Raw genomic sequence first — 57,671 nt, forward strand, 5'->3', positions numbered from 1 at the left:
CGGCAACGATCAAAGATAAGGTCCGGAAATGAACGCCATTTACGGATCCAGCGATTTTGCTCAGGTAAATACATGAGGGCATGAATCAATTCTTTGCTGAAATTTACATCGGAGGGAGTGAATACATATACGTCAATGCCCAGCTTTTGGCCTTCCTCAATCATCATCTCATAGACTTTTTTCTCTTCAAGATGCTTTTTATCGTTAAGATACAGCGTGAGTATGCCTAGGACAGGTGACGGCATAAAAGGATCACCTTCTCTAATTTTCTATTTGTCTCGCTAAATAGGTGCAGTAATGAATGATTCGCTCGAGTGACCGTTTGCGTATCAAAGGCTCATCAAATTTCATCGGTTTTGCATTCGCTTCAAAGAAACAGATGCCTCCGCTCGGGTTAACACCAAGATCCATGGACATCTCACCAAGCTTATGACCTGCTGCCTTTTCCACTTGTTTTGCAATCGTGATGGCCGTCTCTTTGACATGATTCATAATCTGACTTGCCCCCTCTGAACCAAACACTTCACTCAGCAGTTCATACGGGTCTTCCACGCTGCCGCCGCGAGGAACATGTGTTGTAATACTTTTATGACCGGCAAGTCTTGCTCCAATTCCAGAGAGGCTCCAGACGCCTTTGCTGTTCTTCTGAACCAGTACGCGAAGGTCAAAAGGCCGGCCTTTATAGGTGGCGAGTTTGATTCCCTGCTGAATGATATATTTGCAATCTTCCGTTTCTAATTGGACTCTGTTCCAAAGTTTCTGGAGAGTGGCTGCCTTGTAAGTCACACTTTTTTTATTATCTTGTATTCGAAGGATATAAGGCATTTTCTCTTTTTGCTGAAAAGTAAGGCGCATAATTCCTTTGCCTGCTTTTCCATTTTCCGGTTTTAAATAAACATAGGGGTATTGCTCCAGCACTTTTCCGAGTCCTCGCCTGGTTCGAAGTCTTTTGGTATAAGGGATAAAATCGCGGGTAGACTTTCCTTTGCTAAGCCATTCAAACAGGTCCCATTTATTAAAAAAATAAGGATTGAACAGAGTGATGCCTGGATGGTCCAGACACTCCTGTATTTTTTTCTTTACGAGTGGATCTTGCTCATCTTCCCTTTGAGGAATACGGTTATAGATCACCTGAGGAAGGGGGAACAGGTCTTGGACCCATTCCTTTACGTGTTCATCATAGCGATATCCTTTAATTTCACGAGAAGACAGCTTTAGGTCGCGAACGGTTACGATGTATACAAAACAACCAAGCTCTTCACCAGTACTTATAATGTCACGGAAATTGTTGCGATTTCCCCGGAAGAGAAGCTTCTTATCATGCATGGTCAGAATCGCAATAGTAGGCCTCGTGTCCCTGATCTCGCTAATCACAAATTTTCCCTCTGATGGAACTGACTTAGATATAAACAGTGGTCTACTATGTGTTCCACCGATGCTTTCCCCTCGACTCTGAGCTGAGGGTGACGGAAGATCGATCGCCCCGGTTTTGCGTTCGCTTCGAACATCCATACGTGTTCCTCCTGATCAATGCCAAGGTCAAATCCGATTTCACCAAGAACGTGCTTATGATGAAATTCAATGGCCTCTGCAAGTTTTATAGCCACATCTTTTGTTTTTTGCAAAACTTCAGCTGATCTGCTGCCAAATGTTTTACTGAGTGCTTGTTCTGGTGTCATTAAAGAACCGCCATTTTTTATGTGGGTGGTAATGGATCCTTTTCCGGCCTTTTTAGCCCCGATTCCCACGACAACCCACTTGTTGTTACCATTTTTATGCATATGAAATCGAAAATCGATCGGGCAGCGGTCAATTTCTATAAGTCTAATTCCTTGCTGTGCAACATAATCATGAGACTCTGAGCCCACTTTTGCTTTTAACATTCGGGTAAGGCTTTTAAACGTCTTAAAGCGTAGCAGCACATTACCGCCTGCTTTACGATAACGGCAAAAATATCCGCGGCTCGGCAAATAGGTCAATCGATAGATACCTTGACCCAGGCTTCCGGAAGAAGGTTTATAATACACAATTTGATGTTTTTCTAACATTTCATTAATGAGTTCCATACTTGGATTCAGATGGGACTCGGGTACATAACCATTGACGGTTTGATCATCTTCGAGGAGTTTGTAAATATCTGATTTATTAAAAAAACTCCAGTTAAAGAAAGGGATGTTTTTCCGTTCAAAACGATCTCGGAGCTGGTTTGTAGAATACGAGAAATCAGATCGTCTGCTCGGCAGGCGATTGTAAATCACATCAGGAAGCGGTACACGCTTTCTGACAAAACTGCCAGAACTGTTAAGGAAATAGCCGTTGATCGTATCACTGCTCCAGTCAATATCTCGAGGTGTGAAACCAAAAGTGTACGATTTCTGGCTTCCCTCTCTGAGTAACTGTTTCACAAAGCCAGTTCTCGAACCAAAGGGTTTGGTAGCAGAGGGAGGACCATCCGATAAAATCCCAATGAGTGGTCCGAGATGCACTTCGTCTCCTTCCACATTTTTTACCAGGATGCCGCCTGTGGTCGGTACCTTAATCGCACTGCGAACACCATTTGAAAGATAGATATGTTTTCCGCTTTTCTTCATTGGCTTTAGATTGACTTGAATCCGATTTTTCCCCAGCCGGATATGAATATTTTTTTTACCGGATAATTCGAAATTTTTAATAAGGGCATTAGATAAATAGATGATTTTCTCCGGCCGCTTCGTAAAATGCAGATTGCATAATGTCAGGCTCATTTATTTTTATCCTCCTATCCCAAAAACGCAAAGGATTATTGATGTGTATATTTACAGAACTGGCAGCTTGCTTTGGAGGGATGTATTCCATTCTTATTTGTGATTACTTTAATGAATAGGTGAGTCATGTGAACGGAGCAGTAAATAACGAGCATACTCTAGCGGTCGATGACAAGCTTTATTTATACTCTCGGAATCACCGGAGAGAAGGAAGGCAGCACGCCCTGGTTTAGAGTTCACTTCAAGAATCCATAGTTGACCGTTTCGGTCGATTCCATAATCAATGCCAAGCTCGCTGAGTCTTCCATAGCGGCTTTCTAGAATGCTCGGAATAAGTGCAGATAGTGCTGTAGTTTTTGCGAAAAGGAGAGGGGTGGCTTCTTTTCCGTATTCCTGTTCAAGAAAGGTCCGGGCATCCCTAGCTGTCCCGCCCCCGTGAAGATTGGAGGTAAGACTGCCTGCCGGGCCTTCCCGAATAACCAGCCCGCTAAGGTCCCACTGGCCAGCACCATTTTTTTGTACCAAAGCTCTAAGATCAAATGGTTTCGTATCTTTATTCATAAGCGGCAGAAAGGGCTGGATAATGTAAGGTTTGGCAATGAGAATACGGTGCAGCTGTGCAAGGCCGGAAGAGAGATGGGAGAATCGTTTCTCGAAGCTCCGGTTATACCGGTTTCGTCCCTGAATACATAGAGTATGCTCCGCTGAGATCCACTGTGCTCTCACCGTACTTTTGCCATGGCTTCCTGCTTGCGGTTTCAGAAAGACGCCATCCGGATATTTTTTCAGCCATGCTTTTAGCTGCTCTTTAGAGGTGTAGAGTTCAGTCTCAGGTAAATGTTTATGCAGTATTTCACATGATTGCAGTGTCTGATATACATGCCATTTGCCTGGCAGGGCTCTAGAGAGAAACCGGATTTTGCGGGAAGCAGATTTGCTTGCCTGACGTAACCTGCGCCGAAATACTCCGGGAACTGGAGTGAGACAACGGTCATATATCAGATCAGGTAAATCAATCGTTTCCTGAGTCCAGTTCTCATTTACATAGCGATATCCTTGATATTTTCCATTGGGTGCAGACCCTTTAGGAGTAATAACCACAACGTTCATATCAAATTTATTACTTTCCTCACATAACCTTTGGCAAAAGACTTCATCCGCAAAAGGAGGTGAACCTTCTCGTTCGTTAACGAGAACCCCGAGAGTACCGAGTGTTCCTTGCATATCTCATGTTCCTCCTTTCTGGTGTATGGATTTAGAAGCCTGCCAAATAGGCAGAATATTCAAGCATTGCTTTTACAGAAGGGCGTATCTTGTTATCCGAAAGCGGTGTGTTATCATTTTTGGAAGGCTTGGAATTCACCTCAATAAGCCAAATGTTTCCTGATGTGTCCATAGCAAGATCAATACCAAGTTCTCCAAAGTGAGCTGGGATGGTTTCTTCAATGGCTGCAGCAATATCAAGGGCTGCTCGGCGCATTTGCGCAAGGGCATTTTTTTTGACTTCCGGAGGCAGTGACGTTTTATTCACCGCTTCTTTTAACGTACTAAGGGAGCCGCCTCTAGCCAGATTCGACACAAAATGGCTTCCTCCGGCGATTCGCGCCACAATAGAGGTAACCTTCCATTTTCCTGTGTTATTCTTCTGAACCAAGGCTCTAAAGTCTACCGGCTTTTTCCCAATATCAATCAGCGGGATCCCTTGCTGGATCTGATATTTTGTTGTTTTCATCTTACCTGATAATCCTGTGAAAAGTTTGGCTAGAGTCGGATAAGTCTGTTTCTGTACACCGCCTACTAAGGTGGCATGAGTCAGATAGGAGCCGTCCGTTTGCCGTGAAATTCGAATAATACCTTTGCCAAGACTGCCCCGTACAGGTTTTAGAAATACAACGGGATGAGCCAAACACATACTTTTAAATCTAGAAAAGGACTTAAGCAGGTAGGATTCAGGCAAATATCGTTTAAGTCCAGCATTTGTCTTCAGCGCTTCGAATACTTCATGCTTATCGAGAAATTTCTCATTATACATCTCTGTTCCGTACAGGGATTTTACTTCCTTCACAAAATGCTGTACGCTAGGTTTATTCTCAAGTTTGCGTGAAGTAAGCCGATTATTGATGACGTCGGCTACTGGCATGACTGTTTTTTTCCAGCCATCGTCGTAAATCCAGCCTTCGATTTGCCCAGTTACCGTTTCGACGTGACTTGGAGTAATGAAATACACATACGCACCCTGTTTTTGACACGCACCGACCAGTTCTCTACAGAACATGGTGATTGAACCAAAAGGTTTTTCAAGCTGTTCCGGGTAGTCTCTGCTGATTAGAACACTAATGAGCGGACCAATACGTAGTGTACGGCTGTCGGCATGATAACGAATTTGAAGGACAGAACGGTGAATGAGACCCAGTTTCTTAGCAAAGGAGGGACTCATCCGCATCCCTTCGTATTTCGGGACGGAAAGAACGGTTACTTCTTGACTCAAACTTCCGAATGCGAGGATTAACGGACGTCCAGTGGGGATTTTCCATTGCTTGAGAAATTTATCCCCGAGCATCACGACGTCATCCTGCAGAAGGCCAGATCCGCTTATTTGGATCGCTACTTTTTTCTTTGACATCGTGGATCTCCTTCCAGGGGGCAAACAAGATGTCTGTTTTAGGGTGGAATGGGTAATAGAACAATGCATGTAATTCATCATATGAGGACATATATCCCTTGGTGATTGACCTACTTTTTAAAATTGTTTTTCACTTGCCTGAAACCTAACCTAGAAACGAAGTATTATTTAAAATCAGCTGGGAGGAATTATTAATGAATGTTCATGACAAAGCTAACGAACTTGCAAAAGCACTGAAAGAAAGCGAAGAAGTACAGGAAATTACAGCAGCTATGAAATTGGTGGATGCAGATCCAGACAGCAAACGTATGCTCGAAGACTTCCGCAGACGCCAGAACGAAATTCAGCAGCGCATGATGTCAGGTGATATGCCGGCTCAAGAAGAGATGGAACAAATGGAAAAATCATTTGAAGTTCTAAGCCTGAATCTTAATATCCGCAGACTATTTGAAGCTGAACGCCGTTTGAGTGTGATTATTGAAGATGTAAACAAAATTATTATGGAAAGCCTGCAACATCTATATGGCGGACCTGCAAATCAGTAATCGATAGGATCGATTCTCTAATTTCTCACACTTCCTAATTTGTCCACATATTTACCACTTCTCATTCATAGAGTAGATATATAGATTCATGAGAAAGAGGAGTGAGAAATGTGATAGGAAGATTAAAATTATCGAAGGCAAAACATATTTTCTACATGCTTATTGCCGGTGGAATGACGCTTTATGCCTTGCCTAATCTATCGTTTACCGGATGGAGTGGAGCATTCAGTGCTACTTGGTTAGCTTTTGCCCTTCTCGTTATTGGTGCTAATCTGCACTTTATACTGGGTGTAGACGAGGAGAAGAAAAAAGCACTTGACCGAGTACGTAAATCGAAACTTCGTCAGTGGGAACTAAAGTGGATGGAAGATAAGGAAAGTGGGAAGACGGTGAAAATTGTTCCTGCTAAGGAGCGTTCACAGTGAATCTTTCACACGTAAGGGGTTTGTTCTGTAAGCTGGAAATGGCTTCAGGACAACCCTTTTTTTGTTTCTATTAAAAACCTAATTTTGGTTATTTTATGTAGTTCGTGATATAATGAGTACAGACTAGTACAGTTCCGAAATAAAGGGGTGTAACAGATTGGAAGGGAACGAAGAAAACGTTACGAAGCATGTGCAGCTTCTTGAATACATAAGGCATCTAAAAATCGGGACAAAAATATCAGTTCGTGGATTGGCAAAAGAACTAGGTGTAAGTGAGGGAACGGCATACCGAGCTGTAAAAGAAGCAGAAAATGCGGGACTTGTTGTTACAAGAGAAAGAGTAGGAACGATAAGAGTAGAGAAAAGATTGCGCGGTGCTTCAGAACAGTTGACGTTTGGAGATGTAGTAGAGATTGTCGAAGGGTTTGTTCTTGGAGGCAGAGAAGGGCTTTCTAAACCACTGCACAAGTATGTGATCGGTGCCATGAAAGAAGAAGCGATGGCTAAATACATTGATGCAGACAGTCTGCTCATCGTAGGTAATCGCGACAATGCTCATTTACTGGCTTTGAATCAGGGGGCTGGGGTCCTGATTACAGGAGGATTCGAGACAAGTGCAGAGGTGATCCAGCTTGCGAATGAGCTGAGCCTTCCTATTATTTCATCCCGACATGACACCTTTACAGTAGCATCTATGATCAACAGGGCTATTTTTGATCGACTGATTAAGAAAAAGATTATGCTTGTTGAAGACATCGTAGGAGATAAGCCCAGATCCTATTATCTGAAACTTAGCAGTACGGTTTCCGATTTCAGCAGGCTGGTCTTGGAAACAGGCGAGCTCCGTTTTCCGGTTATAGATGAATGGAATCGGGTCATCGGGATTATTACTCGCAAAGATGTCATTGAACTGGATCAGAACGAGGCGATCGAGAAATGTGTGGTGCGTAAGCCGGTTACAGCAACCCTCAAAACTTCTCTTGCTTCTGCGGCTCAGTTAATGGCTTCGGAGGGGATTGATTATTTACCGATTGTGGATCGAAATCGGAAGCTCATTACCTCGGTTAAACGCAGAGAAGTGCTGGATGCCATGCGAGAAGCACAGAAACAACCGCAGCTTGGTGAAACGTTCGATCATTTGATATGGAATGGTTTTGTAGAAGAGCGAGGACCTGAAGGAGAGACTAGATATAATGGGATTATCATTCCGCAGATGGCTACGGACTTAGGTACGATCTCGGAAGGTGTACTTGTCAACTTAATGACGCAGGCGGGGTATAAAGCTGCTCAGGAGAAGACAGGCAGTGATCATGTACTCGAGAATATAACAACTTATTTTGTACGGCCTGTACAGATTGAAGACAAGATTAGTATTGTGCCGAGAATTCTTGAAGTCAGCAGACTGAACTGTAAATTGGATATTGATATTATCCATGAAGATCATAAGTTAATCTGTAAAGCAATCATGACCCTTCAAGCGATTGACCGGGTATAAACTACAGCGAAAAGTCCACCTTATACAGGGGACTTTTCGCTTTTTTGATTTGCATAGTAACTGTGGTTACGAATACCGGAAAATACATGGAATGCGCCAAGAACAAGAAAGATCGCTTCGATGATGACGGCAATCGTAGACCCCTGAAACATGAACATCTGGATACAAGCCAGTACAATCAGCATGATACCCATCCAGATATTGCTGATTGCTTGTAAAATGCCTCTCTGCTGCAGATCACGAGACCTTCTGCTGCGAACACTAGAGATACCCGCCGTGACTGTAGAGATAAGAAGCAGTGCAAATAAAATGTATCTAATGATATCTAGCATTGTTGGTAAGACAGCTCCTTTTTGGGAAAAATATACATGTTGACCTCATTGTATCATGAATTTCAACTCGTATATTAAAAAAATCCCGCGGGCTTTAACCTTTCTTAACGAAAAGATGGCGTGATTTCGATCCATACTTGAAGCACACCTTCCATAACAAGCATGGTTGTAATTTTCACAGAGTACGGCTTCTCTCTTACCGTATATGTTTTTTTATCCATCATAATTCGTGTCATTTTACTATACTCATCGATGTTATATACATCTCTGCCCCGCAGCACCTCGAGTTCATCACCTAACAGTTGTATAATCTCCTTCACCGAAACCGAGTCGGGGATCTTGTCTGATTCTTCTGCACGTACATGAATTTCTTTGATTACGGTTTGTCGTTTACTGTATTTTTTTAAGGTTTTTATATCTTCAATATACTGTTCTTCTTGAATCTTTAAATCCTTGTTTTCAAGCCAAAGCTCATTGTAACTTGCGTGAAATACGGCATTGTAGACGACGCATCCGATAATCATACCCAGCACAAAGACACCGGATAATTGGATAAAAGGACGTATAAGATAGGTTGGCGGTACACGCATGATACGTTTACCTCCTTCCTAGTTTCGTGTTGTGCATATCCATTTGACTAGCTCTGTCCCCATATGAGCACCTAAAAAAGCGAAAATCAGATACAAGATTTGTTTAATCGCAGGAGATAAGTTCCCATCCAGCATATTGCTTTCTATGACACGCATGGGATCAATCGTTCCACCGACAGCAGCGGCTAGAGCCCAAATTTTTATTCTGCCTGCAACATCCAGCATCGTCTGAGTAGGAGGCTGAAGGGATACCACTGCACCGACTCCGCCGAGCATTGCCCCGCCGAGTACAATGCCAAACGCAATAAAGAAATCAAGGATAATCTTAGACATGAAACTCATAATGTGGTCCGGCTCCTTTCTGTCCTCCTTCGTGTGAATCCTAGAAAGGAAGGACATAGCTTGCTTGTACTCTATTCTATGGGCGGAGCCTGCCTTGATATGATAAAATAGAAAAGATAAAATACGTGAAATATGATTAAGGGAAGGATGTAACAGTCATGAGTTCATTTGTGCATTTACATGTTCATAGCGAATACAGCCTGCTTGACGGTGCTGCACGGATTGTAGAGCTCGTGGACAAGGCAGCAAACGATGGGATGAAGGCTCTTGCATTAACAGACCATGGGGTCATGTATGGAGCAATCCCTTTTTATAAAGCATGTGTAGCAAAAGGAATCAAGCCGATTATCGGCTGTGAAGCTTATATAACAGCAGGTTCTCGTCATGAACGGGGAAACCGCAAAGATCAGCCCATCTATCATTTGATATTGCTTGCTCAAAACCACATCGGTTATCAAAATCTCATGAAACTTTGCTCGATTGGTCATTTGGAAGGTTTTCATTATAAGCCTCGAATCGATATGGAGAGCCTAGCAGAATATAGTGAAGGCATTATCTGTTTAAGTGCGTGTCTTGGTGGAGAGATTCCGCAGCATATACTCATGGGACGGTTAGATGAGGCTAAAGAGGCTGCTATTCGTTATCAAACGATATTTGGAGACCGCTTTTATCTTGAACTGCAAGATCACGGTCTCTCTGAACAGAAACGAGTGAACCCTGAACTCATTCGTTTATCAAAAGAACTGGATATTCCGCTCGTTGCAACGAACGATGCTCATTATCTGTCGGAAGAAGATGCGGAAGTTCAGGACGTACTCATCTGCATTGGTACGGGGAAGACTGTGGATGATGAAGACCGGCTTCGCATCCCCTCAAGCCAGCTTTATTTAAAGAGCAGTGAGCAGATGCAAAGTCTGTTTCCGCATGTACCAGAAGCAATTGAAAATACAGTGCGAATCGCGGAGCGTATTGACTTAAAACTTGAGTTTGGAAACTATATTCTCCCGGCCTATAGACCGATACCAGAAGGACTCACACCAGGCGAGTATCTTAAACAGCTGTGTGAAGAAGGACTTAGATCACGATATGAGGATACAAGCCACTTTAGCAGTGCAGAAGGGAAAAAGGAACTATTTGACCGGCTGTATTATGAGCTTGGCGTAATTGAAGAAATGGGATTTTCTGATTACTTCTTAATTGTATGGGATTTTATTGCCTATGCTCATCAGGAAGGCATTGCGACCGGACCAGGAAGGGGCTCCTCAGCGGGCAGCCTTGTTGCTTATGTGCTGCGCATTACAAATGTCGATCCGATAAAATATCGGCTTCTTTTTGAAAGGTTCCTAAATCCCGAGCGGATTACGATGCCTGATATCGATATTGACTTTAGTGATGAGCGAAGAGATGAAGTGATCGACTATGTATCGAGAAAATATGGCCGCGAACATGTCGCACAGATTATTACCTTTGGAACACTGGCTGCGAGGGCTGCAGTAAGGGATGTGGGAAGAGTACTCAGCATTCCGTATGCAGAAGTTGATAAAGCAGCAAAGCTGATTCCAGGTCAGATTGGCATGAATATTGCCAAGGCGCTCGAACTAACTCCTGAGCTCAAAGCACTTTATGAAACCAAGCCCAAAACAAAAGCACTGCTGGATATGGCGAAAAAAGTAGAAGGCATGCCAAGACATGCTTCGACACATGCGGCCGGGGTTGTTATATCGAGAGATCCGCTGACAGATGTGGTTCCTCTTCAGGAAGGCAGCGAAGGAGCAGCACTGACGCAGTACTCAATGGAAAACCTGGAATCAATTGGTCTGCTCAAGATGGACTTTTTGGGACTAAGAACTCTGTCCATCATCGAACGCTGTTTACGCTGGGTTAGTGAACAGGAAGGCAAAGCTCCAGATTTCCGGTATATTTCTGATGATGATCCGAAGACCTATGAGATGCTGGGTAATGGGGATACGACAGGCATTTTCCAATTGGAATCTGCAGGAATTCGGAAGGTGCTGAAGGATCTGAAACCTTCTGTTTTTGAAGATATCATCTCGGTACTTGCTCTTTATCGTCCAGGTCCAATGGAGTTTATTCCTAAGTATATTCAGGGTAAACACGGACTCATTGAAGTGGAGTATCCGCATAAAGATCTCATCCCTGTTTTAGAAGACACGTACGGGATTATCGTATATCAAGAGCAGATTATGCAGATCGCTTCAAGCATGGCTGGATTTTCACTTGGAGAAGCCGATTTGCTGCGCAGAGCTGTGTCTAAGAAAAAAAGAGAAGTGCTCGACCTGGAGCGGGAACACTTTGTTAAAGGAAGCGCAGCGCAAGGTTATAGCCAGGAAGAGGCGGACCGAGTCTATGACATGATTGTTCGTTTTGCTAACTACGGGTTCCCGCGTGCGCATGCGGCAGCCTATGGGATTTTGGCGTTTCAAACCGCGTATTTAAAAGCACATTATCCTGCACCATTTATGGCTTCCATGTTAACTGCGGTCATGGGAAATCACCGGAAAGTAGCAGAATATGTTGTCGAATGCAGACGGATGGGGATTCCGATTCTTCCGCCTGATGTGAATGAGAGCGGGATTTTATTCACTCCGATTGCAGGACATAATGGAGAACTTCCTGGGGATGAACCGGCCAAAGAAGAGAAGCCGCAGGGATCTATCCGATTCGGGCTCGCTGCCATTAAAAATGTGGGAACTCAAGCGATGGAGAGTATTCTTGCTGTTCGCAGCAAAGACGGTCCATTTGAAAGTTTGCTTGATTTTTGCAGAAGAGTCGACCTTAGAGTCTGCAATAAACGGGTGATTGAATCCCTAATTCAGGCAGGTGCTTTTGACAAGCTTCCAGGCCACCGGGCACAGCTGCTTGCCATGCTCGATGAGGTGGTAGAAGCGGCTCTGAAATGGCGGAAAGAGCGAGAAGATTTACAGATTCAACTTTTTGATTTTGTAGAAACACCAAATTGGGAGATTGAGTATCCGAATATACCCGAACATAGCATGTCACAACAACTTGAACTCGAACGTGAACTGCTTGGGCTTTACCTCTCTGGGCACCCGCTTGATGATTATAGTGATGTTTTGGAGACAGAAGAAGCAAGCAAGCTGATGGAACTTACAGATGCCGAAGATGAGTCAGTGGTTGTAACCGCAGGCATGGTTGTGTCGGTCAAACAGATTACGACCAAACAAGGGAAATCGATGGCCTTTATGGAGCTTGAGGATCAGATCGAGCGGACAGAAGTAGTTCTTTTTCCAGAAGTATGGCGGAAAAGCGAGCAACTGATTGATAAAGGTGCATTACTTGCGATTCGAGCAAAAGTACAGCTCCAGGATGAAGGATTTAAGCTCCTTGCTGACGAAATAGCTCCTTTATCCGGTGAGAACCTGCATCGTCTAGCCTTACAGAAACAGCGAAATACAGGGCGGCAGGATAAAAAATATGGTTCCTCTGTTCGGGCGAAGACGGCTCCTTCCCCTCTGCCGCAGCGATCTTCTGAAGCGGAAAACCGTGCTAAAGTGAATACATCGCCGAGGGGGGCTTCTTATGCTTCTCACAAAGCGAAAGAGACTACGAAATCAGGATCTGGGAACGAGTCGACACCTAAACTTAACGTGCGTGTAAAACAGCGGGTGTATATGAAGATAACATCAGCAGCAGAAAAGTCGGGTGTCCTTACAAAACTGAAGGCTGTATTACAGCAGCATCCCGGACCTGTAACAACTGTCTTATTCTATGAAGAGCACAGGTCTTATAGAGCATTAAGTGATGCGTATAGTATCAAACCTTCTCCAGAACTGATTGCCGGGCTTGAAGAAATTTTGGGTAAAGGAACCGTCGTAGTGAAGTAATACCTGTGATTAAAGCAGTGATTAAAGCAGTGATTAAAGCAGTGATTAAAGCAAGAGTAAGATCTTGTGAAAATGATTCATTTAACGTACTTTTTACGAACAATTTCCATCCCCGCTGCATACACTTAGGAACACCAAACATTTGGTGCATTTTTAAGTAGATGATTTGCTCTCACTTTGGTATAGACGTTTTCTAAATGAGACAATCATGGCTACAGGGATGGGGGAATCAGCGGATGTCATATGAAATTGTGGAAGCGATGCTGAAACGACGAGGTGTGACGATTGAATCGATTGCAGAGATCGTGTTCACCCTTCAGAAAAAGTTTCACCCGGAACTGAGAGAAGAAGAATGTGTGGAAAGTGTTCGTGCGGTTTTAGGTAAACGGGAAGTCCAGTATACACTTTACACAGGAATTGCACTGGATGAGCTCGCAGAGAAAAGACTGTTACCTCAGCCGCTACAGGCACTGCTCGAAGCTGATGAGCCGCTTTATGGTGTGGACGAGACTCTAGCACTTGGTATTACTAGTGTATATGGAATGATTGGGCTGACGAGTTTCGGCTACTTAGATAAAGAGAAGATGGGGATCATTGAAACACTGAATGACAAAAATTCAGGAGTTCATGTTTTTTTGGATGATTTAGTTGCAGGTCTTGCCGCAGCCGCATCTGCCAGAATTGCTCATAAGAACATCAGCGCTAAAAATTATCCTTTTAATCCATAAATAAAGGTTTATCTTCCGTGAAAATAGGCGAAAACAATAGTTACATGAATAGGGAAAAACACATGAATCATTCTGCCTCCAAGCCTTTCTTGCGAAAAAAAAGAGAGTTATGTTATCATTAAGCCATTATGCGAGCTTTAATCATAGGGCTTAGGGGGCGGAAATGGCATGTGGACGGTGATATATATTGCACCGACAGCAAAAATTGCTGACAGACTAAAAACTCGGCTTGCGGATGAAGGATTTCTAGTACAGACCCGTCCCATCAGTTTATCCAAGCAACAGTATGAAATTCTCGTTCCCTCCGGTGAGTTAGAAGAGGTTCAGGAAGTACTGAATTCCATCTTGCATTCCTAGATGAAGCAATGGAGTTCTATTCTTGTTTGCGGACCTATTCTATGCGGCAGGGAATTTAAAGGAAAGAGCGAACGACTCCCTTGTCTGTGTGTGTCTGTCTCCTCTTTTTTTTGCGTATAGGCACTTTTTATGTTTGCCCATGCTATGTTGTTAATGGCTGGTCATATCTAGACTAGCAAGCCATCAAATTTACGGCTGAAGAGGTGTAGTTGTGTTCAAAGATATATTCCAGAAAAAGCGGAAATACGCGACCATACCTTCAGAGCGAACAGGGCAGAATGATGCTCCTGAAGGAGTGGACCGCCCAAGACGTGAGGTCCCGGAAGGGCTCATGAACAAGTGCAGTAAATGTGGCACGATTCAATATAGTAAAGAGCTTGAGAAGAATCTGAAAGTCTGTCCTTCGTGCGGCTATCATATGCGTTTAAATGCAATGGAACGTGTCAAGATGACACTTGATGAAGGCTTTATCGAATATGACGCAGATATGGTCTCAGTGGATCCATTAGATTTCCCTGGTTACAAATCAAAGCTTGAACAACAAACCATGAAATCAGGTCTGAAGGATGCTGTAGTTACTGGTGAAGGCAGCATAGATGGTCACCCTGTAGTGGTCTGTGTTATGAGTTTTGACTTCTTTACAGGAAGTATGGGTTCCGTGGTTGGCGAAAAGATCACAAGGGCTATAGAAAAAGCGACTCAGAAAAAGTTGCCTCTCATTATCTTCTCCACATCCGGAGGAGCTAGAATGCAGGAGAGTATCTTAAGTCTAATGCAGATGGCTAAGACAAGCAGTGCTCTTGCAAGACTGGACGAGCAGGGAGGACTATATATCTCTGTCATCACTGATCCAACAACAGGCGGTGTATCTGCCAGCTTTGCTATGCTCGGCGATATTAATATTGCGGAGCCAGGAGCTATTTTTGGATTTGCCGGCCGAATTGTAATTGAGCAAACCATTCGCCAAAAACTGCCGGATGATTTTCAAACTGCTGAATTTAACTTGCAGCATGGACAGCTCGATATGGTAGTACATCGTAAAGATTTACGGACTACTCTAGCCAAATTACTAGACATGCATGAAGTGAAGGGAGAGGTGTAAGTTGGCGGGAGAGTTGCCACATGAAGCGCCCCTTACGGAGATGCGCAAGAAGATTGAAGAGCTTCAGCAGTTCGGTCTTGAAAAAGGAATTGACTTTACAGATGAGGTAAACCGATTAGAAGAGCGATATGCCAAACTTGAGGAAGAAGTATATTCTTCGATTACGGCTCCTCAGAAAATGCATATTGCAAGGCATCATCAGCGTCCAACCTCACTAGATCTTATTACGCTTGTATTTTCCGATTTCATGGAACTTCATGGCGATCGCCTGTTTGGTGATGATCTAGCAGTAGTCGGAGGTCTTGCTAAACTTGGAGGCAGACCGGTGACGGTTATTGGTCAGCAGCGAGGTAAAGATACGAAAGATAACATAGCACGATTTTTCGGAAGCGCTCATCCAGAAGGGTTTCGAAAAGCACTGCGTTTGATGCGCCAAGCGGACAAGTTTGGTCGTCCCATCATTACGTTTATTGATACTAAAGGTGCTTATCCTGGTAAAACGGCGGAAGAGAGAGGACAGTCAGAAGCGATTGCTCGCAATTTAATAGAAATGGCGAAGCTGTCTGTACCTGTCATTTGTGTCGTAATTGGAGAAGGCGGAAGCGGTGGAGCATTAGCGATGGCCGTTGGAAACCGGGTACTTATGTTAGAGCATGCCATTTATTCTGTCATTTCGCCTAACGGTGCAGCTTCTATTCTGTGGAAGGATGCCGCGAAGGCAGACCAAGCTGCAGAAGCTATGAAGATTACAGCACAGGATCTAATAGAGATGGAAGTTATTGAAGACATTGTTCCTGAACCTAAAGGCGGAGCTCATCTTGATTATGAAGCGACAGCTAAATCAATTAAACTAATGATTGAACAGCATCTTTCCGAGTTAATAAGTATGACAGGGGAAGAACTTCGTCAAGATCGATACAACAAATTCCGCAAAATCGGAAAGTTTCAAGAAAATTTAGAAAAAATAAAAGACCCTCTTATAGAAGATTCTTCTTTCGGCAAAGATTAATATGACAAAGTTCCTATACAAATGACGAAATTTGTAGTAGATTTAATTGTTGGAAAAGGATATATAAAGAGAGTCTTGAAAACGGAGGAAACTACAAAAATGCGCAAAACAAAAATTGTATGTACCATTGGTCCTTCCAGTGAATCGTTGGAGAACACAAAAAAGTTGATCATGGCTGGGATGAACGTAGCACGTCTAAACTTCTCCCACGGTGATTATGAAGAACATGGAGCACGTATCAAAACGATTCGTCAGGCTTCTGAAGAGTTGAACAAGACGGTTGCAATCTTGCTTGACACGAAAGGTCCTGAGATTCGTACAGGTAAACTTGAAGTAGAGCCAATTGAACTAGTTCAAGATGAGTTTGTTACTCTTACAACCGAAGAAATCCTCGGTACTAAAGATCGTATTTCTGTTACTTATGAAGATCTGCCAGGAGATGTATCTCCAGGATCAACAATTTTGATTGATGACGGTTTGATCGGTTTAACAGTAGTGGAAGTAAATGGCACAGAAATTAAATGCCGCATCGTTAACGGCGGTACGATTAAGAGCAAAAAAGGCGTTAACGTACCAGGAGTTAACATTTCCCTGCCAGGTATTACCGAGAAAGATGCTAACGATATCATTTTCGGAATTGAACAAGGTATCGATTTTGTTGCGGCTTCCTTCGTACGTAAAGCAAGTGACGTACTTGAAATTCGCGAATTGCTTGAAAAGCATAACGCTGGCCATATCCACATTATCTCTAAAATTGAAAACCAACAAGGTGTAGATAACCTTGATGAAATTCTTGAAGTTTCCGACGGTTTAATGGTTGCTCGTGGTGACCTTGGTGTAGAAATTCCTGCAGAAGAGGTACCTCTTGTGCAAAAACGCATGATTGAGAAATGTAACATTGCTGGTAAACCAGTAATTACAGCAACTCAAATGTTGGATTCTATGCAGCGCAACCCTCGTCCAACTCGTGCAGAAGCGAGTGACGTTGCGAACGCTATCTTTGACGGTACAGATGCAATCATGTTGTCTGGTGAGACAGCTGCAGGGAAATACCCAGTTGAGTCTGTTCTAACGATGGCTCGTATTGCAGAAAAAGCAGAATCTGCTTTGAATTATAAAGAGCTTTATAAAAAGCAACGTAGTGCTCAAGAAATCACAGTAACTGAGGCAATCAGCCAATCTGTTGCAATTAGTGCATATGAACTACATGCGAAAGCAATTCTTACTTCAACGGAATCCGGTCATACAGCACGTATGGTTTCCAAATACCGTCCTGAAGCACCAGTTGTAGCTGTAACAAATGAAGACCGTACGATGCGTAAGCTGGCTTTGACTTGGGGTGTAACTCCGGTTAAAGGTAAACCTTGTGATACTACGGACGGATTGTTTGCAAATGCAGTAGAAGGCGGCAGAAAATCCGGTATTGTAGAAGAAGGAGATCTTGTTGTTATTACAGCAGGTATTCCACTTGGACGCTCTGGTTCTACGAACCTCATTAAAATTGATCATATCTAATTGATATCATTAAAATAAATGACGACAAAAAAGCAATGGGGCCAATGGGTCCCATTGCTTTTTTCACAGTAATGAAGCTCTGTAAAGGATGTGAACATCGATGAGTAAGGTTAAGGATAGGAATGAGCAAGAAAAAAGTGCATGGTTTGGTACTTGTTTTCGTGTGCGTTATCAGGAAAGTGACCAAATGGGCGTTGTGTATCATGCCAATTATGTGAATTGGTTTGAGATTGGCAGAACCGAGATGATCCGCAGTCTTGGGCTGACATATCGCAGCATGGAAGAAGCGGGAGTGCTGTTACCTGTAATCGGCCTTGATCTAAAATATAGAAAACCTGCCAAATATGATGATTGTGTAACGGTTTGGACTCGAATCAATCAAATGAGCAGTGTTCGGCTTACTTATGAGTATGAAGTGCGAAGAGATGAAGGGTTGTCCTTACATGGGCAAAGTCCGATCTCCTTAGGACCTATCCTCTCCTCTGCGGAGCTTCCAGGTGAGCTTCTTGTTACCGGTACAACACAGCATGCGTGGGTTAACGGTGATTTTCGCCCTGTTAGACTTGATAAAAGTTTTCCGAACCTGTACGATGCATTAAGTAAGGCTTTAAGGCTTGGAAGGGAGTAACCGTACATGCGAAATTGGATGTGGGCTGCGCTGTTAATCATTCCCGGTGTAGAATTGTTTGGATTTATATGGGTAAGTGAAAGAATCGGCGCTGGATCCACGATTTTGATGATTGTTTTAACATCGCTGATTGGGATCGCGATGATGCAATTTGAAGGTCGTAAAGTAATGCAGGACACCCAGAGAGAAATGAAAAATGGCCAGGTGCCTGGCCGTAAGATGCTGGATGGCCTCTGTGTTTTTGTAGGGGGCATGCTGCTTGTCATCCCCGGATTTGTCACTGATATTATCGGCTTTACTCTTCTCTTTCCGCTAACAAGACCATTATACCGACTCTTTTTATTGAAATGGCTGGAGAAGAAATTGAAAGAAGGCAAAATTAGAATTCATCGGCGATTCTGATTATTTATAGGAGCAGGAAGATTCATTTCTTTCTGCTCCTTTTTATGGTAGGTAAATATATACATAAGGGTCCTTATTTGTCAATGAAAGTGATTACAAAAAAATACTTATGCCACTGAAAGAAATCTTTGATATCCTTTGAAACCTTCAAATTGTTCACATCATCGACAAAATCCAGTATGATGATGGAAGTGATACTTTTACACATGATGTCTGCAGAGCCTAGAATTTCTTATGAATATTTAATTATGTAACTGTTTTCATTTTTGATTAGAACTCTATTTTGTACAAAAGGAGAGGTGTAAAATGACAGCTACCAAAGGACTTGAAGGCATTGTGGCGACAACTTCCTCAATCAGTTCTATTGTTGATGGCGTTCTCACTTATCGTGGGTATGATATTGATGATTTAGCATCAAATGCTTGCTTTGAAGAAGTTGCTTATCTGCTCTGGTTTGGCAAACTGCCGAACAGGATTGAACTTGATAACCTAAAACAGAAGCTGAGTGAATATGCACCTATTCCTGATGCCCTTATTTCTCAAATTAAATTATATCCAAAAAAACTAAACACTATGGCGGCTCTTCGTTCTGCCATTTCGGCTTTGGCGCTTTATGATGAGAATGCGGAAGATGATTCACAGGAAGCAAATGAGATCAAAGCAGTGAAATTGCAGGCTCAGCTTCCAACCATCGTTGCAGCGATTGCCCGAATTCGTGAAGGAAATGAACCCGTAGCGCCTAAACAGGGTGTATCCATCGCCGAGAATTTCCTGTATATGCTGACGGGTGAAGAACCATCCGAAACCTCTGTCAAAGCTCTTGATCAAGCACTTGTGCTTCACGCAGACCACGAACTTAATGCCTCAACATTTGCTGCCCGAGTGACCGTAGCCACGCTCTCTGATATTTATTCAGGGGTGACTTCCGCTATCGGAGCGCTCAAAGGCCCTCTTCATGGTGGTGCCAATGAGGCGGTAATGAAGATGCTTAGTGAGATCGGTTCTGTAGAAAAACTCGAATCCTATATTCAAGATAAACTGGATAACCGCCAGAAGATTATGGGCTTTGGTCATCGGGTATATAAAAATGGCGATCCGCGTGCGAAACATCTGCAAAGAATGTCTCTTGAGCTTGGAGAACAAAAAGGAAATACCGATTTGTATGAGATGTCAGTTCAGATTGAAGAATTGATTACCTCTCAAAAAGGTCTGAAACCGAATGTAGATTTCTATTCAGCCTCTGTGTACACACAGCTTGGTATTGATAGAGAATTATTCACACCGATTTTTGCCATTAGTCGTGTATCTGGATGGACTGCTCATATCCTGGAACAGCTTTCTGACAACCGGATTATTCGTCCTCGTGCAGAGTATACCGGTCCAACGAATCAGAAGTATATCCCGATTGAACGTCGCTAGTTACTAAGAAACATGTATAATAAAAGAAAGCGCCCTTGGCAATAGTTTCCGTGAAGGAAAATTGTTGCAGGGCTCTTCTATGCCCATGTAATGCTGTAGATTTACAAAACAAGGAGGAAATATATTATGCCAAACTTTGAAAAATTCGTACTCCCTACAGAAGGCGAGAAAATCACCATTGATAATGGACAGCTTCAAGTTCCTAATAACCCGATTATTCCTTTTATTGAAGGGGACGGAACAGGCCGCGATATTTGGAAAGCATCCAAACGCGTACTCGATGCGGCTGTTGAGAAAGCATATAACGGCGAAAAGAAAATTGCTTGGTATGAAGTTTTTGCGGGTGAAAAAGCATTTAATACATACGGTGAGTGGCTTCCTGCGGATACACTTGAAGCAATCCGTGAGTATATCGTAGCCATTAAAGGACCACTTACTACACCAATCGGTGGCGGAATCCGTTCACTAAACGTTGCTCTTCGTCAAGAACTTGATCTGTATGTGTGCTTGCGTCCTGTACGTTATTTTGAAGGGGTACCTTCTCCGGTAAAACGTCCTGAACTTGTTGACATGGTCATTTTCCGTGAAAATACAGAAGACATTTATGCAGGGATTGAATACCAAGAAGGTTCTGAAGAAGTGAAAAAAGTAATCCAGTTCCTGCAACAGGAAATGGGCGCTAACAAAATTCGCTTCCCTGAAACTTCCGGTATCGGTATTAAACCTGTTTCCTCCGAAGGATCCAAACGTCTTGTACGTGCTGCAGTTGAGTATGCAATTACTCATGGACGTAAGAGCGTTACGCTTGTACACAAAGGTAATATCATGAAATTTACAGAGGGTGCTTTCAAAAACTGGGGTTACGAAGTGGCTGAAGCTGAATTCGGCGATAAAGTCTTCACTTGGGCTCAGTATGATGAAATCAAAGAAAAAGAAGGCACAGATGCAGCGAATGCGGCTCAAAAAGCAGCAGAAGATGCAGGTAAAATCATTATTAAAGATGCGATTGCAGATATCGCCCTTCAACAAGTGTTGACTCGTCCAGCTGAATTTGATGTGATTGCAACGCTCAACTTGAACGGTGACTACCTGTCTGATGCTCTAGCTGCACAAGTAGGCGGTATCGGTATTGCACCGGGAGCGAACATCAACTATGTAACAGGACATGCGATCTTTGAAGCAACACATGGTACTGCTCCTAAATATGCAGACAAAGACGTAGTTAATCCAGGTTCCGTGATTTTGTCCGGTGTAATGCTTCTTGAACACTTGGGATGGCAAGAAGCGGCTGACCTGATCTATAAAGGTATGGAAACTTCCATTAATAACAAAACCGTAACTTACGATTTTGCACGTTTGATGGATGGAGCAACCGAAGTGAAATGTTCCGAATTTGCTAATGAGATTATAAAAAACCTGTAAGGAGCGAATCTATTGACAATTCAGCGTAAAAAAATTACTGTCGTTGGAGCCGGGTTTACCGGAGCTACTACCGCACTTATGATAGCTCAGAAAGAACTTGGTGACGTTGTTCTTGTTGACATTCCTCAACTAGAGAACCCGACGAAGGGAAAAGCGCTTGATATGCTCGAAGCAAGCCCAATTCAAGGTTTTGATAGTAACATCGTTGGTACTTCAGACTACGAAGATGCAGCTGATTCGGATATTGTCATTATCACTGCTGGAATTGCTCGGAAACCAGGCATGAGTCGTGATGATCTGGTGAACACCAATGCAGGGATTGTCAAATCGGTTTGTGAAAATATTAAGAGATATTGTCCTGATTCCATCGTGATTATATTAAGTAATCCAGTGGATGCGATGACTTATGCTGCATACCATGCACTTGGTTTTCCTAAGAACCGTGTTATTGGGCAATCGGGTGTACTGGATACGGCTCGCTACTGTACTTTTATCGCTCAAGAACTGAATGTCTCTGTCGAGGATGTTCGGGGCTTCGTGCTTGGGGGTCATGGCGACGATATGGTACCTCTCGTACGTTACTCCAGTGTGGGCGGCATTCCTATCGAATCACTGATCTCAGAAGACCGGATAGAATCCATCGTAGAGCGAACTCGCGTTGGCGGTGGAGAAATCGTGAACTTGCTTGGTAACGGAAGTGCCTATTATGCGCCTGCTGCCTCCCTTGTACAAATGACGGAAGCTATTCTTAAGGATAAAAAGCGGATTATTCCTGTCATTGCTTATCTTGAAGGTGAATATGGTTACCATGATCTATTTCTTGGTGTTCCTACGATCCTGGGCGGTGGCGGAATTGAGCGAATATTTGAACTTGATCTTACAGCAGAGGAAAAAGCAGCTCTTGATCAATCAGCTGAATCTGTGCGTAATGTCATGTCTGTGGTAACGGTATAGGACTCATTTAATAATAAAATGAATAAATAGTGAATAAATGATAAGGAAATCCTGTAAAAGAGCAGGGTTTCCTTTTCTTTATGCCTCATAATCAGTATAATTTGAGAGATAGGAATAAAGTCATTATTATTGTCCATGGATTGATTCCGGCTTTATTTCTATGGGTAAGATCATAATAAAATAGTAGGAAAGGAGTGAATGGAAAAAATGGGTTCAATTTTTTATTTTGTACACATCCTTGGTGCGGTCTCCGTAGGTTATTATCTATTACTTCCTTTTGTGGTTAGTGCACTTATGAAACTAGCAGCACCCGCTCAAGAGGGAAGTATTGCCGCAGTAAGAACATTCAATCGTGTTGCTCAATACGGTTTGATCATTCAGTTTATTAGCGGTGGATACATCATGAGTCAAGGAGATTACTCTGTTTCCTGGATGATTCTTGTTGTTGTGATCTTCGTAGCCATGCTGGCGATTGGTGGTATTATGGGTAAATCCCTGCGTCTAGGGATTGCAGGTATTCAAGAAAAACGAGATATCAGTGCAGAAAAAAATAAACTGCGTATGTTCAGTATTATTTTGGCTGTATTGCTGCTTGTGATGCTTGGAATCATGGTCTACCCTTGGTAGAAACCAGGTAAGGATACATATCGATATAGAGTATTCATCAACCTATATATCTTGAAATAAGGCAGAATCATACGCAAGTATTTGCGGAAGGTTCTGTCTTTTTTGCGTTTTCTTCAGAAAAGGGTTGAGTTTTCTTTTCATAGAGTGGGCAAGAAAGTTTCATTAATCAGAGGACGGGTAAAATCATAACGAAGAGGATGACTAATAGTCTACTGATAGGAAGTAAAGATTTACGTATAAGGACAGTAAGATTAGCCATCCTATAACTTGTTTATGAAAATACGTGATTAAACATTCTAGAAAAGGAAGGGAGAACAAGATAATGTCAGAGAACCAAAATAAAATTTTTCCTCCACAGCAACAAAGCAAACAGCCAGGGATTGAATCAGAAATGACCCCAAGACCGAAGTACAAGGGAGAATCCTATAAAGCAGCAGGGAAATTGAAAGGAAAGAATGCTCTGATTACGGGCGGTGACAGTGGAATTGGACGTGCTGTAGCCGTTGCGTACGCAAAAGAAGGTGCAAACGTATCGATCGTCTACTTAGATGAACATAGCGATGCGGAGGAGACAAAGAAATGCGTAGAGCAAGAGGGAGTGAAGTGTCTTCTGATCCCAGGTGATATTCGGGATTCCGCATTCTGCAGCGAAGCGATTAAACAAACGGTAGAGGAATTAGGCGGACTAGATATTCTAGTGAACAACGCAGCAGAACAGCATCCACAGCAGAACTTTGAAGATATTACCGATGAACAGCTGGAAAAAACGTTCCGTACGAACATATTCAGTATGTTCTATATGACAAGAGCAGCAATGCCTCATTTAACAAGCGGCAGTGCAGTCATTAATACGACTTCCATCACGGCTTACCGTGGCAGTGAAAATCTAATCGATTACTCTGCTACGAAAGGCGCCATTACTGCTTTCACACGTTCCTTGTCCATGCATGTGGCCGATAAAGGAATCAGAGTAAATGCGGTAGCACCGGGTCCAATCTGGACTCCGCTCATTCCTTCTACTTTTGATGAAAAGAAAGTAAGTGAATTCGGAGCTACGCAGCCAATGAAACGTCCAGGTGAACCGGAAGAACTCGCGCCAGCTTATGTATATCTCGCATCCAGTGATTCTTCTTACGTAAGCGGACAAGTAATCCATGTAAACGGTGGAGAAGTAGTGAACGGTTAATAACAACAGCTATAACTTAACTAATTAGGTCTTGTACGGTCTTACATCCGTATGAGACCTTTTTACATTAATTTGATAAAATTTACATAACGATCGAAGTACGCTGTTTAATGTATGGTATGATCAATTTGATAGAATTAGGGAAAGGAATCGGATATGATATGGGATCTTGGTCACTTCGATTTGCAGCCTGGTTTGAGAAATATATGTTTGCTATTATTCCATTGACCCTAATTGTAGGGATTATGTTTTCTGAACTCTTTTTACCATTTGTATCCTGGGTTCCCTACTTGTTTGGCTTTGTCACGTTTGTCATGGCTTTGGGATGTGGTCTTACTCATTTGAAAAATGTAGTATACAAACCGATGCCTGTATTTATTACACTGCTTCTAGCTCATGTGCTCACCCCTCTTATAGCTTTTGCGCTTGGAGCCGCTCTGTTTGGCCCGGGTTCTGACTATACGGTGGGATTGGTCTTATTCTCAATTATTCCTTTAGGCGTTTCTTCGGTATTATGGGTCGGCATGTCTTATGGAAGTGTGCCCTTAATGCTTGCCATGGTAGTTGTAGATTCAGCACTTAGTCCGCTTACGGTACCTGGGCTCATTGAACTTTTTTTTGGAGCTGCTATCAAATTTGACACCGTATCCCTTGTGAAGGATCTCTTGTTAATTATCGTGGTTCCTACTGTACTTGGCGTTGCCATCTACGAAATTTCAAAAGGAAAATTCAAAGCATGGTCTGCTCCCGTTACATTGCCTATTTCAAAAATATTCTTCGCTGCAGTCGTACTCCTCAATGCGGCAGCCATCGCTCCTCATATAAGAACATTGGAAACAAGTGTTATTCTCGTATCTATTGCCGTCATATTGTTAGTTGCGCTATGCTATGGTATTGGATTTGCAGGCTCTTATCTAATGAGAAATGTTTCCCGGGAAATAAGGGTGACGATGTCTTATGCAGCTGGAATGCGTAATATATCACTCGGGCTTGTTCTTGCGATGGGATATTTTTCGCCGCAAGCAGCGATTCCTGTTGTGCTTGGAATTATGGTTCAGCAGCCGCTTGCAACACTGCATCATGCGCTATTGCAACGTTTTGTTCCCGTTCAAAAAGAAGAAATGTAAAATACAATGTTTAGAATAACTATATAAAGGATGAGTAAATAACGCATATGAAGACTTTTCGTTTTCGGCTTACCGCCATTATGATGACGCTGATCTTTATTTCTGTCTTAGCGGCAGGTGTGGCTCTGGGTCAAGTATTCAAAGAAGTACATATTAATGCCCTTGAAGAGAATATGGTGCGTGAGATTAAACTGTTGCAAACCCATTTTCCTTTTATGAAGACGCAAGGGGATCGTGAAACGGTAATCAAATACTATACAGAAAAAGCCACAGAACTTGAGGAACTCACCGATTCTAGAACGACGTTCATTCTTAGAGATGGTACGGTCATTGGTGATTCGGAGCATAATGCATCAAAAATGGATAATCATTTAAACCGTGAGGAAATTACATCCATCACGGAAGGGACTACTCCATACGGACATTCGATTCGAACGAGTGAAACACTTGGCGATAAGATGTTATATATCGCGCTTCCTGTAACTTCATCAGATGGGAACTTTGATGGGTATATCAGGCTTTCTATGAGCTTGAAAGCAGTGGAGGAAGGTCTAGGCCGAGGCTGGTTTCTTATGTTTATCACTCTTATTATTTTGTTTGTACTAGTGGCATTTGTTTGCTATCGGGTGGGGAAAAGTCTTACAAGTCCTATTGAACATATTACGAAGGTAGCGAATCAAATATCGAAACTGGATTATGATGCAAGAGTTAAATTTAATCGTGATGATGAAATCGGCCAACTGGGGAAAGCGATTAACGGTATGGCTGACAGCCTGCAGACTCAGCTGAAAATGATCCGTGACAGCGAAGATTTGGTTCAGAGTGTAATGAGCAATATGACAGGTGGTATTATTATGATTGATGCCACGCAAAATATAGCTGTGCTCAATAAAGAAAGTGAGCGTATGCTTGGTATTGAACAGCATCGTGTGATGGGCAGACCCTATCATGAACTGAAAAAAAGACATTATGAGTTAACGAAACTCATTGAATCTTCTATAGATCATAGAGATCGTATCCATGAAGAGGTGCGTTTATATACACCTGAAGAATTAATTGTTGGTTTAGACGGTGTTCCGATGTTCGAGAACGATGGAAGTTATCGAGGGATGCTATTTTTACTTCAAGATATCACAGCCATTCGGCGTCTCGAAAATATACGGAGTGAATTTGTAGCCAATGTATCCCATGAATTGAAGACACCAGTAGCAGCCGTGAAAGGTTTTGCAGAGACACTTCTAAGCGGTGCGGTAAAGGATGAGGAAACCGTACGATCCTTTTTGCAAATTATATATGATGAAGGGGACCGTTTAAACCGCCTCATTGGTGACATATTAGAATTATCGAAAATCGAATCGAAAAGATCTAACCTGGATTGCTCTCCGGTTCATCTTCATTCGTTCTTTGATATGGTGATCGGAACGCTAAGCAATGAAGCAGAGAAAAAACAGATCCGTCTTCTTGTAGATGTGCCTAATGAATTATTTATGGAAGCGGATGAGGATAAGCTGAAACAGATCTTTTTGAATCTAATCAGTAATGGGATTAACTATACTCTTGAAGGTGGACAAGTGAAAATTCAGGCATCCATTGACAAGAATGAAGGAGAAGAGAAGATCGTTTTCCAAATTAGTGATACGGGGATCGGTATACCAAAAGCCGACTTACCTAGAGTGTTTGAACGGTTTTACCGGGTAGATAAAGGGAGATCGCGTAATTCAGGCGGTACAGGACTAGGACTATCCATTGTGAAACATTTGGTTGAACTGCATCACGGAACGTTAATGGTGGAGAGCGAGCTTGGTACGGGAACGACCTTTACCGTCGTCTTACCGCTTCTTCAGGAACATGCGGATGAGGAATAGATGATCAGATAGATATCAGATCAGTTAGACTCGCATATTTTACACCACGATAACAATGTGATGATATTATGGACTGAATGAACATGAAAAGAAAGCAGGGGATACCATGGCACAACGATTATTAGTTATTGAAGATGAGCCTACACTAGCAAGATTACTCTCCTACAACTTGACCCAAGAAGGTCATGATGTAACAGTAGAGGATCACGGTACATCCGGTTACGAACGAGCTTCTTCTCAGGAGTTTGATCTGATCCTGCTCGATATTATGCTTCCTGGGATGAATGGACTTGAGGTTCTAAGTAAACTTAGAAGTACGGGGGTAAAGACCCCTATTATTATTCTCACTGCTAAAAATGGGGAAAATGAAGTCGTTCAGGGACTCAAACTGGGTGCAGATGATTATATAACCAAACCATTTGGGGTATCGGAACTGCTGGCTAGGGTGGATGCCGTACTGCGCAGGGTATCGGGAATTGAGGAACAGCCCGTACCTGATGAAGAGGATGGATCAAGAATTGTCTTAGGAGAACTTGAGATTTATCCGAAGAAGTATGAAGTGACGCTGAGCGGACAACCTATACAGCTTCGACCGAAAGAGTTTGAAGTGCTTTTATATTTAGCTAAAAAGCCTGGTGTTGTATTAACTAGGGATGATTTAATGAATGCGGTATGGGGATTTGACTATATTGGAGGTCAGCGAACCGTAGATGTTCATGTAAGTTCTCTGCGAAAAAAGCTGGAGCTGGATCCCGAAACGGTTCATATTGACTCCATACGAGGTGTGGGATACAAGCTTGTAGCGGGGAAACGAAAGACGGTTTCACAGCTTCGATGAAAGTCTGCTTTTTCTAAGGCTGAATAGATGCGGATGAGCGGGCTTTCCTGATTTACATTTTACATAGCGTTAACAATCATTTATATAGCCTTTACAATAGGGCGTTACAATGATGTAGAGCTTTTATTTTGTGAGGTCTGTTAGTCCGTATGAGAAGATGATCCTCACTATGCAGTAAAGGAGATAAACCAGGGATGAACAGCACGATGATAAATATTAAAAACCTGAATCTATATTATGAATCTTTTCATGCGCTGAAAAATGTAAATCTAGAGATTCCCAAAAATACAGTGACCGCTTTTATCGGGCCTTCCGGCTGCGGTAAATCTACACTTCTTCGTACACTTAATCGTATGAATGACATGATTACGGGGACACGAATTGAAGGAAAAGTAGAGATTGATGGACAAGATATTTATGGTGAGAACCTTCCAATAGAGACCCTGCGCAAACGGGTAGGTATGGTGTTTCAACAACCCAATCCTTTTCCTAAAACAATCTATGATAACATCGCTTATGGTCCGCGCCTTCACGGCACAACGGATAAAAAGGTACTTGATGAGATTGTTGAACAAAGTTTACGCCGATCCGCGCTGTGGGATGAAGTGAAAGATTACTTGAAACGCTCGGCAATGAGTCTGTCTGGAGGACAACAACAGCGTTTATGTATTGCCCGTGCTTTGGCAGTTCAGCCTGAGGTGCTGCTTATGGACGAAGCAACATCAGCTCTCGATCCGATCTCTACCCTAAAAATCGAGGAACTAGTACAAGAGTTAAGAGACCATTACACAATTGTTATGGTTACACATAATATGCATCAAGCTGCTCGCGTATCTGGAAAAACGGTCTTTTTCCTGAATGGGGAAGTGATCGAAGCGGCAGAAACGAACGAAATTTTCTCTAATCCACAAGACCCTAGAACAGAAGACTATGTATCTGGGCGTTTTGGTTAACGGATTGTACGTATTTAATAGCTACACTTCATTTACATGAGGAGGAACAGCAAGGATGATTCGTAGAAAGGGATTTGACCGGGAATTAAATCAGCTTCGAGATGTATTGCTTAAAATGGCGGAACACGTAAATACAGCTTTGGTAGATGCCATTAGCAGCTTAAAGTCAGGTGATCTCAAACTTGCGCAGAAGGTCGTATCGGAAGATATCCAGCTGAATGCAATGGAAGAAGAGATTATGGAACTTGGAACGAAACTGATTATTACACAACAGCCTGTCGCTAAAGATCTAAGAAGAATTATCGTAGCTTTCAAAATCTCAAGTGACCTGGAACGAATGGGTGATCTGGCACTGGATGTAGCCAAAGTGACACTGCGTATGGAAGGTCAGAAACTAATCAAGCCTCTTGTCGATATCCCGCGGATGGGGGAGATTGTAAAGCTTATGATCGATGATTCCATAACTTCTTATCTGGATGAAAATGCAGATTTGGCTTACAAAATGGCAAAAACAGATGATGAAGTGGATGAACTGTACAGCCATATGATGACAGACTTATATGCGCTCATGGTGGATCATCCGCAAGATGCTTCCCAGGCGATGCTTCTTATGATGGTGGGCCGTTATATCGAGCGAATTGGTGACCATGCAACCAATATTGGTGAAAGTGCTGTATATTTAGTTACAGGTAAACGTCCTGACCTGAATCAATAAAGAGGACGAAATGCATAGAAATCCTTAGTAATGTATAGGTTTTTAGTCTCTTCCAAATGGCAGAATTATTCACGAATTTCTATTTTTTTAGAAATTTTCGGATAATTCTGTTTCTTTTTGTGCAGTAGTGGGTAATTATACTCTGTCAGTTAAGCAACTCACCTAGCAAATTTCGTAAAGATAGTGAAATGAGCCGCTGTTGACATCGGCTTTTTTTGCTATATGCTGGGAGTTTTTTAGGCGCAGTGACGAAATATGACAGGGGGAAACGATTCATGATTGAATTTAAAGGTGTTAAGAAAGTGTATGATGATGGTTTTGAAGCATTGAAAGGCATTGATCTTACGATCAAAGAAGGTGAAATTACGGTGTTCATTGGTCCTTCTGGTTGTGGTAAAACAACCACGATGCGAATGATCAATCGTTTGAATGTTCCATCCCATGGTCAAATATTGATTAACGGGAAAGATATATCGAAAATGGATGCAGTTGACCTCAGAAGAAGCATTGGTTATGTCATTCAAAGTGTGGGTCTATTCCCCAATATGACAATCGCTAAAAATGTAGGTGTCGTACCTCGTTTGCTGAAATGGGATAAAACAAAAATCGATGCACGTGTAGATGAACTCCTTAATCAAGTCAGACTTGCACCAGAGACATTCGGGAATCGTTATCCTTCTGAACTCAGTGGCGGACAACAACAGCGGATTGGTGTCATTCGTGCGCTGGCAGCAGATCCCGATATTATTTTGCTGGATGAACCTTTTAGTGCACTTGACCCGATTAGCAGAGAAGAACTGCAAGATGAGTTAATTCGTCTTCAAACAGAAGTGAAAAAAACCATCGTTTTCGTTACGCATGATATGGATGAAGCGATCAAACTCGCCGATACCATTGTCCTGATGAAAGGTGGACAAATAGAACAAGTAGGAACTCCAGATCAGATCTTACGTCACCCGGCAAGTGAATTCGTGGAAAGCTTTATCGGTAAAGATCGCTTGCTGTCAGACGACCTCACAGAATTCCCGAATGTCGAAGAAGTGATGATTAACAATCCAGCTACAGCGTTCCCATCCAGAGGGATTGCAGAAGCAATTACCATTCTACAAAGACGTAAAGTAGACTCATTGCTGGTGGTTGATAAAAATAAACGTTTGCTTGGTAACGTGACGATCTATCAGTTAATCAAACATTATCGTGAAGAAGATAAGAAAATAGTCGATGTGATGAACCCTATAGAGCACGTACTTTATAGAGGAGATTCGGTGACCACCGCGCTTACGATCCTGAATGAGAATCAGCTTTCTAATTTGCCTGTCGTGGATGAAAATGGACTCTTCCTTGGTCTCATCACAAGAGGTAGTGTGGTAAGACTGCTTGCAGACGTCTATACTCCAGAACCAGAGGAGGCAGAAGTGAATGCAGGTATTTGAATCGATAAAAAGTTTCTTTGTTTTCATAGGTGAACGTTACCCAGATATTCTTAGTGCAGCAGGTCAGCATGCTTTAATTGCAGCGATTGCTACCATTTTAGGCATTGTCGTTGCGATACCCGTAGCGATCATGATCTCAAGTTCAGAGATAAAATGGGTAAATTCCCTGGTATTCAGTGTGGCGAATCTATTTCAAACCATTCCAAGCTTAGCGCTTCTTGCTCTCATGATTCCTTTATTCGGTATCGGAATGACACCGGCCATTGTTGCCTTATTTTTATATTCTTTGTTGCCGCTTTTACGAAATACATATGCTGGACTACAGGCAGTTGACCCTGCACTGAGAGATGCATCAAAGGGAATGGGCTACAGCAGACTTCAAAGTTTATTTCAGATCGAGCTGCCTTTGGCGGTTCCGTACATTATGTCAGGTATTAGAATAACGACAGTCTATATCATTAGTTGGACTACTCTCGCTGGACTTATTGGAGCTGGTGGACTCGGACAGTTAATTATGTCGGGACTTGGGGTAAACAAGACCGAACTTATTGTAGCAGGCGCACTTTCAGCTATTCTTTTTGCACTGCTTGCTGACTTGTTACTAGGAGCACTAGAGAAAGCAATTAGACCAAACCAAAATAGTGCAAAGGCGTAGGTTTCCTAATTGTCTGAAGAAATCATATGAGATATAAAGATCAAAGTCTCATAAGCTACTAAGGAAAGAGGGAGATCGTACAAATGAGAATTACAAAACAAAAATCGTGGAAAGTCACGCGCACATTGGTTCTATTTATGCTCATTCTGTCTATTTTTTCAGTAAGCTTGCCTAGTAAGGCAGAAGCTGCTGACCGGGTGAGAATAGGTACACAAACCTTTACAGAGACCAAAGTGCTTGCTGAGATATATAAGGCATTAATTGAAGATCGTACAGATTTAAGTGTTGATGTAACGACAGATCTAGCTTCTTCCAGTCTGCTGCTAAGGTCACTTAGCAAAGGCGAAATGGATATGGGAAGTTTATATTCGGGAGAAATTTTTAACGGTTATTTTGAAGTTGAGGATACAAGGGATCGAGATGAAGTACTCCGTCAGGCTCAGGAAGGTTTTGATAAGCTATGGAATCTGAAATGGTATGATTCGCTTGGCTTCGAGAATACGTATACATTGGCGGTAAAACAAGAAGTTGCAGATAAGTACGGTCTTAGCAAAATGTCTGATTTAAAAGAACATGCAGGAGATATGAGAATTGGAGTGGATACGACTTGGCTTGAACGTCCGACGGATGGATATCCGGCATTCACAAAAGAGTACGGGTTTACTTTTGCTCAGACTTCTCCTATGGAAATTTCACTCGTATACTCCGCAGTTGCTGATAACATTGTAGATGTTGTTCTAGCATATACGACAGATCCAGGACTTAAAGAATTTAACCTTGTGACCCTTGAGGATGATAAACAATTCTTCCCTCCATTTGATGCTTCAACGGTTGTTCGTAAAGAGCTGATTGAAGAGCATCCTGAACTGGATGAAGTGCTTTCTTCACTTGTGGGAACGATTGATGCAGATACGATGACAGAGCTTAGTTATCAAGTAGATGTAGAAAAAATGGAACCGCGGACCGTCGCGATGAAGTATTTGGTCGATCTTGGATTACTTGACGAATCAAAGCTTCCTGCATCAGCGATGCATCCAGATGCGAATTCATTCATGAAATTTTATTATTACGTTACGGAAAATGCATCTTACTTATTACATTTAACATGGGTACATATTTTAATGGTGCTTTGCGGGTTGGGACTTGCTTTAGTTATAGGGATTCCGCTTGGTATTCTTAGTGCTCGTTATGAAAAAACAGGCAGAGTCATCATGTTCTTTACGAACATTATTCAAGTACTTCCAAGTATGGCTCTGCTCGTTCTACTCATGGTTATGTTCGGTCTCGGATTCAAAAGTGTCGTTATTGGGTTATTCCTTTACTCTTTAAATCCCGTCGTGCGTAATACGTTTGTAGGCTTGAAGGAAGTTAGTCCTGGACTTCAGGATGCAGGAAAAGGGATGGGCATGAGCCGGTTCCAACTGCTGTGGAAAGTGGAAATGCCTTTATCCATTCCATTCCTTATGGCAGGTTTACGTGTAGCTGCGGTCATTGCAATTGGTGTAGCTGCACTCGCACCGATTATCGGGGGCGATGGACTTGGCCGTGAAATCTATGCAGGTCTTAATCAGCGGCATAATATTAAAATACTAGCAGGTGCCATCCCTGCTGCTTTACTTGCCATTCTGGCTGATATCTTCCTTGGAAGACTGGCAGAACGATTTAAAATAGCAAAACGGTAAAAGGAAACAGTCTGAACTTCGGTTCGGACTGTTTTTCTTCCATTTGGCCGATAATGCAGGAGAGTGACTAGTTATTTTGTTTTGTTTTTTGAAGCAGAGTTCCCATGTGTTATCATATAGGGAGAAGTGAAACAAGAGTAAGAGAGGTGTATCTATGGAAAAGTTTATTTTGATTGATGGAAATAGTATTATTTATCGAGCCTTTTTTGCCATGCCCCCGCTGACGAATTCGAGCGGATTACATACAAACGCGGTGTACGGATTTACGACCATGCTTCTTCGGTTGCTGGAAGAACACAAGCCGACACATATGATGGTGGCTTTTGATGCAGGGAAAGTAACGTTCCGCCATGAAGGTTATGAAGAATATAAGGGTGGACGCCAAAAAACTCCGCCTGAATTATCGGAACAATTCCCTGTACTGAAAGAACTGCTTACCGCATTCGGTATTGCTCAGTTTGAACTATCTGGATATGAAGCAGACGATATCATTGGAACGCTCACCAAACGTGCCGATGAAGCGGGCCGCGAAGTTCTTGTGGTTACGGGTGACAAAGATATGTTACAGCTGGCATCGGAGAACGTAAATATTGCACTTACTCGGAAAGGCGTATCTGAAATTGAAAATTACGGTCCAAAAGAGATTGAAGAACGCTACGGTCTTTCTCCGCTGCAAATAATTGATCTTAAAGGATTGATGGGTGATCCTTCTGATAATATCCCTGGTGTTCCTGGAGTGGGAGAGAAAACAGCACTGAAGTTGCTTCATCAGTTTGGATCAGTTGAAGAGGTGCTGAGCAATACTTCGGAACTCAAAGGGAAAATGAAAGAAAAAATAGAAACGCATGCAGAAGATGCACGGCTCAGTAAACGGCTGGCTACTATTTACCGCGAAGTACCGCTGGAGAAAACTTGGGATGACATGGTATTCGGAGGTATTCAGGAAGAGTCTGCTGCTCCGGCACTTGCGAAGCTGGAATTCAAATCATTGTTAGATCGACTTGCCTTTACTGTTAAACAGGCAGATGCGAATGAGAATACACCGGAAGAAGAAGAGATTGAGACTGTTATTGTAACGGAAGAAAACATAGCAGAATTACTCCCATTACTTCCAGGTATGAAGATTGTCCATGTCGAATCTCGAGGGGACAACCCGCATCACGCGGCTTTAATTGGGATTGTGCTGACAGATCGTGAAAAATATTATTTTATTACCCCAGAGATGCTTTCTACGGAAGCATGTGCAGGGGTAAGAGAGTGGCTTGGGGATGCGGAGTACCCGAAACAAGGATATGATCTGCATAGAGTAGACCTTGTACTGCATGCAAATGGGTTGCCATTTGCAGGGGCTGATTTTGATGTGCATCTTGCAGGTTATCTGCTTGATCCTACAGATTCAAACCAGACGCTATGGGGAGTCGCATCGAAATATGGTCTGGCTCGCCTGCAGTCAGATGACGAAGTGTTCGGTAAAGGGGCTAAATATAAACTTCCCGAAGAGAAAGTGGTATGCGAATATTTATGCCGCAAAGCAGAAACGATCTCCCGTCTGATTCCGCTGCAGCAGAAGGACTTGGAAGAGACAGGAATGCATGAACTTTTCTATGATCTAGAGATGCCTTTGTCACGCATCCTTGCTGACATGGAGAAGCAGGGAATCAAAGCCAATGTAGATGAGCTTAAAGCGCTTGGATCTGAATTTGAACAGACCATAGCTTCTTTAGTTGCGAAAATTTATGAGATTGCGGGAACTGAATTTAATCTGAACTCGCCAAAACAACTAGGCGAAATTCTTTTTGATAAATTGGGATTACCGGTTATTAAAAAAACAAAGACAGGTTACTCAACCGATGCAGAAGTACTAGAGAAACTTGCTCCGTATCATGAAATTGTTCAGCACATTTTAGAGTACCGCTCAATTGCGAAACTGCAATCGACGTATGTAGAAGGATTACTGAAAGAAATTTCGGATAAAACAGGAAAAGTGCATACGTACTATCGACAAACGATTGCTGCCACCGGCAGACTCAGCAGTCAGTTTCCAAACCTGCAGAACATTCCGATTCGTCTCGAAGAAGGACGTAAAATCCGCAAAGTGTTTGTTCCTTCTGAAGAGAATTGGTACATTCTCGCTGCCGATTATTCTCAGATCGAACTTCGTGTGCTTGCTCACATCTCGGATGACGATAATCTAAAAGAAGCTTTTGTACATGATATGGATATTCATACCAAAACAGCAATGGATGTATTTGGAGTGGAGGAATCAGCGGTAGACAGCAATATGCGGAGATCCGCAAAAGCTGTTAACTTCGGAATCGTATATGGAATTAGCGATTACGGTCTGTCTCAGAACTTGAACATTACAAGAAAAGAAGCATCGCAGTTTATTGAGCAGTATTTTGATGTGTTCAAAGGTGTTCGTAAATTTATGGACGATATCGTGAAACAGGCTAAACAAGACGGGTATGTAACGACACTTCTTGGTCGCCGCCGTTATTTACCAGAAATTAATGCAAGCAACTTTAATCTTCGTTCTTTTGCAGAACGTACAGCGATGAATACGCCGATTCAAGGAACTGCTGCTGATATTATCAAGCTGGCTATGGTGCACATGGATGCAGCACTTACGGAGAAAAATCTGAAAAGCCGGATGCTGTTGCAGGTACACGATGAATTGGTATTTGAAGTGCCGGAAGAGGAATTAGAAATAATGAAGGAATTAGTACCTGAAGTGATGGGTAAAGCCTTGGAATTAGCCGTTCCACTGAAAGCAGAAGTCAGCTTCGGAAGAAACTGGTATGAGGCGAAGTAAATCCCGTGTATAAGGGTATAAGATTGCCTCAAAATCCGCTATAATGGAGGATGAGGTGAAGACATCATGCCGGAACTTCCGGAAGTAGAAACAGTCAAAAAAACATTAAATTCGTTAATCGTAGGAAAATATATAGATCGTGTTACCGTTCATTTACCGCGAATCATTCAGCGGCCAGATGATATTGATGCATTTGCTATGGAGCTTGTCGGACATACCATTCAAGGTGTGGAACGCAGAGGTAAATTTTTGAGAATCATCCTGGATGGACTTGTACTTGTCTCTCATCTCCGTATGGAGGGACGTTATGGTTTATATTCGGAAGATGAGCCACTAGAGAAACATACGCATGTTGTATTTCATTTCTCTGATGGAACAGAGCTTCGTTACAAGGATGTAAGACAGTTTGGCACCATGCATCTATTTCCCACGGGGGAAGATCTTACGAACAAACCGCTGATGAAGCTAGGGCTTGAGCCGCTAGACGAATCTTTTACACTAGACGCTTTTCGTAAAGCGATTGGGAAACGATCTACCAAGATCAAGACGGCTCTTCTTAATCAGGAATATGTCGTAGGGATTGGGAATATTTATGTTGATGAGTCGCTATTTAGGGCAGGGATTCATCCAGAACAACCCGCGAATACGCTCACGGACGAGCAGTTTGAACTGCTTCATCAGTCTATCATTGATACACTTCTTGAGGCGGTACAAGCTGGCGGATCTACCATTAAATCTTATGTCAACGGCCAAGGTGAAATGGGCATGTTTCAGCATCAGTTCAAAATATATGGCCGTCAAAATCAGCCTTGTGAACAATGTGGAACAATGATTGTCAAGACTGTGGTAGGTGGACGCGGTACTCATACCTGCCCAAGATGTCAGGTTTTGGCGTAACGAATGGATATAAACAAGCTCCAGGTAAGCGAGCCTTGATGAATAGGCACCCTTTTAACCCGGTTCCCATATACTGCTAGGGCAACGCAGTTTTAGGCATTAGCCTGCTTTCTGCTAAGAAGCAGCTTTGCGGCCTAGTTAGGGGAGGAATGAAGGGTGCCTCATTTATTGACGTTATTTTTGCTTGCTTTTGCGCTTAGTCTGGATGGCTTTGGTATAGGCATTACATACGGACTTCGCAAAATGAAAATTCCTTGGCTATCGATCGCAATTATCTCCATCTGCTCTGGTCTTGTGATTGGAGTTTCGATGCAAATTGGAGTTTTATTATCCGCTTTCGTATCTCCGAGTGTAGCATCATGGATTGGAGCAGGGATTCTCATTGCTATGGGAACCTGGTCACTCATTCAGTCATTTAGGTCCAAATCTGCAGATTCGGAGACGGATCCATGGAAAGAAAAAGCGAACTTATCTTCAGATACTTCGCTTTTATCTCAGGAAACGGGAAAGAATAGTATGGCTGAGGCGGAATCGTCTGAATCGGAATCAAAAACTACCGTTTTTTTATTGGAGATTCAAAAGTTTGGTCTTGTAATTCAAATACTAAAGAAACCTTCTGCTGCAGATATGGACGATTCAGGAAGTATTTCGGGTTATGAAGCGATGTGGCTTGGGATTGCATTATCTTTAGATGCCTTTGGCGCTGGGCTGGGGGCTGCACTGCTTGGTTTACCACCTTTATTAACCTCAGTAATGATCGCTTTTTTCAGCGGTTTGTTTCTCGTCTTTGGTTTAAAGGCAGGTTTTCGTTTTGCAAACTCAAGTTTTGTACAGTCTTTGACAGCCTTGCCTGCCATTATGTTAATTATTATGGGAATATTGAAGCTGATTTAATTTGAGGTGAATACATGAATATTGGATTAACAGGCGGAATTGCGTCAGGTAAAAGCAGTGTTTCCAAGCTTCTTGTAAGCCTTGGAGCGATTTTAATTGATGCAGATCAGATCGCTCGGGAAGTCATGCTTCCCGGGCACCCTGTGCTTGCTGCTGTTACAAAACATTTCGGACAAGTTGTTCTGCTAGAAGATGGATCACTGAACCGTAAGAAGCTCGGTGAGCTAGTTTTTAATCATCCAGATCAGCTTCAAGCATTAAATCAAATTACTCATCCTGCCATTCGTCAGGAGATGAGAGACCGTAAGCATAAATTCGAAGAGCAGTTTCCAGACCGTCTTATTGTTGCTGATATTCCTCTTCTCTATGAGTCAGGACTTGAAGATGGGTATGATCAGATCATGCTGGTATATGTACCAAGAGAAGTTCAATTAGAGCGGTTAATGAAGAGAGATGGATTGAACAAGGATCAGGCAATTCTGCGCCTAAAAGCACAGATGGATATAGAAGAGAAGAAACAAAAGGCAGATATCATTATAGATAACAGCGGAGATTTTGAAGAAACGAAGAAGCAAATTTTGGCCTTCTGGCGTGACACGGGTCTATCATGAGATGGCTTCGTAAAAAAAGAGTACTGCTTGTTATACTTGTTTCCTTTTTATTTCTTCTATTTTTTAATACCAATTGGATGTCTTGGTTTTATCCCATTCATTATAAAGATGAGATTCGGACACAAGCAAAAGCTTATGATGTGGACCCATTTCTCGTAGCCTCCATTATTCGAGTGGAGTCCAATTATAAACTGAGCCGTGAATCGAAAAAGGGAGCCATTGGTTTAATGCAGCTTATGCCGGACACAGCGAACTGGGTGCTGGAGAAAAAACAGAAAAAGAACGTTACGTTGGATGAACTGAAGCATGAACCTGAGGCAAATATAGAAATAGGTACTTGGTATCTTGATTATTTATCCGATCATTTTGATGGTAATCCGATCGCAGCGATCGCAGCTTATAACGCAGGACAAGGGAATGTAGGCAGTTGGATTAAGAAGGGTTTATGGGATGGAAAACTCGATACGATTAATGAGATCCCGGTAGGAGAAACCCGGCATTATGTTCAGCGGGTTATTTATTATTATAATCAGTATAAAGACATTTATAAGGAATTCTGATCTTTTTACTATTTGTACTGCGAAAATACGAATAAATGCTGGACAGGCCAGCCTAATGGCTAACCTGTCCAGCACTTTATAATTACTAATTATTGAAATTGACCAGCGAGTTGTTGTTCACCGATTGTTACAAGACGTTTCGTGATGTAACCCCCGATTGAACCGTTCTCGTAGGAAGTCATGTTACCTTGGTATCCATCTTGTGGGATACTGATACCTAGTTCTTGAGCGATCTCATACTTCATTTGCTCAAGAGCACCAGAAGCGCTAGATACAACTAGTTGGTTTGAGTTTCCGTTGTTACCTTGTGCCATTGCCTTTCACCTCCTTGCGAGTTGGTAAAAGTATTATGTCTCAGAAATGTGATTTTCATTACACTTTTTAAAAGAAAAATAGTTGGAAAGTATATACAATAAAAGGAGTGATGTTCGTGAAATGTCCGTATTGCGCGTACGAAGGTACGAAAGTACTGGATTCTCGGCCCGCTAATGAGAACAAGTCCATTCGCAGACGCCGCGAATGTGAACAATGTAACCGCAGGTTTACCACTTTTGAGACGATCGAGGAGACACCGCTGATTGTTATCAAAAAAGATGGAAGCAGAGAAGAGTTTAGCAGAGAAAAACTGCTTAGAGGATTGATCAGGGCTTGTGAGAAACGTCCTGTATCTGTTGAACAGCTGGATCATATCGCGTCTATCGTAGAGTCTTCTTTACGAAATACAGCAGTTGCTGAAGTAGAGAGCAGAGACATTGGAGAGCTTGTGATGGAACAGCTGTATCCCGTTGATGAAGTTGCTTATGTGCGTTTTGCTTCAGTATATAGGCAGTTTAAAGATATCAATATGTTTATGAAAGAACTAAAAACGTTATTATCCAAAGAACCCTACGAAGAGTAAAGATACCTTTATAATAAAGGAGAATTCACTTTCATGATACATAGTCGAAAAATATGGCTTGAATCGATGTTTCGAATAGCAGATCCTGTATTGGAATCTTTATCGAACCGGAAGTTAAAGGAACTCATGCCTGTGGATTCTCCCTTAGTGGGTAGGGAAACCTATGCTCATCTTGAAGCACTTGGCAGATTGCTTGCGGGAATAGCTCCATGGTTAGAACGTAAGCAGGATGGAGAAGAAGAAGTTTTAAGAGATAAGTATGCAGTGATGGCTAGACAAGCCATTGACGCTGGAACGGATCCGAATTCACCAGATTTTATGAACTTTACAGAAGGCGGTCAGCCGCTGGTAGATGCAGCTTTTTTATCTCATGCGATTGTGAGAGCTCCTCAGGAACTTTACGGACAGCTTGAACCGAGAGTAAAGCAGCAGCTTATTGAGTGCTTAAAGAAGACACGTCGTATCAAAGCCGTCCCCTCGAATTGGCTGTTATTCTCTGCTATGGTTGAGGCAGCCTTGTATATGATGGGAGAAGAGGATTTTGATGTGATGAGAGTCGATTACGCTCTCAAACAGCATGAGCATTGGTATCTAGGGGATGGAACCTACGGAGATGGCCCTCATTTTCATTGGGACTACTATAACAGTTTTGTCATTCAGCCTATGCTTATTGATATCCACCTTACATTCAAAGGGATGTATCCTGATTGGGACTCGGCTTACGAATTCGTATTGTCCCGAGCACGAAGATATGGTGCAGTGCTTGAACGTATGATTTCACCAGAAGGAACATTTCCTCCAGTAGGTCGTTCGCTTGCATATCGTTTTGGCGCTTTTCAGTTATTATCTCAGCTTGCACTGATGGAAACGCTTCCTGAGGAGTTAGATGGTGGAAGTGTACGCTGCGCGCTTACCGCAGTATTGCAGAGAACGCTTGCTGGGGAAGATACATTCGATGAGAACGGATGGCTTCGGATTGGATTTTGTGGCAATCAACCAGATCTAGCAGAAGGTTATATTTCTACAGGAAGTTTATATTTGTGCAGTACCTTATTTCTGCCGCTGGGACTATCAAGTGATCATCCATTTTGGTCGATGCGAGACGCACCGTGGACACAGAAAAGAGCATGGAGCGGGCAGTCCTTTCCGCTGGATCAATCGGTATTCTAACGAATAGTTGGAGGAGTGGTAAAGAAGATGAGTAAGATGCAAATTGCAGAAAAGCTGTGGAATATCTTCCTGTTTGCTTTACTTTTTATCCTTTTTTTTATAGCAGGTAAATATATAATCTTCTCTTATGTTCAGTTGGATTCATTGTTATACCAGAATTTCATTGAAATCGTTTATGTTGTAGTTGCAGTCATGTTATCTCGATTGTTGTCTGTGACTGCATTATCATTTGAGCGAATGAATTCTAGTCATCATTGAGCCCTCTAGAAAGCTGAAAGCGTCACTGAAAAAGGTGCTGCGTACCTAATATAATAATGATTACCCCCATGATTATACTGATGATCCCAGCGAACTTAACATAGGAAAGCCACATATCACTGGGCTCTTTATCGTAACCTATTCTTTTGAATAACCAAGAATCAGGACGCTTGATAGCGAGAATCCCAAGTGCTATTACACAAACACCCATGAGAAAATAAAAATTAAACATCTGATCAGCTCCTTTTAAGTAATGACGCTATAGCATGAAATTAAGTTATATTCTATTTTATTTGTTAATTTGAATTTCAATAAAAATACTTGCGACGATGCGTACTTAAGTGTATAATAAGTAAGTCGGAAAGTTACTGGAGACACAAACTTTGAATTCATATCAACTACATAATTAAGGGGCCTTAGCTCAGCTGGGAGAGCGCATCGCTGGCAGCGATGAGGTCAGGGGTTCGATCCCCCTAGGCTCCATACACGAAAACCCTTGTTATATAAGGGTTTTTTCTTTTTATTAAGGCTTGGAAGGAATATTGGGGACAAAAAACGAGTGGGTTGAAATATTGCGGATATTTATGGATTTATGGGGACATTTTCTTGTATCGGGTTATTTTCATGTAAGAATGAACTAATTTTGTCGCTGATCAAGCTGCAAGTTAGGAAGTACAAAGCGGTACAGATCAAGAGTGATAAACAATACTCTTACGGCTAAATCTCAGAAATTATAACAGAAGATGATCTATAAAGAAGCACGCCTCAATAGGAGAGCGTGTTTTTTTGTTTTTTGTGATCAGGGAACACTTTTGTTTGGAGGGAAGGGGGAAGGAAAGGTGGACTGGAGCGTTTTTATAATCCTAAATCCTAATCTCAGCGTTAGTGTGATTAGTGATATTTGGCTGGGATGGACAGGTAACAAAAGCCTTTCGAACAGAAGCAGTGCTGGAAGCGAAAGCGAAAGTAAATATATCGTGGATGTGTCTTATACAAGCGAGGGATGGATGACAGTAGGCTTTACCCTAAAACTAACACCGAAAGTGCCGAACAAGACTATTGTATATCGAGTGACTTGATTTGCGGTAGTACGAACCATATGGATGCTTGGTTGGAGTCCTAGGTCACTCACACATGGTGTTTCTGTGGTGCATTTGCTGCCTATATGGTCATCCATTTGTAAAGAAACCAAACAGGGAGCTCACCAAAGGAATTAACTTACGAAAGAGGGGAGGGGATTCTTATTGTCAACGCTAACTGAGGTCCAAGCAAAGTCTGCTCCTATCATCAGTCAGATACAAAATGAAGCTGTCCGTCTTGCCACGTTGAAACTTATCGAGCGATGTTATAAACGAGGAGTCGAGATCAGAATAACCCAAGGATTTAGAACGACAGAAGAACAAAATGCACTTTATGCCCAAGGGAGAACTACTCCCGGCCCTATCGTAACGAATGCACGCGGTGGACAGTCTTATCACAACTATAGCTTGGCGATTGATTTTGTCCTGATCAAGGGCGGATACAATATGCAATATGATGGAGATAGTGACGGAATAGCTGATTGGGTAGAAGTGGTTACAGAAGCAAAAGCACTTGGTTTTGCATGGGGTGGAGATTGGAAATCTTTCAAAGACGATCCACACTTTGAGATGAGCTTTGGTTTATCATTAGCTGATCTTAGATCCGGAAAGCGACCGAGCAGCACACAGATTTCAAAGGCCATATCCCAAATAAATGCTTTAGATGATAAGGAGGAGGAGCGTATGTCTGAACAACTGGAAAAGAAATTGGATGAGTTCAAAAAAGCTGCAGAGGCACAATTCACAGCATTGGATGAAAAGTTCAAGTTGCTCGAAAAGAGACACGCTGTGCCCGCTTGGGCAGATAAACTTTTATCTGATATGAAGCAAAAGAACTTAATTACTTCTACTAATGATAAGGGGTATGATTTTTCTACCATTGCTCAGATGATGAAGAATGCGGGGATGCTTGAAAAAACATTTCTTGATCACGTTGCCCAGATCAACAAAGGGGAACACAAAAACGAATCAAAGTAAGAGGAAATGGTATTTAAGCCCGGGGTATTGGTATCCTCGGGCTTTTTAGAGATTTTTGAAAAAAAGGGTGTGGATTTTAATGTTGGATTAGGCAACTTAATGACTTAATCTTAATCTTTCATATAAAAGCCGATTCAATTAAATTAGGGAGTTATGATGATTCTAAAGTAAACGATGCCAGACTGGCATTTCCCATTCCCTTGTATTGGAAATACAAGGCATGATCTCCGTCAGGAATGGTGATTTCGGCTGTATACGTCGTCCATATATTTGTGAAATCGATAGGAATAGATCCGAGTGAAGGACCGTTCCAATCCGTCTTTACTTCAAAACTTCCGCGGGCATAACCGCGAGTCTTGATTTTGACACGTTTTATTCCCTCGCAATGGAAGTACTTGAATCCGGCAACAGCAGAATCCTGCATGTTGGCGATATAACCGACTTCTTCATCTCCGTCCTTACCGTCTTGAGTGATCTTTGGGAAACGGCCGTCCATCCAAGCACCAAAAGAGCCAGTATACAGTTCATCGATGTTTGTGAACAGATTGCAGGCCAAGTACGCCGGATATTCACCTTGGCCGATAAGTGGACCGCCGTTCGGGCCGCTTGTTGTGATCTCGACTTGCGGTATAGTACCGTCTTCAAGGAAGGAAATCGGTTCGAAACAGCCTTGGCGGCTAAAACTTGTCCCATTCGTGTGCCGGTGGTAGAATATGTACCATTGTTCATTTACTTCTACCATACCGCCATGATTGTTGCCTCCATAATACATAGGCTTATCTGCTGGCTTGTAGGTGTCCATATGCAGGTCATTGTTGCTAACGATAACGCCGCGATACATAAAATCTTTGGTCGGATGGTGACTAGTCGCATAGCACAATTCATGCATGACAACCGAGGAATAAACTACATAGTACATATCGCCTCGCTTCCTGATGGAAGGTGCTTCAAAAAATTCATGCCCTTCAAAGCCAGTACCTTTGCTAAAGGGCTCACTTGGCACAATGATGACGGGTTCTTCCTTAATCGTTAGCATATCCGGTCCGATCACGGTGGCCATTGCACCTTTGCGCGTCCGATCGCCTACTGCGCAAAACCCGGTATATAGATAAACTTGATCTCCTTCCCATAAGACAGCTGGGTCAAATTGCGGCTGGTCACCCTCACGTTCGCCTAAACGTGTCCCATCTTCGTATTGTACGTATCCGTAGAACTCGTATTTGCCTGCAGGTGTATCGCAGACTGCGACGGAGACGACAGACACTTTATCTAGGACATAGTATAAATAATATCGTCCGTCTGGACCAAGGGTGACATCAGGTGCGTAGAGACACATATGTCCGTCTTGATTTAGCGGATCGTCCGTTTTTTCGTATATGACACCTTCATACCTCCAATCCGTCAAATGATCAGCGGGTGCAGACCAACAAACATAATCGTTTAGACAGAAGGCGTGCCCGTTAAAGCGGTCATGCGAACCGTATACATAGACTCTATCCTGAAATAAATGAGGTTCTCCATCAGGGACATATTCCCATGAAGGTAAATAAGGATTTACCCCTTGCTTTATCATAAGTGTTCCGCTCCTCTAGACATGCTAATATTTGAAGTTGAATTTAAAGATAAGGGTATGATTGACCAGGGTATGATCGGCGAATCAATCTAATCTATGTAACTATTCTTGATTATTTGTTACAGCTCAGGATAATGAATCCTGAGCTGTTATTAGAATCGTGGATGAAATCGTAGGAAATCGACAACGATTGTCTAATTACTAAATAGGTCTGGCAAAATATTATAAATATATTGGTTCTGCCAGTTCCAAGCATGTGTGCCGCTATCGGCTGCCATGAAGTAAAAATTCCCTTTCTTTGTATCCGATGAATAGATGAAGACATCCGTTAATTTTTTCATCGCATCAATTTGAGGCTTTAAGTTCGGATATGCGATATCAAGCTTACCGGTGGCACTGAAGATGTAGTAGTCCTGCAGCTTATATCCGGATTTTTTTGCCACATTGGCAAGGTACTCTGCAGTTTTCTCCGGTTGAAGACCGCCTCCGCGCTGTTCAATGACCCAGCTGTCACCACTTAACGGTATATAATATTTGAAATAGTCTAGGGCATGGATGAAGGTATACCATGTCGTGACGGACCCCATAGAGAAACCGCCGAACGCTCGGTGCTCCCGAGAATTTTTCAAATCTTCTAAACTCCCTGATTTGGCATAGGTGTTGTACTTTTTCTCCACTAAAGGAACAATGGTGTCGATTAGCTCCTCATGGAATAGCGCAACATCATTCTTACCGCCATTAAAGGTAGGCGTCACCACGATAAGAGGTTCAATATCTCCTAAGGCAATCATATTATCTAAAATTTTCTTCAATTCTTTGCTCTGCCCAGGACCGCCGAAGAGGAGATCTTCGTTCTCTCCGCCGCCATGCATCATGTAGAGAACATTGTATTTCTTATCTGTAGCGGAAGCATCATAACCATAAGGAAGATAAACGTTTAATTTTTTATCGTCCATACCGTCCTTTACATTCGGTGTTTTGTAGTGGATGCTTTCAATTTTTCCTGACTTGGTGTTTTCGGCTCGATAAGCATTTGGAAGCGGCTTGAAGTATTTTTCATTCGCGGCTTCTTCCGTCATCTCAAGCTTGCTGATTGCACTTGTAATTGCAGCATACTGACTGTCAATTTGTTCTTGGGTAATCTTTTGACCAATGAGAACGCTTTCAGTCACTACGTTAGTAAGAGCATCGGTTACCAAATTCGCATTCTTATAAAGCTTGAAATCAAGCTGTAGTGCATTTTTAACTAAGCTAAACAGATCATATGGATTTAATCCGCTGACATCTTTTTTTGCCTTTCCAGTAAGGAGAATTTCCCCGAATTTCGATGGATCATTCCAGGCAGTTTCTGTTGCGTCAAACAAATTTAAGGAACCTATACGCTCCGTTCCTACCGCATCGTTAATTTGTAATTCAATGCCAAGCACTTTTCCGTTTTCTGGTTTTGTCTTCAGCGCAATTCTTGTTTCAATTACATAACCGTCCTTCACTTTTTTCGCTGCTGTATAGTACAGGTTTGGATCTCCGTTATCCACGGATAATGCATTCTCATAATTGACGCGGATATGCAAATCTTCTGCGCCATAGTCTGTCGTTTTGTCATTGTTCTCGTCCAGAAATACTTCCACCGAATCTTGCATGTGAGGGGTTCCAGATTGAACAGACAGATTCTTATCTTTGACTTCTGCTAGAATGTATAACGCGCGGTCATCCCATAATGCTTTAAATGTAGCGGAAGTATCTATGTTAGCGGATACATGTTTAGGTGATACAGAATGTGCTTTATTCCAGATCGGATCAATTTTTCCGTCAATGACGGGGGAACCGAATTGAGCCACCATTCTTCCTTTAGAATCCAAACCATTCGTACCCACAGATATTTTGCCAGGATCTGTTTTCACGGGAGCCTCCTTATTTACGGATTTTGTTACGAGAACGTCATTTTGTGTAAATGCAGGTTCTGCCTTAACTGCAGCTGCAGAGATATCAGGTAATGAGCCGAGTGATAACATAAATACCAAGGATCCAACAGTCAACATTTTCGTAATGGGATGAAGCAGTAGCCCTATACCATTCTTCAAAAGTTCTCCTCCTTTTCAATGTAATCATTAGACTGGCTTCTGACTTTTTATCTTTCCTATAGTACTCACATCCTTTTGCTTTATATTTAATGTTCGTTTCTGAGAGAATTTAACGTTAATTATAGAAAATGTCAATATCATCTTAGCATGATGTTTGTTATATGTGGAGTGAGAAAAGTTGTAATAAAACTAAAATAAGTTCGATTTAATTCCTCCTAAAATAGAATACAAATTGTATAAAAATAAGAAATAAAACAGTAAATAAAAAAATGTCGAAAAAGAGAAAAAAATGTCTTTTTTTATGAAGAAAATACCATTACAATAAGATGGCAATGTGACAATGATCATTATTTAGTAGGACAGCAATTTTGGATTACATAAGAGCGGCCATGTCACAATTTTATATTATGGAGGAAGAGCCGCAGATGGGTGTTATGGAAATTACCGGACAGTCTTTGTATTCCGGTGTGCAGCGAGGCAAAAAAGAAGAATGGATTTATTTAACGGCTGCAGATTTAATTTTGAACCAGGATTATTTTTCCGATGTAACAGCTCACTACTTAATTCAGGCGGATACGATTCATTTTGCCGGATCATTGACTTTACCCGGGCGTAATCTAACCTTGAATGCTAGAGTGATCTCTTCGGATGGAGAGGTTTCGATCAGTACATCAGGAACCCCTGTCCCTATAGAGAAGGACTTTGTTAGGCAGCCTAAGGCTAATTCAGGAGATATGGCTGTCAGAAGCGGAGACAACGGTGGCAATGGCGATGATGGTTTTGCTGGAGGAGACGGGATGTCCGGCGGTCATATCGTACTTGTAGCAGAACGTTTCGACTTGCAAGGTCAATTAAAGCTTTCGGCAAGTGGCAGCAACGGGGGACGTGGACAAGACGGAGGAGACGGTATGAACGGCCGTGATGGAGAGAATGGAAGAGACGCGGAAACCCATTGGTTTTCATCAGATGACTCCTCGGAACCCGGTAAAGATGGAGGTAATGGAGGCAAAGCCGGTAATGCTGGGCGCTCAGGAAATGGAGGAAATGCTGGGCATATTTTTGTCGGGTATGTATCTGATTGTGCAGAACAAAAAATCACAATGGAAAGTCAACCCGGAGTTGCCGGAGCTCCTACCCATCCAGGAAAATTTGGTACCGGAGCTAGGGGCGGAATAGGAGGTCGTAAATTTAAAGTTGTCACCGGAAGAACAACCGCGGTCAAAATAGTAAGCCAAGAGAGGGAGCCAAGCGGTTCAAACGGCAAAGATGGGGATCCGGGAATTTACGCCGCTAATCCTGTTGACGGTCAGCCCGCTAACACTGGAGTTTTTCAATTACAGTATGGACAATTTTATGGAGTAAAAGTAGACAAAACAGAGATTTACACGGATTTTTCGACGCTCGATTTAGAGTCGGCCTTAAGTGCTTCGCTCGAACGACAGATGTTAACCCTCAATAAAGCAGGACTCGCTTATCTTACAGGCAGTGAGGAAAAACTCGAAGAGGCAGCTATTCTTCTAAATTGGTTGCTTGAAACAACGCCTGATGAGACTTGGTTCGATTCGATTCGAGCTTTAGACTCCTATTCCTCTTTGCAAAAGAGTATGTTGGATACTTCTATTCAGTGGTTCTCTCTACGTAATAAGGCAATTATTTTGCTATCACAGTTGGGACAAGGGCTAGACTACTTTGGACATCCTTGGAACTGGGTACCACTCATGCCGCTGGACAAATATCAGGATCTAGGCAGTAACCTTATTAATGCTGCTCAGCAAGCTGAAACTCTATATCTTGATTATCTAAAGGCCGAAAATGATCAAAGAGGCCGAGTGAAGATACTAAGGGATGCTATGAGTGTTGCGGAGAAACGGATTAATGACTTGGAAGATCAAAGGCAAAAATCGATTGTTGATGGAGAACGATTCGTATCTGAAGCGAGCGAGCTATATGAAAGCATATCATCCAATGAAAAGAATCTACAGAACGTAGCAGAAGAATTTGTAGAAGAGTTAAGATCGAAGCTTGCGATGGATTCCCTTAAGGCTACCTTTGATCTGGTCGTTAACGGAGTTGCGCTGGTAACCAACGTTACACCTGCTCTAACTGCACTAAAAACAGGCGGGGCCATCGCTTCAGCTGTGAGCAACTATTGGAATACCGGAAAAACGATTGTGATTGATGATACTTTCAAAAGCGATAAGACCATAGCAAAAGAGAAAAAAGAAAAAGAAGAGGAACTTTCTAAATCACTGAAGAATGTAAGCACTGTTTTCTCTTCCGGTCTCGGTGTATTAAAGAGTGGTGCCGAACTGGTTGATCTGCTAGGGCAGATCGAAGAGGCGCGTGATTCCTTTGGTTATAGATCATCGATGCTTACAATGTCGCGTGAGCAGTTTGACGATATGCTAAAGCCAGTCTATGGAAAAATGCCTGAGGATAAAGTCGATGGATACCGCAAAGCTTTTAATCAATATCTTAACGTTGTCGAAGACTATCAAAGTAAAACCCAATCCATTAAAGCAAAACATTTAGAGGAAGCAAGACTGTTTGCCGAAATAGAGCAGCGGCGAGCAGACGAAGACCGCATCAAACAGGCGATTGGAGATGATCTGGATGCCAGTCTGCCGTTATTTCATACATATATACTAGATCTTTATAACGGATTGAAGCTAGCTTTAACTGACTTCCTATATCAAGAATATCAGGCTTATCGATATTTGGTTCTTAGCAAGGACCTTTTCCCATCGATTCGGGATAGTCATGTAGCTGAGCTCAGTCGCATCCATGCTGAAATCACAGTGAAATTAAAAGATGCGTTAAATGCTTCAGAAAATCCAGTACAGCCATTCAAAAATGTAACTATTATTTTCAATGAAGAATCCTTCCCAGAACAGTTCGAAGCGTTACGTGAACACAAACCGGCCTTTTTCCCTTTGTCTATAGATAATCAACTCATACGGGAGAAAATTGCAGGTAAAGCGCACATGATGGTTAGTGATTGTCATGTTCAATTGCCTGGAGCCCGGCATTCGGTGGGGAGTATTCATACGGAATATACCCACTATGGTCATTCAACGTTTCTGAATTTATATGGTGAGCGGTTTGATTTTGTTCATAATAAAAGCCATGGTTTCTATGAATATGAAGTAACACCCGAAGAAGAAAATGGAATTACAGGTGTATCTGCTGAAAAAATAATCAACCAATCCGGCGGAGCAGTAGGTGATGGGACTACCCGAATCATGCCAGGTTTACTATCCCTCTGGTCTATTGAGGTACCGCTAGAGGATCGAAGCGGATGCAAGCTGAACGAAGACGTTAATCTAAATGATGTTAAGAAAATCGTAATGACCTTGGCCGGAAAAGCAGAAGCTTATGCTCCTAAGAATCTATCCGGCAAATTGAGTGCTTTTGCTGTGCCAAAACCTATGAATAGTAGTGACATATTCGCTGATAATGAAATGTTCAGCCTGCCAGGAATAGAACCAGATGCTGTAACTGTCGAGGAGAAATTACCTGATTCAATTGTTATAGAACTATAAGCCTCAGAACAGAAAAAGGAGATCTCGGATGAGTGATCAATATGTTGGCGAAATTCGTATGTTTGCAGGCAATTATTCTCCTAAAGGATGGGCTTTTTGCGATGGTGCGATTCTCCCTATTACAGGTAATGAGAGTCTCTACTCAATCATTGGAGTAACGTATGGCGGGGATGGAACAACTAATTTTAAATTGCCTGATTTGAGAGGGAGACTGCCTCTTCATAAAGGAACCAATAGTAAAAGTGGCACCGAATATACAATGGGTCAAACAGGAGGGACGGAGACGGTCGCTTTAACTTTAGCGCAGTTACCAGCGCATACCCACATTGTTAATGCTGAATCTACTGCAGGAATTATAGGCGATCCGAAAAATGCATTTTGGGCAGCTAGCGCGTCAAAACAGTATTCGGCAGATAAGAATCCTACTGGACTTATGAATACAGCATCCGTTTCATCAACCGGTGGAAGCAGCCCGCATAACAATTTGATGCCTTATTTACCCGTTTCCTTTATTATTGCGCTTCAAGGCCTATATCCGTCACAATGATAATTAATAAAGAGTAGGAGATTAAAAAGATGGCAGAACCCTTTATAGGTGAAATTCGCCTATTCGCTTTTGCGTATGGAAACCCTCCACAAGGCTGGGCGGAATGTAACGGACAAATACTTCAAACTTCACAAAATCAAGCTTTGTCTGCTTTATTAGGTGATCGTTTCGGTGGGGAAGCCCCTAAGACGTTTGCGCTTCCCGATCTTCGAGGCCGTGTACCTCTCGGGGCAGTTAATCAAAATACAACAACTCCTTATGGCGGAGAAGAAACACATACATTAACAACAAATGAAATGCCGCAGCATACACACGATGCTTCCGCCGCTTCTGACGGCGTAACTGCTAATTCGAATAATGCTACTTGGGGGACGTCTGCCGACATAACCCCTTATTCAGCTCAGACTGATAAAGTGATGTCCAGTGAAGCTTTAACAATGGTAGGAAATAGTGAGGCTCACTCGAATATGCAGCCCTACCTTGTAGTGAATTATTGTATTGCTACAACGGGTATTTGGCCATCGAGAGGATAATGAGGAGGAAGTCTTATGGACCCGTATGTAGGAGAAATCCGTTTATTTGCAGGCACATATGCACCAGTGGACTGGGCGTTATGTGATGGACAGATTCTGCAAATTCAAGAGAATACATTATTGTTTAGTGTGATTGGAAACCAATTTGGAGGAGATGGAAAGACAACCTTTCAGCTTCCCGATCTTCGCGGAAGAGCGCCTATGCATTCGGGACAAGGCATCGGTTTATCCCCTCGAGCATTTGGAAAAGCAGACGGAGAAGCTCTGGTTACGCTGCTAGAAACGGAAATGCCAAGTCACAGCCATACTCCGCAAACTCAGCCCGCGGGCAGTGCATTAAGCCCTGATGGAGCAGTATGGACTTCAACTTCAAAAATTGGGAAGAAAGCCGCGCCAAAGTATTATTCCAATACGCCTTCCGTACCTATGAATCCGCTCGCGATTGGTATTACAGGTGGATCGCAGCCGCACAATAATATGCAGCCTTATACAGAGCTTAATTTTATTATAGCCTTGCAAGGTGTTTTTCCTGAAAAAACATCCTAAGGATTACGAATTTTGAGCGTTACATCTCAATTTTATTTGAGAAATTTATAGCAAAGGACAGATTTATGTACAAACTTTCTTCTAAAAGTAAGGCCCTCGGGCAAATTTTTCTTGTTTTCGTTTTAATTAGTGGGACATTGTTCTCTGGGCCGCTTACAGCTAATGCTGAAACTAGAAATACTGATATTATAACTACCCAGTTTAGTGGAACCTTGGATACGAACTCTACTTTTGTAAGACCTGAGATGCCAGGTGATGTTTATTTCGATGAGCATGGTCAAGAAGCTAACCCACTTTTGGTGGATTCGACATGGTATTTTCAAGAAGGAAATAACAGCTTGGAATGTGGAAATGAAAATTATACTGTTTGTGGAATATGGTTTGATAATCAGGACTTCACAGGTATAGAATATCCTTTTAAAGTGACGGTGAGAAAGCACGAAGAAATACCATACCAACGAAATTATTTTTATAGAACTATTTCTCCAACTGTTGATGGGGATTACAACTTTGTAGTAACGCCCCCAGGCGCAGAAAATAATGAAGATGCTCTAGATGATACGGTTCTATATCTGTATAAAGATAGCTTTGACGACGAACATCCACTTAATAACTTAATAGTAGGGAATGATGATATTTCAGTAGATAATGAAATTTTGTTGTCACGAATCAACAAAATTCATCTTAAGGCCGGTGTGACCTATTATATGGTTATGACAGGGTTTGAGGAAGGTAATACAGGTAGCGTTTCCTTTGAGGTTACTGGTCCCGGAGGTGTTAGTGTTACTAACCCTGATGTTCCAGCAGTTATTAGCGTTACCGTAACTCCAAGCAGTGCAGAAGTAATACAGGGAGAAAGTAAGCAGCTCACAGCTACTGTAGATGTGGTGGGTGAAGCAGAACAGACAGTGGCCTGGAGCAGCAGTGATGCCTCGAAGGTTGCAGTAAATGATAAGGGAATTGTAACGGTAGCTTCGGGTGCTGATCCGGGGGATTACACAATAACGGCGACTTCAACGGTAGATCCCAACAAAAGTAGCACGTCAACGATAACAGTCACTCCGGCACCTGCAGTTAAAAGTGTAACCGTAACTCCAAGTAATGCGAATGTAGTACAGGGAGGAAGTCAACAGTTGACAGCCAACGTAGGAGTTGTGGGCGGAGCAGCAGAGACGGTGACTTGGGTCAGCAATGATGCCTCTAAAAAGGTTACAGTAGACCAAACCGGAAACGTAACCGTAGCACTGGATGCAGAGCAAAGGGAATATACGATAACGGCAACTTCTACGGAAGATTTAAGTAAATCGAGCACGTCTACGATTAAGGTAACCCGAGCACCTGTTGAATCAGCAGTTACTAGCGTTGAAGTAAGCCCAAGCAGTGCGAATGTAGTTCAGGGGCGAAGTCAACAGCTCTCGACTGCTGTAGAAGTGGTAGGCGGAGCAGCCAAAACAGTGAGTTGGAGTAGCAGCGATGCTACTGGAAAAGTCACGGTAGATGAGAACGGAAACGTGGGGGTAGCTTCAGACGCGGATCCGAGGGAATACACGATAACGGCGACTTCAACAGTAGATCCTAGCAAATTGAGTACATCTAAAATTACAGTCATTCCAGCACCAGCGGTTATCGGTGTAACCGTAACTCCAAGCAGTGTGAATGTAACGCAGGGAGAAAGTAAGCAGCTGACTGCTGACGTCGATGTGGTAGGCGGAGCAGCCAAAACAGTGAGTTGGAGTAGCAGCGATGCTACTGGAAAAGTCACGGTAGATGAGAACGGAAACGTGGGGGTAGCTTCGGACGCAGATCCGAGGGAATACACGATAACGGCGACTTCAACAGTAGATCCTAGCAAATTGAGTACATCTAAAATTACAGTCGTTCCAGCACCAGCGGTTATCGGTATAACCGTAACTCCAAGCAGTGTGAACGTAACGCAGGGAGAAAGTAAGCAGCTGACTGCTGACGTCGATGTGGTAGGCGGAGCAGACCAGACGGTGATCTGGAGTAGCAGCGATGATACTGGAAAAGTCATAGTAGACGAAACTGGAAAAGTGACGGTAGCTATGGATGCTAAGCTAGGGGAATACACAATAACGGCGACTTCTAAAGAGAATAATAGCAAACACGCTTCGTCGGTCATAACAGTAACGGAAGCACTGACATATAACACAGCAGAAATTTCCGATCAAACGATGGCTCCTCTGACCGAAGGATACAGTACTGAGACACAGGAAACAAAGTCCATTACCGTATCAAATACAGGAACGGGAAATTTAACTAACTTAAGAGCCGAATTGACCGCAGGGAATGTTGGCGCATTTGAGATGACTCCAGTCGTTGGGGAAATAGATAGTGGAGAAGAGGACACTTTTACTGTAAGAGCGAAAGATGGTTTAGCAACTGGAACCTATAGGGCAACTGTTAGCTTAACTGCGGATCACATGTCTGCCGTTTCATTTCAGGTTTTCCAAGTCGTAGAACCCCAAAGTGTTACTACCAATCCTTTACCACCAGTAGCGCCGGAACCGACAAAGCCGGAGCCGACAACACCGGAGACGACAACACCAGAACCATCAATACCGGAGCCGACAACACCGGAGCCGACAACACCAGAACCATCAATACCGGAACCAACAAAGCCGGATCCAACAAAGCCGGATCCAACAAAGCCGGAGCCGACAACGCCGGAGCCAGCAACACCGGAACCAACAATACCAACGCCAATAATTGCAGTTCCATCAGTACCTGCGACTCCAGCGCAACCTGAGGATCATGCAGTTGAAGTCCTGGTGAATGGGAAGGTTGAAAAGGCGGGGACATTGGTGAATTCAACGGTGAATAATCATACTGTCTCGGCGGTTGTGGTTGATCCGGTTAAGCTTAATCAAAAATTGACTGCTGAAGGCGATCATGCCATCGTAACCATTCCTGTTACTAGCGGTGCTGACATCGTAATTGGGGAATTGAATGGTCAAATGGTCAAAAATATGGAGCAGAAGCAAGCAGTAGTAAAAATTCAAACGAACAACGCTACTTATACTTTACCTGCACAGCAAATAAATATTGACGCCATTTCTAATCAAATTGGACAGCAAATTGCGCTCTCAGATATCAAGATTCAAATTCAAATCTCGGTGCCAAGATCGGGAATGGGAGAGGTTGTTCAACATGCAGCGGCTGATGGAGGCTTTAGTATTGTCACTCCGCTGCTTGATTTTTCCATTCAAGGTTCTTACGGGAACACGAAAGTCGATATTACCCAGTTTGATGCTTATGTAGAACGAACCGTAACTTTGCCTGAAGGGATTGATCCTAACAAGATCACAACGGGTATTGTCGTTGAACCAGACGGTAGTGTTCGGCATGTACCAACTAAAGTGGTGGAGAAGAATGGAATTTATTCTGCGGTTATTAACAGCTTGACCAATAGCACTTATTCGGTAGTATGGCATCCACTTGAGTTCAAGGATGTTGCTAATCACTGGGCCAAAGCTGCGGTTAACGATATGGGGTCCAGAATGATTGTAGAGGGCACCGGGGAAGGGTTATACAGTCCTAATCAGGAAATTACTCGTGCAGAATTCGCCGCGATTATTGTTCGGGCTTTGGGACTGAAAGCGGAGAACAGTTCATCATCTTTCACAGATGTTAGTGCACCATCTTGGTATGCAGGTTCCATTCAAACCGCTTATAATTATAAGTTGATCAACGGCTTTAAGGATGGTACATTCCGCCCAATAGATAAGATTACTCGTGAACAAGCGATGGTTATTCTGTCTAAAGCTATGACCCTTACGGGCCTAAAAGAGAATTTATCTCAGGAAAATACCAGTGAGATTCTAAGTTTGTTTGCTGATTCTACCAAGGTTTCTACCTGGGCAAAAGAACATACGGCAGCGGCCTTACACGCTGGAATTATTAACGGTAAAAATATGAAAATGCTTGCTCCAAAGGATGATGTAACCCGAGCTGAAATAGCCGTTATCATGCAAAGACTTTTGCAAAAGTCGGGGTTAATCTAAGCATGCAATTGTTTACCCGCTTGGCAAGCCTAGAAGAAAGGCCGTTTCTTTTTCAAGTGTATGCAGATACTCGAAAGTCTGAGGTAAATTCATGGGGATGGAGTGAGGATCAAGTTAAAATGTTTCTGCAAATGCAGTTCGATGCTCAGACACGTGCTTATTCCTCTCATCCCGTCCCGCTGAAAGAAGAAATGATCTTTTATAAAGACGAACCGATCGGCCGGATATTAACCCGGGAGTTGGGTGAGGTCCTAGTGATCGTTGATATTGCCCTTCTTAGCGAATTTCACAACCGGGGATTCGGAACAGAGCTGATTACCTGTTATCAGCAGTATGCGATGGAAAAGGGAATCTCGATCGAACTTCATGTCCTGAGTGCTAATCCTGTGTGCAAGTTGTATAAAAGATTAGGCTTTGTATTAACGGGTGAACATCCGCTTTATTTGACAATGAAGTGGACCCCTTGAAGTAGTTACTACCAGATAAGACATAAAATTTGCCCATATTGCAAGCTGACGTTAGTATTCAAACTGCGTCAGCTTGTTTTTTTGTATGAATGATTACATTGAAGAATATGATTACTTTTCATTTTATTATCTTGTGTTCTGTAACTGTTGAATTATATCTCCAACTTTCTTACTGTAGCTCTGCAATTCCTCAACAGATGCTTTACTATAGTCAGGAGCGGTGTAGACTATTTTCTTAAATAATTCAGTTCTTTCACTATATAATTTCGTATCGTCTTCACCAGCGGTACTAACAAATAATTCGTAATTTTGATAAGCGCTTCTCATGGCGTTAGCATCCTTTACAAGATATTCAGTATCCATGTTTTTGTTAGTATTAATAAAGTTATTTAATTCACTCTGATATTCCTTACATTCCATGATAAAGGCTCGAAAAGATATATCAGTGGAACTCTCAAGCTTATCAACAAGAGCGATATATTTATAGAAAAAAACAAACGACACAATGAGTAGAATAATAGATACTGCTAGTGAAACATAACTTAATTTTGTTTTCATGATGACATTCCTTTACTATTGATAATTAATGAAGTGATCAGCACTAATGAATTTACCCGAATATAT

Annotated in this window: 52 protein-coding genes and 1 tRNA gene (1 of these 53 cut by a window edge); 41 read left to right on the forward strand and 12 right to left on the reverse strand. The window is 42.5% G+C overall.

Going from position 1 to position 57,671, the window contains the following annotated elements:
- The 5 genes from QPK24_RS07570 to QPK24_RS07590 form a co-directional block, all read right to left on the reverse strand.
- Positions 1-245, reverse strand: partial view of a YheC/YheD family endospore coat-associated protein gene (locus tag QPK24_RS07570; protein WP_285747559.1) — the 5' end (the start) only. It extends 868 nt beyond the left edge of the window; the window shows 245 of its 1,113 coding nt (coding positions 1-245); its start codon is at positions 243-245; its stop codon lies beyond the left edge, outside the window.
- Between the two features lie 16 nt (positions 246-261).
- Entirely contained in the window at positions 262-1,371 is a 1,110-nt protein-coding gene (locus QPK24_RS07575) for a YheC/YheD family endospore coat-associated protein (protein WP_285749172.1), read from the reverse strand.
- Positions 1,371-2,744, reverse strand: coding sequence for a YheC/YheD family endospore coat-associated protein (locus QPK24_RS07580; protein ID WP_285747561.1), 1,374 nt, complete (start codon positions 2,742-2,744; stop codon positions 1,371-1,373). Before QPK24_RS07580 ends, QPK24_RS07575 begins: the two co-directional genes overlap by 1 nt.
- A gap of 108 nt (positions 2,745-2,852) precedes the next feature.
- On the reverse strand, positions 2,853-3,968 hold the full coding sequence (locus QPK24_RS07585; RefSeq protein WP_285747562.1) for a YheC/YheD family endospore coat-associated protein: 1,116 nt from the start codon (positions 3,966-3,968) through the stop codon (positions 2,853-2,855).
- Between the two features lie 31 nt (positions 3,969-3,999).
- Positions 4,000-5,367: a YheC/YheD family endospore coat-associated protein gene (locus QPK24_RS07590; protein ID WP_285747564.1), complete on the reverse strand. Its 1,368-nt coding sequence runs from the start codon at positions 5,365-5,367 to the stop codon at positions 4,000-4,002.
- Positions 5,368-5,561: 194 nt separating this feature from the next.
- Between QPK24_RS07590 and QPK24_RS07595 the strand changes: the two genes are divergently transcribed.
- The 3 genes from QPK24_RS07595 to QPK24_RS07605 all read left to right on the forward strand — a co-directional run bounded on the left by QPK24_RS07595 (position 5,562) and on the right by QPK24_RS07605 (position 7,832).
- On the forward strand, positions 5,562-5,912 hold the full coding sequence (locus QPK24_RS07595) for a YlbF/YmcA family competence regulator (protein WP_285747566.1): 351 nt from the start codon (positions 5,562-5,564) through the stop codon (positions 5,910-5,912).
- Between the two features lie 110 nt (positions 5,913-6,022).
- Positions 6,023-6,337, forward strand: coding sequence for a hypothetical protein (locus QPK24_RS07600; RefSeq protein WP_407082961.1), 315 nt, complete (start codon positions 6,023-6,025; stop codon positions 6,335-6,337).
- A gap of 157 nt (positions 6,338-6,494) precedes the next feature.
- Positions 6,495-7,832, forward strand: coding sequence for a DRTGG domain-containing protein (locus QPK24_RS07605; RefSeq protein ID WP_285747568.1), 1,338 nt, complete (start codon positions 6,495-6,497; stop codon positions 7,830-7,832).
- Positions 7,833-7,852: 20 nt separating this feature from the next.
- Here QPK24_RS07605 and QPK24_RS07610 read toward each other — a convergent pair whose 3' ends face one another.
- The 3 genes from QPK24_RS07610 to QPK24_RS07620 all read right to left on the reverse strand — a co-directional run bounded on the left by QPK24_RS07610 (position 7,853) and on the right by QPK24_RS07620 (position 9,099).
- Positions 7,853-8,164, reverse strand: a complete 312-nt coding sequence (locus QPK24_RS07610; RefSeq protein ID WP_285747570.1) for a YtpI family protein — start codon at positions 8,162-8,164, stop codon at positions 7,853-7,855.
- 104 nt (positions 8,165-8,268) lie between these two features.
- Positions 8,269-8,754 carry a sporulation membrane protein YtrI gene (locus tag QPK24_RS07615; RefSeq protein ID WP_285747572.1) on the reverse strand — a complete coding sequence of 162 codons (486 nt, stop codon included), beginning with the start codon at positions 8,752-8,754 and terminating at the stop codon, positions 8,269-8,271.
- An 18-nt stretch (positions 8,755-8,772) separates the two neighbouring features.
- Positions 8,773-9,099 (reverse strand): YtrH family sporulation protein, encoded by a 327-nt coding sequence (locus tag QPK24_RS07620; RefSeq protein WP_191798628.1) that lies wholly within the window; start codon positions 9,097-9,099, stop codon positions 8,773-8,775.
- A gap of 155 nt (positions 9,100-9,254) precedes the next feature.
- Between QPK24_RS07620 and QPK24_RS07625 the strand changes: the two genes are divergently transcribed.
- From QPK24_RS07625 to QPK24_RS07755, 26 genes are all read left to right on the forward strand, one after another.
- Positions 9,255-12,962, forward strand: a complete 3,708-nt coding sequence (locus tag QPK24_RS07625; RefSeq protein ID WP_285747574.1) for a DNA polymerase III subunit alpha — start codon at positions 9,255-9,257, stop codon at positions 12,960-12,962.
- 236 nt (positions 12,963-13,198) lie between these two features.
- Positions 13,199-13,690 (forward strand): phosphatidylglycerophosphatase A family protein, encoded by a 492-nt coding sequence (locus QPK24_RS07630; RefSeq protein ID WP_285747576.1) that lies wholly within the window; start codon positions 13,199-13,201, stop codon positions 13,688-13,690.
- A gap of 168 nt (positions 13,691-13,858) precedes the next feature.
- Positions 13,859-14,047 carry a glutamate decarboxylase gene (locus tag QPK24_RS07635; RefSeq protein ID WP_191797943.1) on the forward strand — a complete coding sequence of 63 codons (189 nt, stop codon included), beginning with the start codon at positions 13,859-13,861 and terminating at the stop codon, positions 14,045-14,047.
- 211 nt (positions 14,048-14,258) lie between these two features.
- Complete coding sequence (accD, locus tag QPK24_RS07640) at positions 14,259-15,149, forward strand: acetyl-CoA carboxylase, carboxyltransferase subunit beta (RefSeq protein ID WP_285747580.1); 891 nt, start codon at positions 14,259-14,261, stop codon at positions 15,147-15,149.
- 1 nt (position 15,150) lies between these two features.
- Complete coding sequence (locus QPK24_RS07645; RefSeq protein ID WP_160032938.1) at positions 15,151-16,158, forward strand: acetyl-CoA carboxylase carboxyltransferase subunit alpha; 1,008 nt, start codon at positions 15,151-15,153, stop codon at positions 16,156-16,158.
- A gap of 99 nt (positions 16,159-16,257) precedes the next feature.
- Complete coding sequence (gene pyk, locus QPK24_RS07650) at positions 16,258-17,673, forward strand: pyruvate kinase (protein ID WP_285747583.1); 1,416 nt, start codon at positions 16,258-16,260, stop codon at positions 17,671-17,673.
- A 100-nt stretch (positions 17,674-17,773) separates the two neighbouring features.
- Positions 17,774-18,301 (forward strand): acyl-CoA thioesterase, encoded by a 528-nt coding sequence (locus tag QPK24_RS07655; protein ID WP_285747585.1) that lies wholly within the window; start codon positions 17,774-17,776, stop codon positions 18,299-18,301.
- A 6-nt stretch (positions 18,302-18,307) separates the two neighbouring features.
- The gene (locus QPK24_RS07660; RefSeq protein ID WP_285747587.1) at positions 18,308-18,703 is read left to right on the forward strand and encodes an FxsA family protein; all 396 of its coding nucleotides are present in this window, start codon (positions 18,308-18,310) and stop codon (positions 18,701-18,703) included.
- A gap of 306 nt (positions 18,704-19,009) precedes the next feature.
- The gene (gene citZ, locus QPK24_RS07665) at positions 19,010-20,122 is read left to right on the forward strand and encodes a citrate synthase (protein ID WP_160032941.1); all 1,113 of its coding nucleotides are present in this window, start codon (positions 19,010-19,012) and stop codon (positions 20,120-20,122) included.
- A gap of 126 nt (positions 20,123-20,248) precedes the next feature.
- Positions 20,249-21,544 carry an NADP-dependent isocitrate dehydrogenase gene (gene icd, locus QPK24_RS07670; RefSeq protein WP_285747590.1) on the forward strand — a complete coding sequence of 432 codons (1,296 nt, stop codon included), beginning with the start codon at positions 20,249-20,251 and terminating at the stop codon, positions 21,542-21,544.
- 12 nt (positions 21,545-21,556) lie between these two features.
- Positions 21,557-22,498, forward strand: a complete 942-nt coding sequence (gene mdh, locus QPK24_RS07675) for a malate dehydrogenase (protein WP_285747592.1) — start codon at positions 21,557-21,559, stop codon at positions 22,496-22,498.
- A gap of 207 nt (positions 22,499-22,705) precedes the next feature.
- Positions 22,706-23,125 (forward strand): hypothetical protein, encoded by a 420-nt coding sequence (locus QPK24_RS07680; protein ID WP_285747594.1) that lies wholly within the window; start codon positions 22,706-22,708, stop codon positions 23,123-23,125.
- Between the two features lie 322 nt (positions 23,126-23,447).
- Entirely contained in the window at positions 23,448-24,311 is an 864-nt protein-coding gene (locus QPK24_RS07685; protein WP_285747596.1) for an SDR family oxidoreductase, read from the forward strand.
- Positions 24,312-24,472: 161 nt separating this feature from the next.
- Positions 24,473-25,438, forward strand: coding sequence for a bile acid:sodium symporter family protein (locus QPK24_RS07690; RefSeq protein WP_285747598.1), 966 nt, complete (start codon positions 24,473-24,475; stop codon positions 25,436-25,438).
- Positions 25,439-25,485: 47 nt separating this feature from the next.
- Positions 25,486-27,303, forward strand: a complete 1,818-nt coding sequence (gene pnpS, locus QPK24_RS07695) for a two-component system histidine kinase PnpS (protein ID WP_285747601.1) — start codon at positions 25,486-25,488, stop codon at positions 27,301-27,303.
- Between the two features lie 106 nt (positions 27,304-27,409).
- Positions 27,410-28,141, forward strand: coding sequence for a response regulator transcription factor (locus QPK24_RS07700; RefSeq protein ID WP_285747603.1), 732 nt, complete (start codon positions 27,410-27,412; stop codon positions 28,139-28,141).
- A gap of 194 nt (positions 28,142-28,335) precedes the next feature.
- Positions 28,336-29,094: a phosphate ABC transporter ATP-binding protein PstB gene (gene pstB, locus QPK24_RS07705; RefSeq protein WP_285747605.1), complete on the forward strand. Its 759-nt coding sequence runs from the start codon at positions 28,336-28,338 to the stop codon at positions 29,092-29,094.
- Between the two features lie 55 nt (positions 29,095-29,149).
- Positions 29,150-29,809, forward strand: a complete 660-nt coding sequence (gene phoU, locus QPK24_RS07710; protein ID WP_285747607.1) for a phosphate signaling complex protein PhoU — start codon at positions 29,150-29,152, stop codon at positions 29,807-29,809.
- 275 nt (positions 29,810-30,084) lie between these two features.
- Positions 30,085-31,242, forward strand: a complete 1,158-nt coding sequence (locus tag QPK24_RS07715) for an ABC transporter ATP-binding protein (RefSeq protein WP_285747609.1) — start codon at positions 30,085-30,087, stop codon at positions 31,240-31,242.
- Complete coding sequence (locus QPK24_RS07720) at positions 31,229-31,897, forward strand: ABC transporter permease (RefSeq protein WP_225229008.1); 669 nt, start codon at positions 31,229-31,231, stop codon at positions 31,895-31,897. Before QPK24_RS07715 ends, QPK24_RS07720 begins: the two co-directional genes overlap by 14 nt.
- 83 nt (positions 31,898-31,980) lie before the next feature.
- Positions 31,981-33,579 (forward strand): glycine betaine ABC transporter substrate-binding protein, encoded by a 1,599-nt coding sequence (locus QPK24_RS23535; protein WP_320416912.1) that lies wholly within the window; start codon positions 31,981-31,983, stop codon positions 33,577-33,579.
- 154 nt (positions 33,580-33,733) lie between these two features.
- Positions 33,734-36,391 (forward strand): DNA polymerase I, encoded by a 2,658-nt coding sequence (gene polA, locus QPK24_RS07735; protein WP_285747614.1) that lies wholly within the window; start codon positions 33,734-33,736, stop codon positions 36,389-36,391.
- Between the two features lie 66 nt (positions 36,392-36,457).
- Entirely contained in the window at positions 36,458-37,288 is an 831-nt protein-coding gene (gene mutM, locus QPK24_RS07740) for a DNA-formamidopyrimidine glycosylase (RefSeq protein ID WP_285747616.1), read from the forward strand.
- 156 nt (positions 37,289-37,444) lie between these two features.
- Entirely contained in the window at positions 37,445-38,182 is a 738-nt protein-coding gene (locus QPK24_RS07745; RefSeq protein ID WP_285747618.1) for a manganese efflux pump, read from the forward strand.
- Between the two features lie 14 nt (positions 38,183-38,196).
- A complete protein-coding gene (gene coaE, locus QPK24_RS07750) occupies positions 38,197-38,793 on the forward strand; it encodes a dephospho-CoA kinase (protein WP_285747620.1) in 597 nt (198 codons plus the stop codon).
- Complete coding sequence (locus QPK24_RS07755; RefSeq protein WP_285747621.1) at positions 38,790-39,353, forward strand: lytic transglycosylase domain-containing protein; 564 nt, start codon at positions 38,790-38,792, stop codon at positions 39,351-39,353. The genes coaE and QPK24_RS07755 overlap by 4 nt, the downstream gene beginning before the upstream one ends.
- Before the next feature lie 89 nt (positions 39,354-39,442).
- Here the strand turns inward: QPK24_RS07755 and QPK24_RS07760 are convergent, their stop codons facing one another.
- Positions 39,443-39,667 (reverse strand): alpha/beta-type small acid-soluble spore protein, encoded by a 225-nt coding sequence (locus QPK24_RS07760; protein WP_160032956.1) that lies wholly within the window; start codon positions 39,665-39,667, stop codon positions 39,443-39,445.
- A 116-nt stretch (positions 39,668-39,783) separates the two neighbouring features.
- Between QPK24_RS07760 and nrdR the strand changes: the two genes are divergently transcribed.
- The 6 genes from nrdR (at position 39,784) to QPK24_RS07790 (ending at position 43,736) form a co-directional block, all read left to right on the forward strand.
- The gene (gene nrdR, locus QPK24_RS07765) at positions 39,784-40,251 is read left to right on the forward strand and encodes a transcriptional regulator NrdR (protein ID WP_160032957.1); all 468 of its coding nucleotides are present in this window, start codon (positions 39,784-39,786) and stop codon (positions 40,249-40,251) included.
- A 33-nt stretch (positions 40,252-40,284) separates the two neighbouring features.
- Positions 40,285-41,421: a DUF2264 domain-containing protein gene (locus QPK24_RS07770; RefSeq protein WP_285747622.1), complete on the forward strand. Its 1,137-nt coding sequence runs from the start codon at positions 40,285-40,287 to the stop codon at positions 41,419-41,421.
- A 27-nt stretch (positions 41,422-41,448) separates the two neighbouring features.
- Positions 41,449-41,679: a hypothetical protein gene (locus QPK24_RS07775; protein WP_285747623.1), complete on the forward strand. Its 231-nt coding sequence runs from the start codon at positions 41,449-41,451 to the stop codon at positions 41,677-41,679.
- Positions 41,680-42,089: 410 nt separating this feature from the next.
- A tRNA-Ala gene (locus tag QPK24_RS07780) sits at positions 42,090-42,162 on the forward strand.
- A gap of 356 nt (positions 42,163-42,518) precedes the next feature.
- Positions 42,519-42,758 carry a hypothetical protein gene (locus tag QPK24_RS07785; RefSeq protein ID WP_285747624.1) on the forward strand — a complete coding sequence of 80 codons (240 nt, stop codon included), beginning with the start codon at positions 42,519-42,521 and terminating at the stop codon, positions 42,756-42,758.
- A 165-nt stretch (positions 42,759-42,923) separates the two neighbouring features.
- Positions 42,924-43,736: a M15 family metallopeptidase gene (locus QPK24_RS07790; RefSeq protein ID WP_285747625.1), complete on the forward strand. Its 813-nt coding sequence runs from the start codon at positions 42,924-42,926 to the stop codon at positions 43,734-43,736.
- Positions 43,737-43,887: 151 nt separating this feature from the next.
- Here QPK24_RS07790 and QPK24_RS07795 read toward each other — a convergent pair whose 3' ends face one another.
- Both QPK24_RS07795 and QPK24_RS07800 read right to left on the reverse strand, forming a co-directional pair.
- Positions 43,888-45,309 (reverse strand): family 43 glycosylhydrolase, encoded by a 1,422-nt coding sequence (locus QPK24_RS07795; RefSeq protein WP_285747626.1) that lies wholly within the window; start codon positions 45,307-45,309, stop codon positions 43,888-43,890.
- Between the two features lie 194 nt (positions 45,310-45,503).
- Complete coding sequence (locus QPK24_RS07800) at positions 45,504-47,390, reverse strand: sugar-binding protein (RefSeq protein ID WP_285747627.1); 1,887 nt, start codon at positions 47,388-47,390, stop codon at positions 45,504-45,506.
- A 389-nt stretch (positions 47,391-47,779) separates the two neighbouring features.
- Between QPK24_RS07800 and QPK24_RS07805 the strand changes: the two genes are divergently transcribed.
- From QPK24_RS07805 to QPK24_RS07830, 6 genes are all read left to right on the forward strand, one after another.
- A complete protein-coding gene (locus QPK24_RS07805) occupies positions 47,780-50,932 on the forward strand; it encodes a coiled-coil domain-containing protein (protein ID WP_285747628.1) in 3,153 nt (1,050 codons plus the stop codon).
- A gap of 28 nt (positions 50,933-50,960) precedes the next feature.
- On the forward strand, positions 50,961-51,479 hold the full coding sequence (locus QPK24_RS07810) for a phage tail protein (protein WP_285747629.1): 519 nt from the start codon (positions 50,961-50,963) through the stop codon (positions 51,477-51,479).
- 29 nt (positions 51,480-51,508) lie between these two features.
- Positions 51,509-52,012 carry a phage tail protein gene (locus QPK24_RS07815; RefSeq protein ID WP_285747630.1) on the forward strand — a complete coding sequence of 168 codons (504 nt, stop codon included), beginning with the start codon at positions 51,509-51,511 and terminating at the stop codon, positions 52,010-52,012.
- 15 nt (positions 52,013-52,027) lie between these two features.
- The gene (locus QPK24_RS07820; RefSeq protein WP_285747631.1) at positions 52,028-52,558 is read left to right on the forward strand and encodes a phage tail protein; all 531 of its coding nucleotides are present in this window, start codon (positions 52,028-52,030) and stop codon (positions 52,556-52,558) included.
- Between the two features lie 65 nt (positions 52,559-52,623).
- Positions 52,624-56,580 (forward strand): Ig-like domain-containing protein, encoded by a 3,957-nt coding sequence (locus QPK24_RS07825; RefSeq protein ID WP_285747632.1) that lies wholly within the window; start codon positions 52,624-52,626, stop codon positions 56,578-56,580.
- Between the two features lie 2 nt (positions 56,581-56,582).
- Positions 56,583-57,047, forward strand: coding sequence for a GNAT family N-acetyltransferase (locus QPK24_RS07830; RefSeq protein ID WP_285747633.1), 465 nt, complete (start codon positions 56,583-56,585; stop codon positions 57,045-57,047).
- 126 nt (positions 57,048-57,173) lie between these two features.
- On the opposite strand, the gene QPK24_RS07835 is transcribed toward QPK24_RS07830, so the two are convergent.
- Positions 57,174-57,605 carry a hypothetical protein gene (locus QPK24_RS07835; RefSeq protein WP_285747634.1) on the reverse strand — a complete coding sequence of 144 codons (432 nt, stop codon included), beginning with the start codon at positions 57,603-57,605 and terminating at the stop codon, positions 57,174-57,176.
- Positions 57,606-57,671: the final 66 nt, after the last annotated feature.

It is taken from the genome of Paenibacillus polygoni, from assembly GCF_030263935.1.
Taxonomy (GTDB): Bacteria; Bacillota; Bacilli; order Paenibacillales; family Paenibacillaceae; genus Paenibacillus; species Paenibacillus polygoni.

What these genes read in the sequence shown, in the direction of transcription:
- QPK24_RS07580 (WP_285747561.1), bottom strand. Translation starts at nt 2,744, where the DNA reads ATGAGCCTGACATTATGCAATCTGCATTTTACGAAGCGGCCGGAGAAA.
- QPK24_RS07585 (WP_285747562.1), bottom strand. Translation starts at nt 3,968, where the DNA reads ATGCAAGGAACACTCGGTACTCTCGGGGTTCTCGTTAACGAACGAGAA.
- QPK24_RS07590 (WP_285747564.1), bottom strand. Translation starts at nt 5,367, where the DNA reads ATGTCAAAGAAAAAAGTAGCGATCCAAATAAGCGGATCTGGCCTTCTG.
- QPK24_RS07595 (WP_285747566.1), top strand. Translation starts at nt 5,562, where the DNA reads ATGAATGTTCATGACAAAGCTAACGAACTTGCAAAAGCACTGAAAGAA.
- QPK24_RS07610 (WP_285747570.1), bottom strand. Translation starts at nt 8,164, where the DNA reads ATGCTAGATATCATTAGATACATTTTATTTGCACTGCTTCTTATCTCT.
- QPK24_RS07615 (WP_285747572.1), bottom strand. Translation starts at nt 8,754, where the DNA reads ATGCGTGTACCGCCAACCTATCTTATACGTCCTTTTATCCAATTATCC.
- QPK24_RS07625 (WP_285747574.1), top strand. Translation starts at nt 9,255, where the DNA reads ATGAGTTCATTTGTGCATTTACATGTTCATAGCGAATACAGCCTGCTT.
- QPK24_RS07630 (WP_285747576.1), top strand. Translation starts at nt 13,199, where the DNA reads ATGTCATATGAAATTGTGGAAGCGATGCTGAAACGACGAGGTGTGACG.
- QPK24_RS07635 (WP_191797943.1), top strand. Translation starts at nt 13,859, where the DNA reads ATGTGGACGGTGATATATATTGCACCGACAGCAAAAATTGCTGACAGA.
- pyk (WP_285747583.1), top strand. Translation starts at nt 16,258, where the DNA reads ATGCGCAAAACAAAAATTGTATGTACCATTGGTCCTTCCAGTGAATCG.
- QPK24_RS07655 (WP_285747585.1), top strand. Translation starts at nt 17,774, where the DNA reads ATGAGTAAGGTTAAGGATAGGAATGAGCAAGAAAAAAGTGCATGGTTT.
- QPK24_RS07660 (WP_285747587.1), top strand. Translation starts at nt 18,308, where the DNA reads ATGCGAAATTGGATGTGGGCTGCGCTGTTAATCATTCCCGGTGTAGAA.
- citZ (WP_160032941.1), top strand. Translation starts at nt 19,010, where the DNA reads ATGACAGCTACCAAAGGACTTGAAGGCATTGTGGCGACAACTTCCTCA.
- icd (WP_285747590.1), top strand. Translation starts at nt 20,249, where the DNA reads ATGCCAAACTTTGAAAAATTCGTACTCCCTACAGAAGGCGAGAAAATC.
- QPK24_RS07680 (WP_285747594.1), top strand. Translation starts at nt 22,706, where the DNA reads ATGGGTTCAATTTTTTATTTTGTACACATCCTTGGTGCGGTCTCCGTA.
- QPK24_RS07685 (WP_285747596.1), top strand. Translation starts at nt 23,448, where the DNA reads ATGTCAGAGAACCAAAATAAAATTTTTCCTCCACAGCAACAAAGCAAA.
- QPK24_RS07690 (WP_285747598.1), top strand. Translation starts at nt 24,473, where the DNA reads ATGGGATCTTGGTCACTTCGATTTGCAGCCTGGTTTGAGAAATATATG.
- pnpS (WP_285747601.1), top strand. Translation starts at nt 25,486, where the DNA reads ATGAAGACTTTTCGTTTTCGGCTTACCGCCATTATGATGACGCTGATC.
- QPK24_RS07700 (WP_285747603.1), top strand. Translation starts at nt 27,410, where the DNA reads ATGGCACAACGATTATTAGTTATTGAAGATGAGCCTACACTAGCAAGA.
- pstB (WP_285747605.1), top strand. Translation starts at nt 28,336, where the DNA reads ATGAACAGCACGATGATAAATATTAAAAACCTGAATCTATATTATGAA.
- phoU (WP_285747607.1), top strand. Translation starts at nt 29,150, where the DNA reads ATGATTCGTAGAAAGGGATTTGACCGGGAATTAAATCAGCTTCGAGAT.
- QPK24_RS07715 (WP_285747609.1), top strand. Translation starts at nt 30,085, where the DNA reads ATGATTGAATTTAAAGGTGTTAAGAAAGTGTATGATGATGGTTTTGAA.
- QPK24_RS07720 (WP_225229008.1), top strand. Translation starts at nt 31,229, where the DNA reads ATGCAGGTATTTGAATCGATAAAAAGTTTCTTTGTTTTCATAGGTGAA.
- QPK24_RS23535 (WP_320416912.1), top strand. Translation starts at nt 31,981, where the DNA reads ATGAGAATTACAAAACAAAAATCGTGGAAAGTCACGCGCACATTGGTT.
- polA (WP_285747614.1), top strand. Translation starts at nt 33,734, where the DNA reads ATGGAAAAGTTTATTTTGATTGATGGAAATAGTATTATTTATCGAGCC.
- mutM (WP_285747616.1), top strand. Translation starts at nt 36,458, where the DNA reads ATGCCGGAACTTCCGGAAGTAGAAACAGTCAAAAAAACATTAAATTCG.
- coaE (WP_285747620.1), top strand. Translation starts at nt 38,197, where the DNA reads ATGAATATTGGATTAACAGGCGGAATTGCGTCAGGTAAAAGCAGTGTT.
- QPK24_RS07755 (WP_285747621.1), top strand. Translation starts at nt 38,790, where the DNA reads ATGAGATGGCTTCGTAAAAAAAGAGTACTGCTTGTTATACTTGTTTCC.
- QPK24_RS07760 (WP_160032956.1), bottom strand. Translation starts at nt 39,667, where the DNA reads ATGGCACAAGGTAACAACGGAAACTCAAACCAACTAGTTGTATCTAGC.
- QPK24_RS07770 (WP_285747622.1), top strand. Translation starts at nt 40,285, where the DNA reads ATGATACATAGTCGAAAAATATGGCTTGAATCGATGTTTCGAATAGCA.
- QPK24_RS07775 (WP_285747623.1), top strand. Translation starts at nt 41,449, where the DNA reads ATGAGTAAGATGCAAATTGCAGAAAAGCTGTGGAATATCTTCCTGTTT.
- QPK24_RS07795 (WP_285747626.1), bottom strand. Translation starts at nt 45,309, where the DNA reads ATGATAAAGCAAGGGGTAAATCCTTATTTACCTTCATGGGAATATGTC.
- QPK24_RS07805 (WP_285747628.1), top strand. Translation starts at nt 47,780, where the DNA reads ATGTCACAATTTTATATTATGGAGGAAGAGCCGCAGATGGGTGTTATG.
- QPK24_RS07810 (WP_285747629.1), top strand. Translation starts at nt 50,961, where the DNA reads ATGAGTGATCAATATGTTGGCGAAATTCGTATGTTTGCAGGCAATTAT.
- QPK24_RS07815 (WP_285747630.1), top strand. Translation starts at nt 51,509, where the DNA reads ATGGCAGAACCCTTTATAGGTGAAATTCGCCTATTCGCTTTTGCGTAT.
- QPK24_RS07820 (WP_285747631.1), top strand. Translation starts at nt 52,028, where the DNA reads ATGGACCCGTATGTAGGAGAAATCCGTTTATTTGCAGGCACATATGCA.
- QPK24_RS07825 (WP_285747632.1), top strand. Translation starts at nt 52,624, where the DNA reads ATGTACAAACTTTCTTCTAAAAGTAAGGCCCTCGGGCAAATTTTTCTT.
- QPK24_RS07830 (WP_285747633.1), top strand. Translation starts at nt 56,583, where the DNA reads ATGCAATTGTTTACCCGCTTGGCAAGCCTAGAAGAAAGGCCGTTTCTT.
- QPK24_RS07835 (WP_285747634.1), bottom strand. Translation starts at nt 57,605, where the DNA reads ATGAAAACAAAATTAAGTTATGTTTCACTAGCAGTATCTATTATTCTA.